52 protein-coding genes and 1 riboswitch (2 of these 53 running past the window's edge) are annotated in these 56,993 nt (G+C 70.7%); of the genes, 26 read left to right on the forward strand and 26 right to left on the reverse strand.

The genetic code is table 11. The features are described 5' to 3' along the window. The 4 genes from BT364_RS01780 to BT364_RS01795 all read right to left on the reverse strand — a co-directional run. A protein-coding gene (locus BT364_RS01780; protein WP_072483261.1) for a C40 family peptidase crosses the window boundary here: on the reverse strand, positions 1–1,011 show its 5' portion. 21 nt of this gene lie to the left of the window's left edge; the window shows 1,011 of its 1,032 coding nt (coding positions 1–1,011); it begins with the start codon at positions 1,009–1,011; its stop codon lies off the left edge, out of view. A gap of 237 nt (positions 1,012–1,248) precedes the next feature. After that, positions 1,249–2,277: a C40 family peptidase gene (locus BT364_RS01785; RefSeq protein WP_072483262.1), complete on the reverse strand. Its 1,029-nt coding sequence runs from the start codon at positions 2,275–2,277 to the stop codon at positions 1,249–1,251. Between the two features lie 283 nt (positions 2,278–2,560). Next, complete coding sequence (locus tag BT364_RS01790) at positions 2,561–3,922, reverse strand: NYN domain-containing protein (RefSeq protein WP_177328011.1); 1,362 nt, start codon at positions 3,920–3,922, stop codon at positions 2,561–2,563. Between the two features lie 36 nt (positions 3,923–3,958). Next, a complete protein-coding gene (locus BT364_RS01795) occupies positions 3,959–4,201 on the reverse strand; it encodes a hypothetical protein (protein ID WP_014156692.1) in 243 nt (80 codons plus the stop codon). Between the two features lie 164 nt (positions 4,202–4,365). On the opposite strand from BT364_RS01795, the gene BT364_RS01800 reads away from it, so the two are divergent. Together BT364_RS01800 and BT364_RS01805 are read left to right on the forward strand one after the other, a co-directional pair. Then, the gene (locus tag BT364_RS01800; RefSeq protein ID WP_072483676.1) at positions 4,366–5,118 is read left to right on the forward strand and encodes a rhomboid family intramembrane serine protease; all 753 of its coding nucleotides are present in this window, start codon (positions 4,366–4,368) and stop codon (positions 5,116–5,118) included. Beyond that, positions 5,115–5,396 (forward strand): Lrp/AsnC family transcriptional regulator, encoded by a 282-nt coding sequence (locus BT364_RS01805; RefSeq protein WP_072483264.1) that lies wholly within the window; start codon positions 5,115–5,117, stop codon positions 5,394–5,396. The genes BT364_RS01800 and BT364_RS01805 overlap by 4 nt, the downstream gene beginning before the upstream one ends. A 76-nt stretch (positions 5,397–5,472) precedes the next feature. On the opposite strand, the gene BT364_RS01810 is transcribed toward BT364_RS01805, so the two are convergent. The 6 genes from BT364_RS01810 to ctaE all read right to left on the reverse strand — a co-directional run bounded on the left by BT364_RS01810 (position 5,473) and on the right by ctaE (position 12,580). Continuing rightward, positions 5,473–6,849 (reverse strand): aminotransferase class V-fold PLP-dependent enzyme, encoded by a 1,377-nt coding sequence (locus tag BT364_RS01810; protein WP_072483265.1) that lies wholly within the window; start codon positions 6,847–6,849, stop codon positions 5,473–5,475. Between the two features lie 176 nt (positions 6,850–7,025). Beyond that, positions 7,026–7,143: riboswitch (SAM riboswitch) on the reverse strand. Positions 7,144–7,228: 85 nt separating this feature from the next. Beyond that, a complete protein-coding gene (gene trpD, locus BT364_RS01815; RefSeq protein WP_072483266.1) occupies positions 7,229–8,293 on the reverse strand; it encodes an anthranilate phosphoribosyltransferase in 1,065 nt (354 codons plus the stop codon). A gap of 123 nt (positions 8,294–8,416) precedes the next feature. Then, a complete protein-coding gene (gene qcrB, locus BT364_RS01820; RefSeq protein ID WP_072483267.1) occupies positions 8,417–10,042 on the reverse strand; it encodes a cytochrome bc1 complex cytochrome b subunit in 1,626 nt (541 codons plus the stop codon). Beyond that, complete coding sequence (qcrA, locus tag BT364_RS01825; RefSeq protein ID WP_072483268.1) at positions 10,039–11,091, reverse strand: cytochrome bc1 complex Rieske iron-sulfur subunit; 1,053 nt, start codon at positions 11,089–11,091, stop codon at positions 10,039–10,041. Before qcrA ends, qcrB begins: the two co-directional genes overlap by 4 nt. After that, the gene (qcrC, locus tag BT364_RS01830; protein ID WP_072483269.1) at positions 11,088–11,897 is read right to left on the reverse strand and encodes a cytochrome bc1 complex diheme cytochrome c subunit; all 810 of its coding nucleotides are present in this window, start codon (positions 11,895–11,897) and stop codon (positions 11,088–11,090) included. Before qcrC ends, qcrA begins: the two co-directional genes overlap by 4 nt. A 62-nt stretch (positions 11,898–11,959) precedes the next feature. Next, positions 11,960–12,580: an aa3-type cytochrome oxidase subunit III gene (gene ctaE, locus BT364_RS01835; RefSeq protein ID WP_072483270.1), complete on the reverse strand. Its 621-nt coding sequence runs from the start codon at positions 12,578–12,580 to the stop codon at positions 11,960–11,962. 187 nt (positions 12,581–12,767) lie between these two features. Here ctaE and BT364_RS01840 point away from each other — a divergent pair, with 187 nt between their 5' ends. Then, the gene (locus BT364_RS01840) at positions 12,768–13,169 is read left to right on the forward strand and encodes a response regulator transcription factor (RefSeq protein ID WP_072483271.1); all 402 of its coding nucleotides are present in this window, start codon (positions 12,768–12,770) and stop codon (positions 13,167–13,169) included. A gap of 57 nt (positions 13,170–13,226) precedes the next feature. Here BT364_RS01840 and BT364_RS01845 read toward each other — a convergent pair whose 3' ends face one another. From BT364_RS01845 to ctaC, 4 genes are all read right to left on the reverse strand, one after another. Next, complete coding sequence (locus BT364_RS01845) at positions 13,227–14,483, reverse strand: L,D-transpeptidase (RefSeq protein WP_072483272.1); 1,257 nt, start codon at positions 14,481–14,483, stop codon at positions 13,227–13,229. A gap of 117 nt (positions 14,484–14,600) precedes the next feature. After that, entirely contained in the window at positions 14,601–14,999 is a 399-nt protein-coding gene (locus BT364_RS01850) for a cytochrome c oxidase subunit 4 (RefSeq protein ID WP_072483273.1), read from the reverse strand. Continuing rightward, entirely contained in the window at positions 14,996–16,732 is a 1,737-nt protein-coding gene (gene ctaD / locus BT364_RS01855) for an aa3-type cytochrome oxidase subunit I (RefSeq protein ID WP_072483274.1), read from the reverse strand. Before ctaD ends, BT364_RS01850 begins: the two co-directional genes overlap by 4 nt. After that, a complete protein-coding gene (ctaC, locus tag BT364_RS01860; protein ID WP_072483275.1) occupies positions 16,729–17,691 on the reverse strand; it encodes an aa3-type cytochrome oxidase subunit II in 963 nt (320 codons plus the stop codon). Before ctaC ends, ctaD begins: the two co-directional genes overlap by 4 nt. Before the next feature lie 270 nt (positions 17,692–17,961). Here ctaC and BT364_RS01865 point away from each other — a divergent pair, with 270 nt between their 5' ends. After that, positions 17,962–19,344, forward strand: a complete 1,383-nt coding sequence (locus BT364_RS01865) for a cysteine desulfurase/sulfurtransferase TusA family protein (RefSeq protein WP_072483276.1) — start codon at positions 17,962–17,964, stop codon at positions 19,342–19,344. Here the strand turns inward: BT364_RS01865 and BT364_RS01870 are convergent, their stop codons facing one another. Further along, positions 19,345–20,319, reverse strand: a complete 975-nt coding sequence (locus BT364_RS01870) for a carbohydrate kinase family protein (protein ID WP_072483277.1) — start codon at positions 20,317–20,319, stop codon at positions 19,345–19,347. It lies immediately after the preceding gene. 160 nt (positions 20,320–20,479) lie between these two features. On the opposite strand from BT364_RS01870, the gene BT364_RS01875 reads away from it, so the two are divergent. After that, positions 20,480–20,677 carry a hypothetical protein gene (locus BT364_RS01875; protein ID WP_072483278.1) on the forward strand — a complete coding sequence of 66 codons (198 nt, stop codon included), beginning with the start codon at positions 20,480–20,482 and terminating at the stop codon, positions 20,675–20,677. 164 nt (positions 20,678–20,841) lie between these two features. Beyond that, entirely contained in the window at positions 20,842–22,326 is a 1,485-nt protein-coding gene (locus BT364_RS01880; RefSeq protein ID WP_072483279.1) for a hypothetical protein, read from the forward strand. A gap of 121 nt (positions 22,327–22,447) precedes the next feature. Here the strand turns inward: BT364_RS01880 and BT364_RS01885 are convergent, their stop codons facing one another. After that, positions 22,448–22,804, reverse strand: coding sequence for a HesB/IscA family protein (locus tag BT364_RS01885; protein ID WP_072483280.1), 357 nt, complete (start codon positions 22,802–22,804; stop codon positions 22,448–22,450). A gap of 234 nt (positions 22,805–23,038) precedes the next feature. On the opposite strand from BT364_RS01885, the gene nadA reads away from it, so the two are divergent. Beyond that, on the forward strand, positions 23,039–24,235 hold the full coding sequence (nadA, locus tag BT364_RS01895) for a quinolinate synthase NadA (protein ID WP_072483282.1): 1,197 nt from the start codon (positions 23,039–23,041) through the stop codon (positions 24,233–24,235). Positions 24,236–24,310: 75 nt separating this feature from the next. Here the strand turns inward: nadA and BT364_RS01900 are convergent, their stop codons facing one another. The 5 genes from BT364_RS01900 to BT364_RS01920 all read right to left on the reverse strand — a co-directional run bounded on the left by BT364_RS01900 (position 24,311) and on the right by BT364_RS01920 (position 30,835). Beyond that, positions 24,311–27,469: an efflux RND transporter permease subunit gene (locus BT364_RS01900; RefSeq protein ID WP_072483283.1), complete on the reverse strand. Its 3,159-nt coding sequence runs from the start codon at positions 27,467–27,469 to the stop codon at positions 24,311–24,313. 165 nt (positions 27,470–27,634) lie between these two features. After that, positions 27,635–28,330 (reverse strand): response regulator, encoded by a 696-nt coding sequence (locus BT364_RS01905; RefSeq protein ID WP_072483284.1) that lies wholly within the window; start codon positions 28,328–28,330, stop codon positions 27,635–27,637. A gap of 73 nt (positions 28,331–28,403) precedes the next feature. Then, positions 28,404–29,627, reverse strand: coding sequence for a sensor histidine kinase (locus tag BT364_RS01910; RefSeq protein ID WP_072483285.1), 1,224 nt, complete (start codon positions 29,625–29,627; stop codon positions 28,404–28,406). 137 nt (positions 29,628–29,764) lie between these two features. Beyond that, positions 29,765–30,043: a PspA-associated protein PspAA gene (gene pspAA / locus BT364_RS01915; RefSeq protein ID WP_072483286.1), complete on the reverse strand. Its 279-nt coding sequence runs from the start codon at positions 30,041–30,043 to the stop codon at positions 29,765–29,767. Positions 30,044–30,052: 9 nt separating this feature from the next. Next, positions 30,053–30,835 carry a PspA/IM30 family protein gene (locus BT364_RS01920; protein WP_072483677.1) on the reverse strand — a complete coding sequence of 261 codons (783 nt, stop codon included), beginning with the start codon at positions 30,833–30,835 and terminating at the stop codon, positions 30,053–30,055. Positions 30,836–31,132: 297 nt separating this feature from the next. Between BT364_RS01920 and BT364_RS01925 the strand changes: the two genes are divergently transcribed. The 3 genes from BT364_RS01925 (at position 31,133) to BT364_RS01935 (ending at position 33,754) form a co-directional block, all read left to right on the forward strand. Continuing rightward, positions 31,133–31,732, forward strand: coding sequence for a DUF3043 domain-containing protein (locus tag BT364_RS01925; protein ID WP_072483287.1), 600 nt, complete (start codon positions 31,133–31,135; stop codon positions 31,730–31,732). Positions 31,733–31,872: 140 nt separating this feature from the next. After that, a complete protein-coding gene (locus BT364_RS01930) occupies positions 31,873–32,580 on the forward strand; it encodes a class I SAM-dependent methyltransferase (RefSeq protein WP_072483678.1) in 708 nt (235 codons plus the stop codon). A gap of 97 nt (positions 32,581–32,677) precedes the next feature. Beyond that, positions 32,678–33,754 (forward strand): S1C family serine protease, encoded by a 1,077-nt coding sequence (locus BT364_RS01935; RefSeq protein WP_072483288.1) that lies wholly within the window; start codon positions 32,678–32,680, stop codon positions 33,752–33,754. 65 nt (positions 33,755–33,819) lie between these two features. Here the strand turns inward: BT364_RS01935 and BT364_RS01940 are convergent, their stop codons facing one another. After that, positions 33,820–34,029, reverse strand: coding sequence for a hypothetical protein (locus BT364_RS01940; protein WP_072483289.1), 210 nt, complete (start codon positions 34,027–34,029; stop codon positions 33,820–33,822). 117 nt (positions 34,030–34,146) lie between these two features. Between BT364_RS01940 and BT364_RS01945 the strand changes: the two genes are divergently transcribed. The 5 genes from BT364_RS01945 (at position 34,147) to BT364_RS41280 (ending at position 40,069) form a co-directional block, all read left to right on the forward strand. Beyond that, entirely contained in the window at positions 34,147–35,349 is a 1,203-nt protein-coding gene (locus tag BT364_RS01945) for a bifunctional adenosylcobinamide kinase/adenosylcobinamide-phosphate guanylyltransferase (protein ID WP_072483290.1), read from the forward strand. A 32-nt stretch (positions 35,350–35,381) separates the two neighbouring features. Next, positions 35,382–36,221 (forward strand): class I SAM-dependent methyltransferase, encoded by an 840-nt coding sequence (locus BT364_RS01950; protein WP_177327998.1) that lies wholly within the window; start codon positions 35,382–35,384, stop codon positions 36,219–36,221. Between the two features lie 95 nt (positions 36,222–36,316). Beyond that, positions 36,317–37,423 (forward strand): nicotinate-nucleotide--dimethylbenzimidazole phosphoribosyltransferase, encoded by a 1,107-nt coding sequence (gene cobT / locus BT364_RS01955; RefSeq protein WP_072483292.1) that lies wholly within the window; start codon positions 36,317–36,319, stop codon positions 37,421–37,423. 88 nt (positions 37,424–37,511) lie between these two features. Then, entirely contained in the window at positions 37,512–39,317 is a 1,806-nt protein-coding gene (locus tag BT364_RS01960; RefSeq protein WP_107408145.1) for a phosphatidylglycerol lysyltransferase domain-containing protein, read from the forward strand. After that, on the forward strand, positions 39,314–40,069 hold the full coding sequence (locus tag BT364_RS41280) for a hypothetical protein (protein ID WP_177327999.1): 756 nt from the start codon (positions 39,314–39,316) through the stop codon (positions 40,067–40,069). Before BT364_RS01960 ends, BT364_RS41280 begins: the two co-directional genes overlap by 4 nt. Here BT364_RS41280 and BT364_RS01970 read toward each other — a convergent pair. Further along, positions 39,976–40,737, reverse strand: coding sequence for a hypothetical protein (locus BT364_RS01970; RefSeq protein WP_072483294.1), 762 nt, complete (start codon positions 40,735–40,737; stop codon positions 39,976–39,978). The genes BT364_RS41280 and BT364_RS01970 overlap by 94 nt on opposite strands. An 88-nt stretch (positions 40,738–40,825) precedes the next feature. Here BT364_RS01970 and BT364_RS01975 point away from each other — a divergent pair, with 88 nt between their 5' ends. Continuing rightward, a complete protein-coding gene (locus tag BT364_RS01975; protein WP_072483295.1) occupies positions 40,826–41,605 on the forward strand; it encodes an adenosylcobinamide-GDP ribazoletransferase in 780 nt (259 codons plus the stop codon). A gap of 16 nt (positions 41,606–41,621) precedes the next feature. Here the strand turns inward: BT364_RS01975 and BT364_RS01980 are convergent, their stop codons facing one another. Beyond that, on the reverse strand, positions 41,622–42,452 hold the full coding sequence (locus BT364_RS01980) for an endo alpha-1,4 polygalactosaminidase (protein WP_072483296.1): 831 nt from the start codon (positions 42,450–42,452) through the stop codon (positions 41,622–41,624). Between the two features lie 259 nt (positions 42,453–42,711). Between BT364_RS01980 and BT364_RS01985 the strand changes: the two genes are divergently transcribed. The 7 genes from BT364_RS01985 to BT364_RS02015 all read left to right on the forward strand — a co-directional run bounded on the left by BT364_RS01985 (position 42,712) and on the right by BT364_RS02015 (position 53,172). Beyond that, a complete protein-coding gene (locus BT364_RS01985) occupies positions 42,712–44,259 on the forward strand; it encodes a leucyl aminopeptidase (protein ID WP_072483297.1) in 1,548 nt (515 codons plus the stop codon). A gap of 329 nt (positions 44,260–44,588) precedes the next feature. Continuing rightward, positions 44,589–45,977, forward strand: a complete 1,389-nt coding sequence (gene lpdA, locus BT364_RS01990) for a dihydrolipoyl dehydrogenase (protein ID WP_072483298.1) — start codon at positions 44,589–44,591, stop codon at positions 45,975–45,977. A gap of 62 nt (positions 45,978–46,039) precedes the next feature. Continuing rightward, positions 46,040–47,860 (forward strand): 2-oxoglutarate dehydrogenase, E2 component, dihydrolipoamide succinyltransferase, encoded by a 1,821-nt coding sequence (gene sucB, locus BT364_RS01995; RefSeq protein WP_072483299.1) that lies wholly within the window; start codon positions 46,040–46,042, stop codon positions 47,858–47,860. A gap of 146 nt (positions 47,861–48,006) precedes the next feature. Continuing rightward, complete coding sequence (locus tag BT364_RS02000) at positions 48,007–48,630, forward strand: GntR family transcriptional regulator (protein WP_072483300.1); 624 nt, start codon at positions 48,007–48,009, stop codon at positions 48,628–48,630. A 256-nt stretch (positions 48,631–48,886) separates the two neighbouring features. Further along, entirely contained in the window at positions 48,887–51,556 is a 2,670-nt protein-coding gene (aceE, locus tag BT364_RS02005) for a pyruvate dehydrogenase (acetyl-transferring), homodimeric type (protein WP_072483301.1), read from the forward strand. A gap of 61 nt (positions 51,557–51,617) precedes the next feature. Then, positions 51,618–52,589, forward strand: coding sequence for a helix-turn-helix transcriptional regulator (locus tag BT364_RS02010; protein ID WP_072483302.1), 972 nt, complete (start codon positions 51,618–51,620; stop codon positions 52,587–52,589). 61 nt (positions 52,590–52,650) lie between these two features. Next, positions 52,651–53,172: a DUF4240 domain-containing protein gene (locus tag BT364_RS02015; RefSeq protein ID WP_072483303.1), complete on the forward strand. Its 522-nt coding sequence runs from the start codon at positions 52,651–52,653 to the stop codon at positions 53,170–53,172. A gap of 22 nt (positions 53,173–53,194) precedes the next feature. On the opposite strand, the gene BT364_RS02020 is transcribed toward BT364_RS02015, so the two are convergent. After that, positions 53,195–53,965, reverse strand: coding sequence for an SDR family NAD(P)-dependent oxidoreductase (locus BT364_RS02020; RefSeq protein ID WP_072483304.1), 771 nt, complete (start codon positions 53,963–53,965; stop codon positions 53,195–53,197). Between the two features lie 157 nt (positions 53,966–54,122). On the opposite strand from BT364_RS02020, the gene BT364_RS02025 reads away from it, so the two are divergent. After that, positions 54,123–54,758 carry a TetR/AcrR family transcriptional regulator gene (locus BT364_RS02025; protein ID WP_072483305.1) on the forward strand — a complete coding sequence of 212 codons (636 nt, stop codon included), beginning with the start codon at positions 54,123–54,125 and terminating at the stop codon, positions 54,756–54,758. A gap of 8 nt (positions 54,759–54,766) precedes the next feature. On the opposite strand, the gene BT364_RS02030 is transcribed toward BT364_RS02025, so the two are convergent. After that, complete coding sequence (locus BT364_RS02030; RefSeq protein ID WP_072483679.1) at positions 54,767–55,294, reverse strand: GNAT family N-acetyltransferase; 528 nt, start codon at positions 55,292–55,294, stop codon at positions 54,767–54,769. Positions 55,295–55,410: 116 nt separating this feature from the next. On the opposite strand from BT364_RS02030, the gene BT364_RS02035 reads away from it, so the two are divergent. Both BT364_RS02035 and BT364_RS02040 read left to right on the forward strand, forming a co-directional pair. After that, on the forward strand, positions 55,411–56,310 hold the full coding sequence (locus BT364_RS02035) for a TIGR01777 family oxidoreductase (RefSeq protein ID WP_072483306.1): 900 nt from the start codon (positions 55,411–55,413) through the stop codon (positions 56,308–56,310). Between the two features lie 203 nt (positions 56,311–56,513). Next, positions 56,514–56,993, forward strand: partial view of an NAD(P)/FAD-dependent oxidoreductase gene (locus BT364_RS02040; RefSeq protein WP_072483307.1) — the 5' end (the start) only. It continues 828 nt past the right edge of the window; the window shows 480 of its 1,308 coding nt (coding positions 1–480); its start codon is at positions 56,514–56,516; the stop codon falls past the right edge of the window.

Raw genomic sequence — 56,993 nt, forward strand, 5'->3', positions numbered from 1 at the left:
GACGGGCATCATGCCGACGGGGTCGTAGCGCACCGGGGCCCCTGGGTACGGGGCATGGATCACCTGGCCGTTGCCGACGTACATCGCGATGTGGCCGGCGTCCGCGCGGTAGACGACCAGGTCTCCGGGGCGGGCCTCGGAGAGCCGCACCATGTGTCCCGCGTACCGCTGGGCCTGCGAGGTCCGCGGCAGGCTGACCCCAGCCTGGGCGTACGCCCACTGCATCAGCCCGGAACAGTCGAATCCGGCCGGCCCGTTGGCCCCCCAGATGTACGGGCGGCCCAGCGCCTGCCGGACCGCCGCGACGGCCACCGCCGCGCGTGCGGAGCCGGCCGGCAGATCGGCCGTCGCCGGGAACGCGCCGTCGCGGCCGGAGCGCGAGGCCCGCTCGAACTGCGCCCGGTCGGCGCCGGGCAGCGTGGCCAGCAGCTTCCTGGCCTCGGTGATCTTGCGCTCGACGGTCCGTTTGTGCCGGGTGGCGGCCGCCCGGTTGCGCTCCAGCTCGGCCAGCGCACGGTCCGCCTCCGCGCGGGTCTGCGCGAGCCCGCGCTGGACCTGCTGGAGCTGCCGCAGCTCGGTGGCCTGGAGGCCGGTCAGCCGCTCCAGCACGGCCGCCCGGTCGAGATAGCTGTCCGGGTCGGAGGAGAGCAGCAGGGCGAGCGAGGGGTCGATACCGCCGGAACGGTACTGCGCGCTCGCCGCCGAACCCAGCGCCGTACGCATCCGGTTGACCTGTTCCTGGCCGCGGGCCGCCCGGTCCTGGGCCCGGTCGAACTCGCCACGCAGCCGGTCGGCGTTCTCGCCGGCCTTGTTGTACTGCTCGGTGGCCCGCTCGGCCTGGGTGTACAGCAGGTCGATCCGGGCCTTGGCGGTCCGGGGCGCGCCCTGCGGGTCGGCGTTCGCGGTGGCCGCCCCGAGGGTGGCGGCGACGGTCGCCGCCGCGGCCGAAAGAACGGTGGCCCGGACGCTCAGGTTGAGGCCGGACTGTGTGGAACGGCGATGGGACACCACAGGACGCCGCACTCCCTTCCGCTGTACGCAGACGCGCGCAGCCCCTGCCGCCCGGGGCGGGCGGACCGACGACCGGGAGCTGCACAGCAGGCAGACAGTAGTCGGACGATCACGGAGCGACGAACGGCCACACCGGAGGGAGGGGCGGCGAATACGGCGACGCCCCGCCGGTGACCTGTGGTCTCCGGCGGGGCGGACTGTCTGCGAGGGCGCGGGAATTCGCCCGTTCGGGCGTCGTCAGCCGACGCGCACGCCGAACTGGAAGCTGCCCATGGTGTCCATCGACTCGAAGCGGACGACCGTGCCCGTGTACGGGGCGTGCAGGACGGTGTTGTTGCCCGCGTAGAGGCCCACGTGAGAGGTGTTGTTGAAGAAGACCAGGTCGCCCGGCTTCAGCGCGCTGCGCCCGATGCGGGCACCATCGTTGACCTGGGTGTACGTGACCCGGGAGATCTGGACGTTGGCCTGGGCGTAGGCCCACTGGGTCAGCCCGGAGCAGTCGAAGGATCCGGGGCCGGTGCCACCGCGTTGGTACGGCTTGCCCACCTGGGTCTTGGCGGCGTTCAGTGCGGCGGCACCCCAGGCGGAGGCGGGGAGTTCGTTGCCCAGGTCGACGCGGTCGCCCGCGGAGCGGCTGGCGCGCTGCTGGTCCTCGCGCATCTTCGTGCGCTCGGCGGTGGTCATCGAGTTGAGCAGGCGCTGCGCCTCGGCCAGCTTGTTCTGGAGCTTCTTCTTCTTCTCGCCGAGCGTCTTGCGTACGTCCGCGAGGTCACCGAGCTTGTCCTGGGCCTCCTTGCGCTGCTGCGCGAGGACCCGCTGCTTCTCCTGGATCTTCCCCAGGGCCTCGGTCTGCTTGGCCGTCAACTGGTCGAGGGCCGAGGCCTCGTCGAGGAAGGTGTCCGGGTTGGACGAGAGGAAGAGCTGCACCGACGGGTCGATGCCGCCGGAGCGGTACTGCGCCGCGGCGAGCGAACCGAGGCCGTTGCGGAGCGTATTGATCTCCTGCTGGCCGCGGGCCACCTTGTCCTGCAGCGCGCCGACTTCCTTCTCCAGCTTCTGCTGCTTCTCCTTGGCGCCGTAGTACTGCTCGTTGGCCTCGCCGGCCTCGTGGCCGATCTTCTCGACCTTCGCCTTGACCTCGCTCTTGGAGGGCTTCGGGTCGGCGTGGGCCGCCTGGGAGGTCAGGGCCACGGCTGCGGCGGCGGTCGCGGTGAGCACGGTCACACGGGCGCGGCTCGGCTGCTTGGGACGACGGTGGGACGCCACGGAGGCGAGCTCCTTCTTCCTCGAGCCGCCTACCGGGCTGTGGGGGATCGGATCCCCGGCTCCGTGCATGTCACGGACTCGGCGGTGCCTTCACCGTCACCCCGGGTGGGTGATCAACCGTGCGAAGGTTCGAGGCCCGACCCTAGTGACCAACTTGTGATCAGTTCAAATCCTCACCCGAAAAATCTCATCACGGGCTGCACTTCTTTACCCACGACACACAGGGTGTAGCCGAGACTTGACGGTCCGTTCCCCGATTTCCGCCGAGACCCGGCAAGTGCCACTAGACGCGCGAAAGGCGCTTCAGGAGCAAGGCGGACGCAACGGGCCTGGCGCCCGCCTTCGCCACTCCGTCGGCGACTTCGCGGTCGGTGGAGACCACGACGACGGGCCTGCCCGGAGGTTCGGCGCGCGCCAGCTGGCGGATGAGCTCGTCGGCGGTCACCCCGGGCTTGCTGAACAGCACCCGGACCCCGCGCGGCGGCGCGAGCAGCACCGGGGCCGCCAGCTCGGCGCCGTCGAAGACACAGGTCATCTCGGCGCCGGTCTGTGCCGCGAGCACCGAGAGTCCGCCCAGCAGTCTCAACCGCTGCTTCTCCAGCGGGAGTTGCGGATAACCGGTCTTGGTGACGTTGTAGCCGTCGACGATCAGATGCGCCTGCGGCAGCGCGAGCAGCTGGTCGAGCAGGGCCGGGTCGGTCTCCGAAAGGGCCCTGGCTGCAATGTCCTTGGGCGACATGCGGCCCGGCTCGACCGCGTCGACGCCGTCGGCGGGGCGGATCGAGGAGGGCGGCAGGGCCAGTTCGCGGCGGAGCCCGCTCGCCGCGTCGAGCACCGTGTCCAGCAGCAGCCGCAGCCGCATGTCCTCGACCGAGCGGCCCTCCCTGGCGGCCCGGCGGCCCGCCTCCACGGACGCCTCGGCCTCCCCCAGCCGCGCCTTGAGCCGACGGCTCTCGCTCTCGGCCGCGGAGACCTGGGCGGCCGCCTCGGACCGTACGGCGTCGGTCTCGGCCCGGCTGCGGCGCAGCGCGGCCTCACCACGCCTGACCTCGTTGACGGCGCTGCGCAGCTTGCGCTGAAGGGATTCGGCCTCCTTGCGGGCCGCCTCCAGCTCGCCGCGCAGCCGCTCCGTCTCGCTCTTCGTCTGCGAGCGGGCCCGGACGAGCTCCTCGCGCAGCCGGTCCAGCTCGCGGCGGCTCTCCTCGTCGGCGCGCTCGGCGTCGGCACGCTGGGCCTCCTCGCCCGCGGCGGCGACCAGCTTCACCCAGCCCGCCGGGCGCAGCACATAGGCCACCGCGGCCACATCGACGGGATCGGCGGCGGCGGGCGGAGCACCGGCCTCCAGGGCGGCGGCCAGCTCCGACTGCCCCTCCTTGAGCCGGTCGCCGATGCGCTGCCGGAACAGCGCGTCGCCCTCCAGGGCGGCCGCCATCGCGTTCCCGGCGAACTTGGCCCGCCGGGTCGGGGTGAAGCGGGCGTACTGCCGCAGCTGGGCGGGGAGTTCGGTGACCGTCAGGCCGCCGAACGCGTCCGAGACCAGAGCGACGACCCGCCGCCGTACACCTTCGGGCAGCGGGCGGTCGAGCGCCTCGACGGCGTCGCCGGCCGCCTCGGCCGACTCGGCGCCGCTCTCGGGCTGCTCCACCATCCGTCACCCCAAATGTCTATGGGCGCGGCTCCGTCAGGAGTCGGCACCCGGCCTGTCCACCAGTTCGATCTGGTCCACCGCATTGCACCAACGGCAACGCACCGACTCGATGGTCTCACTGACCACCTCGCGTTCCTCGACGCTGGACTCACCGGCCAGGTCGAGATGGACGTATTCGACGACCTTCGAGGAGCGCGTCACGTCGAAGCGCGTGAGATTTCCGCAGAGCGTGCAGCGCCAGCGAGTCCCGTCGGTCGGCTGGGGAACCGTCGTCATCGTTGCGTCCTCTTTCGTCGAGCCTCGTGCTGCCTTGCCTTCAAGGATCTCGCGGTGCGCCGTCGAACTGCGGATGTCCTGCCGTAACCCTACGGCCTTGCCATGTCCCCCCGACACGGCGAGGCGGTCTGTCCCGTTCCCTCCGCTTGCGTCATGCTCTGTTCATGATCGATCGGCGAGCTGTGACCGGCAGGCTGACCGGCGGGCTGCTACGGACGGTCGCCTCGGGCGGACCGCTGGTGACCCATGCCCTGATCACGGTCTGCGTCCTGGTCTTCGTGATCAGCCCGCTCTCCGGCCTCGCCCCGGTGCCCGGGACCGCCGATGCCCTGCTCGCCGCCCAGGCCGGGTACTTCGAACGCTGGGGCGTGATCCCCGGTGAGCTGTGGGACGGCTCCGCACACGCCCTGCTCACCCCGCTCACCGCCCTCTTCGTCCACGGCAGCTGGCTGCACCTGCTCGGCAACGTGCTCTTCCTGTACGTCTTCGGGGCGATGACCGAGGAGCGCATGGGCCGGCTCGGGTTCACCTTCTTCTACGTCATCTGCGGCTATCTCGCCCTGGTCGCCTACGCGGCCGCCCACGCCACCTCCGACCAGACGCTGGTGGGCGCGTCGGGGGCGATCTCGGCGGTGCTCGGGGCGTTCCTGTACCTGTTCCCCAGGGCCCGGGTCACCAGCCTGTTCCCGTTCCTCTTCTTCCTGCCGCTGCGCTTCCCCGCCTGGATCGTGCTGGTCTTCTGGTTCGTCCTGCAGTGGCTGGCGGTCCAGGGCGCGGGCGACGGGGGGCCGGGGGTGGCCTATCTGGCCCATGTGGTGGGCTTCGCCCTGGGCTTCGTCTACGCCTGGGGGCGTTTCCGGCGTACGGATAGAGTGAAGACACCAGCCACGGCCACCGAGGGAGAAAGCCAGCCGTGATCACCGCGATCGTGCTCATCAAAACCAGCGTGGACCGTATTCCCGAGATCGCCGAGGCCATCGCGGCGCTGGACAGCGTCAGCGAGGTCTTCTCGGTCACCGGTACGTACGACCTGATCGCCATGGTCCGGGTGGCCAGGCACGACGATCTGGCCGACGTCATCCCCGGCCGGATCAGCAAGATCCCCGGCGTCGAGGCCACCGACACGCATGTGGCGTTCCGTACCTACTCGCAGCACGACCTGGAGGCCGCCTTCGCCATCGGCCTCGACGCGTAGGCACGTCTTCACGGCGTGACACTTCGGCGGGGGACGGGCTGGGCTGCCCGTCCCCCGCCGAAGTGCTGTGTGCCTGTCAGAGCTGCGCCGCGCCCCGGTCCGGGACGCAGCGGCCGTCCTCGGTGCGGTACTTCCACTGGGCGCCCTTGCTCACCAGCTCCTTGACCGCGCGGACGAAACGCTCGATGTGCTCGTCCGGCGTACCGGCGCCGAAGCTCACCCGGATCGCGTTGAGTGAGAGCTCTCCCGGTTCGGCCTCCGGCGCGCCGCACTCGCCGACCTCCTGCGGGTCGCTGCCCAGCAGGGTGCGGACCAGCGGGTGGGCGCAGAACAGACCGTCGCGGACCCCGATGCCGTACTCGGCGGAGAGCGCGGCGGCGAAGTGCGAGCTGTTCCAGCCCTCCACCACGAAGGAGATGACGCCGACCCGCGGGGCGTCGTCGCCGAACAGCGAGAGCACCTTGACCTCGGGGATGCCGGCGAGGCCGGCCCGGACCGTGCTCACGAGATGCTGCTCCCGGGCGACCAGGCCGTCGAAGCCCGCCTCGGTGAGCGCCTTGCAGGCGGAGGCGATGGAGTAGACGCCGATGACATTGGGGGAACCGGCCTCGTGGCGGGCGGCGGTGGAGTGCCACTCGACGTCCACGCCGCCGTCGGTGCGGCGGGCCACCTTGCGCGAGGCGCCGCCGCCCGCGAGGTAGGGGTCGGCCTCCTGGAGCCAGTCGGCCCGGCCGGCCAGGACACCCGAGCCGAAGGGCGCGTACAGCTTGTGTCCGGAGAAGGCGACCCAGTCGACGTCCAGCTCGGCGATGTCGACGGGGTGGTGCGGGGCGAGCTGCGCGGCGTCCAGCACGATCCGGGCACCGTGCGCGTGCGCCGCGGCGGCCAGCTCCTTCACCGGCCACAGCTCGCCGGTGACATTGGAGGCGCCGGTGACGCAGACCAGCGCGGAGCCGTAGGGCTCTCGGTCGGCGAGCGCGCGCTCCAGCGTCTCGACGGCCTGGGCGGGGGTGCGCGGGGCGTTCAGGTAGGTCACCCGGGCGTCGCGCCACGGCAGCAGCGAGGCGTGGTGCTCGGTCTCGTACACGAAGACCTGGCAGTCGGCCGGGACGACCGCGGCCAGCAGGTTCAGCGAGTCGGTGGTCGAGCGGGTGAAGATCACCTGGTCGTCGGCGCGGCAGCCGAGGAACTCCGCGACGGTCGCGCGGCTGTTCTCGAAGAGGTCCGTGGAAAGCTGCGAGAGGTAGCCGGCCCCGCGGTGGACGCTGCCGTAGTACGGCGCGTACGCGGCGACATCGTCCCAGACGCGCTGGAGGGCGGGGGCGCTGGCGGCGTAGTCGAGAGCGGCGTAGGTGACCTCACCACCGGTGACCAGCGGAACCGTCACATCCTTGCCCAGAACCGACAGAGGGGCACAAAGCGACTGGTCGGCGGCAGCGGTGAAGACAGACATGGCGAACTCCCGTAAGAGGCAGGCGAATTGCATGCGCCGGCGAATACGCGGCAGCGCAGCAGAAGAGAAAAGAGGGGGGGTGCGGAGGAGGGCCGACGGCCCTATCGCATTCGCGTGCTCACAAGAGACTCCCTAGGGACCAGGACCCCGGGGGTTGGCATTCACAGATGCCGAGGGGCCCGCGCTTGCCGCAGACCTCGCTGCCCACGGCCTGGTCTTCACCCGGGGCACCCCGCCACGGACGGAGGGTTGCCGGACAGCGGGCCGGGGCCGTAGTCGCTGTCACTCATGACCTGCCCAGCATCTTGCCATACGTACGAAAACGCGCAAGGCACAGTCCAGGATCCGGACTGCGCCCTGCGCCACATCTGCGCCTGTCTCAGGCGTTGCTGGCCGCCACCCAGCGCTCCAGCGCGCGCGTCGCCGCCCCGGAGTCGATGGACTCGGCGGCCTTCGCCATCCCGGCCGCGAGCTGCTCGTTCAGCGTGCCGTCCGCCGCGTCCAGCGCCACCAGCGCCGCCGCCGAGTTGAGCAGCACGGCGTCACGCACCGGCCCCCGCTCGCCGGCCAGCACCCGGCGGGCCACATCGGCGTTGTACGAGGCGTCCGCACCACGCAGGGCCTGCACGGGCACCAGCTCAAGACCGACGTCGCGCGGGTCGAACGCCTCCTCGCGCACCGCTCCGTCCCGGACCACCCAGACCCGCGAGGTCGCGGTCGTCGTCAGCTCGTCCAGACCGTCGTCGCCGCGGAAGACCAGCGCCGAATTGCCGCGCCCGGCGAGGACACCGGCGACGATGGGCGCCATCTTCAGGTCGGCCACACCGACGGCCTGGGAGCGCACCCCGGCCGGGTTGGTGAGCGGCCCGAGGATGTTGAACGTGGTCGGCGCGCCGAGCTCCTTGCGGGCCCTGGCGACGTACCGCAGGGCGGGGTGGAATTTCACCGCGAAGCAGAAGGTGATGCCCGCCTCCTCGGCGACCTCGACGACCCGCTGCGCGGAGAGGTCCAGGTTGACGCCGAGTTTTTCCAGCACATCGGAGGAGCCGCTCGCCGACGAGGAGGCGCGGTTGCCGTGCTTGACGACCTTGGCGCCGGTGCCGGCGATGACGATCGCCGACATGGTGGAGATGTTGACGGTCTTGGCGAGGTCGCCGCCGGTGCCGACGATGTCTACCGTGCGGCCGGGTACGTGGATGGTGTTGGCGTGCTCGTACATCGCCCGTACCAGGCCGGACACCTCGTCGATCGTCTCGCCCTTGGCCCGCAGGGCCACCGCGAATCCGGCGATCTGCACATCGGTCGCCTCGCCGCTCATGATGCGGTCCATCGCCCACGCGGTGTCGTCGGCGGTGAGGTTCTCGCCGCGCAGCAGGGGATTCAGCACGCCGGGCCAGGTACGGTCCGCCACGCTGTCGCCGCCGATCGGGGTCACAACGTTCATGGTCCGCTCCTGGGTCCACAGCCGGTAAAAGGGATCGCCTCCACCCTATCGAGCACCGTGGACAGCGAAGAGCCCCGTCCATCGAATGGACGGGGCTCCTGCTGTGGCGATCAGTTCAGGCGATCAGTGGTGACCGTGGCCGCTGGTGATCTCCTTGTACTCCTCGGCGGTGGGCTTGGCGATCTGGTTGTTCTCGCCGAAGTAGCCCTTGCTGAGCCGGGCCCGCAGCTTCTGCAGGGCCGACACCTTGCGCTCGACACCGTTCTCGTCGACCGTCGGGCCGATCTCGACCGGCTTGTACTGCTCGTGCGCGGTGAGCGTGTGCAGCTGCTCGGGGCCGAGCGGCTCGTGGATCTCGACGAACTCACCGTGCGGCAGGCGCTTGATGATGCCGGACTCGCGCCCGTGCAGCACCTTCTCCTTGTCGCGGCGCTGGAGGCCGAGGCAGATCCGCCGGGTGACGACGAACGCGATGACCGGGCCGACGAAGATGAAGATCCGGACGAACCAGGAGATGGCGTTCAGCGACAGGTGGAAGTGCGTGGCCCACAGGTCGTTGGCACCGCCGATGAAGACGACGACGTACTCGGTGATCCAGGCGACGCCGAAGGCCGTCCGGGTCGGGGCGTTGCGCGGGCGGTCCAGGATGTGGTGCTCGCGCTTGTCCCCAGTGATCCAGGACTCGACGAACGGGTAGACGGCGATGATCCCGAGCACCAGTCCGAAGGCCATCAGCGGGATGAACACACCCAGGACGAGCGTGTGGCCCCAGAGGTTGATCTCCCAGCCGGGCATCACTCGGATCAGACCCTCGGCAAAGCCCATGTACCAGTCGGGCTGGGCGCCGGTGGACACCTGGTCCGGACGGTACGGGCCGATGTTCCAGATCGGGTTGATCGTGGCGATGGCCGCGATGATGGCGATGATGCCGAAGACCAGGAAGAAGAAGCCACCGGCCTTCGCCATGTACACCGGCATCAGCGGCATGCCGACGACGTTCTTGTTGGTGCGGCCGGGTCCCGCGAACTGCGTGTGCTTGTGGTAGAAGACCAGGATCAGGTGCGCCACCAGCAGACCGAGCATGATGCCCGGCAGCAGCAGGATGTGGATCGAGTAGAACCGGCCGACGAAGTCGTGACCGGGGAACTCTCCGCCGAACAGGAACATCGAGATGTACGTGCCGACGATCGGCATCGACAGGATCGCGCCCTGGGTGAAGCGGACACCCGTACCGGACAGCAGGTCGTCCGGGAGCGAGTAGCCGGTGAAGCCGGTGAACATACCCAGCACGAACAGCAGGAAGCCGAACAGCCAGTTGATCTCACGCGGCTTGCGGAACGCCCCCGTGAAGAAGACGCGCATCATGTGCACGAACATGCCGGCCAGGAAGATCAGCGCGGCCCAGTGGTGGATCTGGCGAACCAGCAGACCACCGCGGACGTCGAAGCTGATGTCCAGCGTCGAGGCGTAGGCCGCGGACATCCGGATGCCCTGCATCGGCTCGTACGAGCCGTGGTACACGACCTCGCTCATGCTCGGCTCGAAGAACAGCGTCAGATACACACCCGTGAGGATGATGATGATGAAGCTGTAGAGCGCGATCTCCCCGAGCATGAAGGACCAGTGGTCCGGGAAGATCTTGCGCATGTTGGCCTTGGCCAGGGAGTAGATCCCGAGCCGGCCGTCCGCCCAGTCGGCCACCCGCTCACCGGCGGGCGCCTTGCGCTGTGTGTCGGTCGCAGTACTCATCCGCGCTCCCAGAAGGCAGGACCGACGGGCTCTTCGAAGTCACCGAGCGCTTCGAGGTTACCCTCGGCGTTCACACCGATCCGCAGCTGCGGAAGGGCGTGACCGGCCGGACCGAAGATGACACGGGCGCCGTCGGAGAGGTCGAAGGTGGACTGGTGGCACGGGCAGAGCACATGGTGCGTCTGCTGCTCGTACAGGCTGATCGGGCAGCCGACGTGGGTGCAGATCTTGGAGAAGGCCACGATTCCCTCGTGGGCCCACTCGCGCTCGCGCTTGTCCTTGATGTTGTCCGGCTCGATGCGGATGATCATCAGCGCGGCCTTGGCGATCTGGTTCTGGAAGTCGTGCGCGTCCTCCTCCAGGCCCTCGGGCATGGCGAAGGTGAGCGAACCGACGGCGACGTCCTCGGGACGCAGCGGCTCCATCGTGTTCATGTTGATGAGCTGCTTGCCCTTGGCCCACAGGGTGTTGCGGAGCTTCTTCTCCGGCAGCGGACCGAGGTCGCGCAGCAGCATCACACCGGAGAGCGGCACCAGGGCCAGCGCGCCGAACATGGTGTTGCGGATCAGCTTGCGCCGTCCGAACGCGGACTCCTCGGCACCCGCCGCGAAGTCCGCCAGGACCTTCGCCTTGACCTCGGGCTCGGCCTCGATGGCGTGCCGGTCGTCGGCGACCTCCACGTCGGACATCAGCGTGCGCGCCCAGTGGACGGCGCCGGCGCCGATCGTGAAGAGGGCCACGCCCAGGGTCAGACCCAGGGAGAAGTTGAGCGCGCTCACGTGGCCGAAGGGCCAGATGTACACGATCTTGTCGACCGGGAAGATGACGTACGAGGCGATGAAGCCGACCGTCGCCAGCATGGACAGCGTGAACATGAGCGCGACGGTGCGCTCGGAGCGCTTCGCAGCCCGTTCGTCGATGTCCTGGATGCGCGGCTTGTGGGCCGGCAGCCCCGGGTCGGCGAACGGGTCGTCCGCGACCTCTACCGCGCCGTGCGCGGGTGCCTGCTCAGCAGGCAGTTTCTCGTCTGGAATCTCTTGGCTACTCATGACTTCTTGGCCTTAGCGGTGTGGGCCGCGACCCAAATGGCAACTGCGATCAGTGCGCCGAGCCCGAAGACCCAGGCGAACAGCCCCTCGCTGACCGGCCCCAGGCCACCCAGCTTCAGACCACCCGGGTTCTCCGACTGACCGCTGTTCACGGTCTGGATGTACGCGATGATGTCCCGCTTCTGCTGCTCGGGCATCGTCGTGTCCGGGAAGGACGGCATGCTCTGCGGGCCGGTCTGCATGGCCTCGTAGATGTGCTTCGGGTCCACGCCTTCAAGGCTGGGCGCGTACTTGCCGTTCGACAGCGCACCGCCCTCGCCGGTGAAGTTGTGGCACTGCGCGCAGTTGCTACGGAACAGGTCGCCACCCTTGGCGATGTCCGCACCATCAGGGCTGACCTGGCTCTTGTTCGGAGTGATCGGGCCGGCGCCGAGCGACGCGACGTACGCCGCGAGCTGGTCGATCTGCGCCTGGCTGTAGATGACCTTCTTCTTCGGCACCTGGGCGCCCGGCTGCTGCGCCGGCATACGGCCCGTACCGACCTGGAAGTCAACGGCGGCGGAGCCCACGCCGACCAGGCTCGGCCCGTCGGTGGTGCCCTGACCGCCGGTTCCGTGGCAGCTGGCGCAACCGACGGAGTACAGCTTCTTGCCCTCATCGATGGCGAGGGACTGGGCGGTTTCGTCGGCCTGCGCCTTACTCGCGGGCGCAAACGCGGCGTACAGCCCCCCAGTGGCCGCCAGCGCGAGGAGTAGTACGACGACCGCCGCCAACGGATGGCGTCGTCGTGCGGAGAGCTTTTTCACGGATTACCCCGGTGTCAGGATCTTCTGCGTCGATGCTGGATGTGGTTCGGGTTCGAACCCGGTTACTTGATCATGTAGATCGTGGCGAAGAGGCCGATCCACACGACATCGACGAAGTGCCAGTAATAGGACACGACGATGGCGGCGGTCGCCTGTTCGTGGGTGAACCTCTTGGCTGCGTACGTCCTGCCCAGAACGAGCAGGAAGGCGATGAGACCGCCTGTCACGTGCAGACCGTGGAAGCCGGTGGTCAGGTAGAACACCGAGCCGTACGGGTCGGAGGACAGCGAGAGACCCGCTTCCTTGACCAGTTCGGTGTACTCGAGGACCTGGCCTCCGATGAAGATCGAGCCCATCACGAAAGTGATAATGAACCAGGTGCGGAGCTTCTTCACATCACCTCGCTCCGCGGCGAAGACGCCGAGCTGGCAGGTGAGTGAGGAGAGCACCAGGATCGTGGTGTTCGTCGCCGAGAACGGGAAGTTCAGGTGCTCGGCCATCTCCTTCCAATGATCCGGTCCCGTCACCGATCGCAGGGTGAAGTACATCGCGAAGAGGGCCGCGAAGAACATCAGCTCGGAACTCAACCAGATGATGGTTCCGACGCTGGTGAGGTTCGGTCGATTGACCGACGGGTGCGCGTGCCCGGTTTCTACTGTCGTTGCTGTCGCCACGACCGACATTATGTCGGTCGCTTATCCCGCCCTCACCCCGGGGGGTGCCGTTCGGTGTGTCAGCCGGGTGTGTCCTCCCCGAACGGCCCATGGAACCGCTGTCCCGAGCAGTGCTGACTGACCGTCGGGCGGAGTACGATCCGCGCATCGGTTCATGCCCGGAAAGCCCCGAAGACACAGATGTCACGGAGGAACAATGCAGCCGACCGCCACGGTCCTGGTCTACAGCGACGACGCCAACACCCGTGAGCAGGTGAGGCTGGCAGCCGGGCACAGGCCTGCGGCCGATGTGCCACCGGTGCAGTTCCTGGAATGCGCCACCCTGCCCGCCGTCCTGGAGGCGCTGGACCGCGGCGGCGTCGACGTCTGCGTGCTGGACGGCGAGACGGCGCCCGCGGGCGGCATGGGCGTCTGCCGGCAGATCAAGGACGAGATCTTCCGCTGCCCGCCGGTGCTGCTGCTGATCGGGCGCCCGCAGGACGCCTGGCTGGCCACCTGGAGCCGCGCGGACGCCGCGGTGACCCTGCCGGTCGAACCGGTCGAGTTCGCGGACGCCCTGGCCGCCCTGCTGCGCACCAGGGACTGCGTGAACGCCTGAGTCCCGCCGCGGCCTCGTCCGCGGTCCCGCTGAGGGGCAGCGCACTCCCCGGTCCGGTCAGACCTCGGGGCGCAGTCGCGCCGCCTGGATCGTGTCCGTACGGTCCGGCGTGGTGTTCTTCTGCAGGGCGCTGCCCTTCAGCCATTTGGCCCAGGACAGGTTCCAGTCCCCGTAGCCGTTGTCGAACGGCGTCATCGTCTCGCCCTCGCTGCCCACGACCGTGACGATGTCGCCCGGCCGCACGATGTTGTAGAACCACTCGGCCAGGCTGGTGCTCATGCCCGTACAGCCGTGACTGACGTTCGCGTACCCCTGCGAGCCGGTGGACCAGGGGGCGGCGTGCACGTACTCGCCGCTCCAGGTGACGCGCGTCGCGTAGTAGACCGGCAGGTCGTACGAGTCGGAGGAGCCCTCCGCGATGCCGATCGTCTCCCCGCGCATACGTACGTAGTACTCCTTGCCCAGCACGACCTTGACGCCGTTTCGGGTGGAGAAGCCGGGCTTGCCGGTGGTGACCGGAATGGTATTGATCACTTTTCCGTTCCGCTTGACCGTCATCGAGTGCGCTGCGGCGTCCGTGATGGCCTCGATGCGGTCCCCCGTGGTGAGCCTCAGCGGCTTCGTGGGGGCGCCGTAGAGGGCGTCGGTGACCTTCACCCCGGCCAGGCCGCTGGTGACGTCGATGGTGGCCCTGGCGGGCCAGTAGTCCTTGGGGCGGTAGTGCAGGGTCTTGTCGTCGACCCAGTACCAGGAGCCGGACACGGCGGGGGTCGAGCGGACCCGCAGGGCGCGCTCGACGTTGGCCCTGGACGCCTTGTCCTTGACCGGAGCGCTGAGTTCCGCCGTGATGGGCTGTCCGACGCCGTAGGTGCCCGCCTGAGGGCCGAAGGCGACCTTGAGGAACTTCTTGGCGGAGGTGGTCCCGAAGGAGAGCGTACGGCTGCCCGGGGCGCCGTCGTCGTCCTCCACGCTGACCCGGACGGTGTACCGGGTGCCGGCGGCGAGCGGGACGGTGGAGTGCCACCGCTTTCCGTCGACGTCGAGTTCACCCGCCAGGTGGCGGCCCGTCGTGTCGACGGCCGACACGTCCGTGATCCGGCCGTCGTCGTCGACGACGGTGACCTCCAGCGGCTTGCCGGGGTCGACCTTCTCGTCGCCGTCGGACGCGTTGGTGGAGATCGCGTCCACAGCGTCGTACGGCTTCTCCGCCAGCGGATGGCCGTCGGACCCGCCGCAGGCGGTCACACCTGCGACCAGGCTCACGACCAGCAGAGTGCAGCTCACTACGGGGCGGATGCGCGGCGTGTGGTTCATGCACCCACGCTATGAAGATTCATCCGTTTCAGCGCGCGGGATGACTGCGAACGGGGGACCCGCGCTCCTCTCGGTGGAGAAGTGCGGGCCCCCCGTCAGGTGGAGCGGAACGCTATGTCACTGGGTGCGGTTCTCACCGCGGTAGTACTCGAAGACCCAGCCGAACAGACCGATCAGGATGATCGGGGCCGAGAAGTAGAGCAGCCACCAGCCGAAGATGACCCCCATGAAGGCGAGGGCACCGCCGACCGCCAGCGAGAGCGGCTGCCAGCTGTGCGGGGAGAAGAACCCCACCTCGCCGGCCTCGTCCGCGACATCGGCTTCCTTGTTGTCCTGCGCCATGGCGTCGACCCGCTGGGCCGTGAAGGCCAGGTAGAAGCCGATCATGACGCTCAGCCCGAAGGCCAGGAAGAGTGCGGTGGTACCGACCGGCTCCTTCGACCACACGCCGTACGTGATGGCCATGGCCAGCATGAAGACGCTCAGCCAGAGGAACATCTTGCCCTGGATCTTCACTTGCCGGCCTCCTTGCCACCAGCGAGGGCCTTGTCATCCTCGGAGTGGTGCTCCAGCTGCTCGAGCGCCGAGATCTCCGGGTGATGCAGGTCGAACGCCGGGGATTCGGAACGGATCCGCGGCAGGGTGAGGAAGTTGTGCCGCGGAGGCGGGCAGGAGGTCGCCCACTCCAGCGAGCGGCCGTAGCCCCAGGGGTCGTCGACCTCGATCTTCTTGCCGTACTTGGCGGTCTTCCACACGTTGTAGAAGAACGGCAGCATCGACAGGCCGAGCAGGAACGAGGAGATCGTCGAGACCGTGTTCAGCGCGGTGAAGCCGTCTGCGGCGAGGTAGTCCGCGTAACGGCGGGGCATGCCTTCGGCACCGAGCCAGTGCTGCACCAGGAACGTGCCGTGGAAGCCCACGAACAGTGTCCAGAAGGTGATCTTGCCGAGCCGCTCGTCCAGCATCTTGCCGGTGAACTTCGGCCACCAGAAGTGGAATCCGGCGAACATCGCGAAGACCACGGTGCCGAAGATGACGTAGTGGAAGTGCGCGACGACGAAGTACGAGTCCGTGACGTGGAAGTCCAGCGGGGGCGACGCCAGGATCACGCCGGTCAGACCACCGAAGGTGAAGGTGACCAGGAAGCCGACGGCCCAGAGCATCGGTGTCTCGAAGGACAACGATCCCTTCCACATCGTGCCGATCCAGTTGAAGAACTTCACACCGGTCGGTACCGCGATGAGGAAGGTCATGAACGAGAAGAACGGCAACAGCACACCGCCGGTGGCGTACATGTGGTGCGCCCACACCGTCACGGAGAGGCCTGCGATGGCGATCGTCGCGCTGATCAGACCGATGTAGCCGAACATCGGCTTGCGGCTGAAGACCGGGATGATCTCACTGACGATCCCGAAGAACGGCAGCGCGATGATGTACACCTCTGGATGGCCGAAGAACCAGAAGAGGTGTTGCCAGAGCAATGCCCCGCCATTGGCCGCGTCGAAGATATGCGCACCGAATTTACGGTCCGCCTCCAGCGCGAAGAGCGCGGCGGCGAGAACCGGGAAGGCCAGCAGGACCAGCACACCGGTCAGCAGGACGTTCCAGACGAAGATCGGCATGCGGAACATCGTCATGCCGGGAGCGCGCATGCAGATGATCGTGGTGATGAAGTTGACCGAACCGAGGATCGTACCGAAGCCGGAGAAGGCCAGACCCATGATCCACATGTCGGCGCCGATACCCGGCGACCGGACCGCGTCCGAGAGCGGGGAGTAGGCGAACCAGCCGAAGTCCGCCGCACCCTGGGGGGTGAGGAAGCCGGCCACCGCGATGAGGGAACCGAAGAGGTACAGCCAGTACGCGAACATGTTCAGCCGCGGGAACGCCACGTCGGGCGCGCCGATCTGCAGCGGCATCATCCAGTTCGCGAATCCGGCGAACAGCGGCGTCGCGAACATCAGCAGCATGATCGTGCCGTGCATCGTGAACGCCTGGTTGAACTGCTCGTTCGACATGATCTGCGTGCCGGGACGGGCCAGTTCGGCGCGCATGAAGAGCGCCATCAGACCGCCGATGCAGAAGAACGCGAACGATGTGACCAGGTACATCGTGCCGATCGTCTTGTGGTCAGTGGTGGTCAGCCACTTGACGACGACGTTTCCCGGCTGCTTCCGCCGGACCGGCAGCTCGTCCTCGTACGAGTCGTCTGCTGCCGCGGCACCCTGAGGTTCGTTGAGGATGCTCACAGTTTGTTCGTCTCCGCATTCCTGGCCGGGTCAGTCTGCTCGATACCGGCCGGCACGTAGCCCGTCTGGCCCTTCTCCGCCAGCTCCTTGAGGTGCGCCTGGTAGCGCTCCGGGGAGACGACCTTGACGTTGAAGAGCATCCGGGAGTGGTCGACGCCGCAGAGCTCGGCGCACTTGCCCATGAAGGTGCCCTCCTGGTTCGGAGTGACCTCGAAGGCGTTGGTGTGGCCCGGAAAGACGTCCTGCTTCATGAGGAACGGCACCACCCAGAAGGAGTGGATGACGTCACGCGAAGTCAGAACGAAACGGACCTTCTCGCCCTTCGGCAGCCACAGGGTCGGACCCGGGTTGCCGTTCTGCGGGTTCCGCGTTCCCGGGACGCCGAAGTCGTAGACGCCTTCCGCACCCTTGGGGAAGTCCTTCTGGAACCGGTTGGGGATGGCGTCGAGCTCCTTGGGGATCTCATTGCCCGTGGCGGCCGAGCCGTCCACGTTCTCGATGTAGTTGAAGCCCCAGCTCCACTGATAGCCGACCACGTTGATGGTGTGGGCAGGCTTCGGAGAGAGCGAAAGGAGCTTCGATTCATCGCGCGCGGTGAAGTAGAACAACACCGAGACGATGATCAGAGGGACCACTGTGTACAGCGCCTCGATGGGCATGTTGTACCTGGTCTGCGGAGGAACCTCGACCTTGGTGCGACTGCGCCGGTGGAAGATGACGCTCCACAGGATCAGGCCCCAGACCAGCACGCCCGTGGCGAGCGCTGCCGCCCACGAGCCCTGCCAGAGGGAAAGGATCCGTGGTGCCTCTTCTGTTACCGGCGTGGGCATACCAAGGCGGGGGAAATCCTTGTATGTGCAACCGGTTGCGGTCGCCAGGATCAGGCCCGCAGTCAGCACCTGCGGCAGCTTCCGCCGCATCGGGCGCCGCGACGAGCGGTCGGAGCCGTTGGGACTCACGTAGCGCCTTCCCGAGAGTCTCGCCCGCGCGGTCGGCGCGGCCGTCTTTCTGGTCGGTCGCCGCCCTGACGCGGGCAGGGGTTTGGATGTTTATGCGGACCAAACCCTACTGGACGCTATTTGGGGTCGCGCGGGGAGGGTGCCCAACGCGCCGTCCGACTCCCCGAAGGGGTGGAATACGGGCCTCCGGCCGCCATCTGACGCTCCTTCTCCTGGCCCCGCGGGCAGCCCGTCCCCGGGCCGCGGTCCGGCTCGGGCTAGCGTGGCCGCGTGCCCTACTTCGACACCGCATCCGCTGCCCCCCTGCACCCCGTCGCGCGCCAGGCGCTGCTTGCCGCGCTGGACGAGGGCTGGGCCGACCCGGCCAGGCTCTACCGCGAGGGGCGACGGGCCCGGCTGCTGCTGGACGCCGCCCGGGAGGCCGCCGCCGAGGCCGTCGGGTGCCGGCCGGACGAGCTCACATTCACTCCTTCGGGGACCCGGGCGGTGCACTCGGGAATTTCCGGGGCGCTCGCGGGACGGCGGCGTGCCGGCCGCCATCTGGTCGTCTCCGCGGTCGAGCACTCGTCGGTGCTCCATTCGGCGGCCGCCCATGAGGCACAGGGCGGATCGGTCTCCGAGGTCCCGGTGGACCGGTCGGGGGCGGTGGGCGCGGCGGCGTACGCGGACGCGCTGCGCGAGGACACCGCGCTGGCCTGTCTGCAGTCCGCCAATCACGAGGTCGGCACCGTGCAGCCGGTGGCCGCCGTCGCGGATCTCTGCCGGGCGGCGGGGGTGCCGCTGCTGGTGGACGCCGCGCAGTCGCTGGGCCGGGAGCCGGTGCCGGACGGCTGGTCGCTGCTGACGGGCAGCGCCCACAAGTGGGGCGGGCCCTCGGGCGTCGGGCTGCTGGCGGTGCGCAAGGGGGTGCGGTTCGCCGTTCAGGGACCGGCCGACGAGCGGGAGTCGGGGCGGGCGGCGGGGTTCGAGAACATTCCGGCCATCGTCGCGGCGGCGGCGTCGCTGCGGGCGGTACGGGCCGAGGCCGCGGCGGAGTCCGTACGACTGCGGGCCCTGGTGGACCGCATCAGGGCCACGGTGGCGGAGCTGGTGCCCGATGTGGAGGTGGTCGGCGATCCGGTGCGGCGGCTGCCGCATCTGGTGACCTTCTCCTGTCTCTATGTCGACGGGGAGACACTGCTGCACGAGCTTGACCGGGCCGGGTTCTCCGTGTCGTCCGGCTCCTCCTGCACCAGTAGCACGCTGGCACCGAGCCATGTGCTCAGGGCCATGGGGGTGCTGTCGGAGGGGAACGTACGGGTGTCGCTGCCGAACGGCACAGCCGAGAAGGACGTCGACCGTTTCCTGGAGGTGCTGCCCCGGGTGGTGGCTCAGGTGCGGCAGCGGCTGGGCGCGCCCGAATCCGCGCCCCGGGAGGCCGCCCCGGCCGCGTCCCTGGTGGTGGACGCGCTGGGGAAGCGCTGCCCGATCCCGGTGATCGAGCTCGCGAAGGTGATCGGGGAGGTGCCGGTGGGCGGGACGGTGACCGTGCTCTCCGACGACGAGGCGGCGCGTCTGGACATCCCGGCCTGGTGCGCGATGCGCGAGCAGGAGTACGTGGGCGAGGAGCCGGCGGACCGTGGCTCGGCCTATGTGGTCCGCCGGCTGTCCTGACTACGCGAGGTGGGCGCGGACCTCGGCGGCGGCGTCGTGGCCGTACGCCTTGGTGAAGCGGTCCATGAAGTGGGCGCGGCGCAGGGTGTACTCCTGGGTGCCGACCGTCTCGATGACCAGGGTGGCCAGCATGCAGCCGACCTGGGCGGCGCGCTCCAGGCCGACGCCCCAGGCGAGGCCGGAGAGGAAACCGGCCCGGAAGGCGTCGCCGACGCCGGTCGGGTCGGCCTTGATCTCCTCCTCCGGGCAGCCGACCTCGATCGGCTCCTGGCCGGCGTGCTCGATGCGCACGCCGCGGGCGCCGAGGGTGGTGATCCGGTGGCCGACCTTGGCCAGGATCTCCTCGTCGGTCCAGCCGGTCTTGGACTCGATGAGCCCCTTCTCGTACTCGTTGGAGAAGAGGTACGTGGCGCCGTCCAGGAGGATCCGGATCTCGTCGCCGTCCATCCGGGCGATCTGCTGCGAGAAGTCCGCGGCGAACGGGATGCCCCGGGAGCGGCACTCCTCGGTGTGGCGAAGCATCCCCTCGGGGTCGTCGGCGCCGATCGAGACCAGGTCGAGGCCGCCGACCCGGTCGGCGACGGCCTTCAGCTCGATGAGCCGGGCCTCGCTCATCGCGCCGGTGTAGAAGGAGCCGATCTGGTTGTGGTCGGCGTCCGTCGTACAGACGAAGCGGGCGGTGTGCAGGACCTCGGAGATCCGGACCGACCCGGTGTCGACGCCATGGCGGTCGAGCCAGGCGCGGTACTCGTCGAAGTCGGAACCGGCGGCGCCGACCAGGATCGGCTCCGTGCCCAGCAGGCCCATGCCGAAGCAGATGTTGGCGGCAACACCGCCCCGGCGCACGTCGAGGTTGTCGACCAGGAAGGAGAGCGAGACCGTGTGCAGCTGATCCGCGACCAGCTGGTCGGCGAAACGGCCGGGGAAGGTCATGAGGTGATCGGTGGCGATGGAGCCGGTGACTGCGATTCGCACGGGGAGACTGCTCCTGCGGAGATCGGGGGGAACGGGTGACTGTGTTCCCGGGGCGGCGTGACAGTTCACGCTACCGGTTCCCCGGACCCGCCCTGAAGGGGGGAAAACTACCCGATAGTAGGGCTTTCTTCCTGAGGCGTGTGGTGCCTACGGTGCGGTTATGTCGAACCACATCGCCACGCGCGAGTCCGAGATGAGCCTGGCCGAGCTGCGCGGTGACTGCGCGCGGATGGCTCCGCACTGGGCGGCCCAACCGAAGTCTGCCCCCGTTCCGGTCGCGCCGTCCCGGATTCACGGGGTCACGGTGCCCGCCGCCTCCGCCCGGCTGATCGACGCCATGTCCGACTACGGCGACTGAGAGGCGGCGAAGACCGGTACCCATCGCGCCTGACGCCCCGCGCGGAAACCGTGCGGGAACCGTGCGCGCCGCTGCCCCGTCCCACCGTTGTCCCCGTTCCCGGGGATGGACGGACAGGCCGGGCGACGGCATGTGACGGCTGATGCAGGCGAAGGAGCGATCCGGTGAGCACCGAGCGACCCGACAACGACGTGACCGGCCCCCGGCGGCGTTCGCCGCTCGCCGTGGCCTCGGTGGCGACAGCCGTACTGCTGGCCGGTGGCGGCGGCGCGTACTGGGCGGCGACCGCGGCGGACGGCGACGGCAGGTCCGGCGGCAGCGCGGACAGCGGCGGGCAGCGCACCCCGCCCCCGCTGGCCCTGGACGGGCAGGCGGGCACTCCGACGGCGCCCGAGGCGCCCTCCCGGGGCATCGCGCCGGGCGAGCCCGACCCGAACGGCGGCCGGGTGGTCTACCGCGTCTCCGGCAAGCTGCCCGAGGGGCCGCGCACAGCCGCCGTGCAGCGCGCGGAGGGGACCGTCTCCGCGGCCGAGGTGGCCCGGCTGGCGAAGGCGCTGAACCTGGCGGGCACGCCGCAGGCCGAGGGCACATACTGGAAGGTGGGGTCCGACGGGGACGGCTCGGGTCCGGTCCTGCGGGTGAACAAGCAGGCTCCGGGCACCTGGAGCTTCGCCCGGTACGGCTCCGGTGGTACGGACAACTGCCAGAAGAAGGCGTCCTGTTCGGGAGAGAACCCGGCTCCGGGCGGCAGCGGCTCCCCGGTGAGCGAGAGCGCGGCCAGGGCCGCCGCGACACCGGTACTGAAGGCGGCGGGGCAGGACGGCGCCGCACTCGACAGCCGCCAACTCATGGGTTCGGTACGGGTGGTGAACGCCGACCCGAAGGTGGACGGCCTTCCCACGTACGGCTGGTCGACCGGGATCCAGGTGGGGCCGGACGGTGAAGTGGTCGGCGGCAGCGGGCAGTTGAAGGGCCTGGAGAAGGGTGACAGCTATCCGGTGATCAGCGCGGCCGAGGCGCTGAAGCAGCTGAACGCTTCGGCGCCCGGTACGCACGCGCGCGCGGACATCGGCGGATGCGCCACCCCCGTACCGCTGGACGAAGGCCAAAAGACGCCGAAGGTCCACTGCGGGACGCCGACCGGGGCGGAGCGGCCGACGACGACGGTGACGGTCGAGAAGGCGGTGTTCGGCCTGGCGGCGCAGTACGTGGCGGGCAAGCAGACGCTCGTACCGTCCTGGCTCTTCTCCGTGCGGCCGGCCGCCGGCGGCCGGGGCACCACGGTGTCCCAGGTCGCCGTGGCCCCCTCGTACCTGGCGAAGGACGCGCCCTCGACGGCCGTCCCCACACCGGCCCCCACGACTCCCCCGGGCAGCGCGGAGAAGTCCGGACCGCAGCCGCTGTCGTACCGCGCCGACGGGCGGACCCTGTCGGTGACGTTCTGGGGCGGGGTGTGCAGTACGTACACCGCGAGCGCGACCGAGAGCCCGGACCGGGTGACCGTGAAGGTGACGGAGGCGAAGCAGCCCGGGAAGAAGGTCTGCATCACGATCGCCAAGGAGCTGACCCGGACGGTGACGCTCGACGCGCCGCTCGGCGACCGGACGGTGGTCGACGCGGCGTCGGGCGGTGACGTCCCGCGCGGCTGAGCGCCGGCCTCTCGGACACGACGGCGGCGGCGGACCCGGATTCGGGGTCCGCCGCCGTTGTGCCGTTCCGCGTCGCGCTCAGGCGTACGCGCCGCCTTCAGGGGCCGGCTGCCTTCAGGGCTCAGTTGAAGGAGTCGCCGCAGGCGCAGGAGCCCGTGGCATTGGGGTTGTCGATCGTGAAGCCCTGCTTCTCGATCGTGTCGACGAAGTCGATGGAGGCGCCGCCCAGGTACGGAGCGCTCATCCGGTCGGTGACGACCTTGACGCCGTCGAAGTCCTTCACGACGTCACCGTCGAGCGAACGCTCGTCGAAGAAGAGCTGGTAGCGCAGGCCCGAGCAGCCGCCGGGCTGGACGGCGACGCGCAGCGCCAGGTCGTCACGGCCTTCCTGCTCCAGCAGGCCCTTGACCTTGGCTGCGGCGGCGTCGGACAGGAGGATGCCGTCGCTCACGGTGGTGGTCTCGTCCGATACGGACATCTGCTTCTCTCCCGGGTTGTACGGAGACTGCTTGCCGACGTTGCAACCGTCGGGACCGCGGATTCATTCCGGGCCGAGCGCTTGCCTGTTCCAGTCATGCTCGCACACCGGTCCGCCGAGGGGATGCGTCACATCGACACTATGGCCATCGTCAAAGTGACGTGAACCGGATATCATAGATAGCGTCAATTAGACGAAAAGGCTTTCGCGGAAGCTTTCAGCAGAGAAGAAAGGGTGCGTGACGTGACCACGGCCCACCCCGTCCAGGATCTCGACGTCCAGCCGACGCCCCTCGCCCTGCTCCTGCTCGGCCGTGAGGCCGACCCGCGGAGCGAGCGCGGCGTGGAGTGCCCCGGCGACCTGCCATCCCCGTCCGACCCGGACCTGGTGGAGCGTGCCCGCGCGGCCAAGGAGAAGCTCGGGGACAAGGTGTTCGTCCTCGGCCACCACTACCAGCGCGACGAGGTCATCCAGTTCGCCGACGTCACCGGCGACTCGTTCAAGCTCGCCCGGGACGCGGCCGCGCGGCCGGAGGCCGAGTACATCGTCTTCTGCGGCGTGCACTTCATGGCCGAGTCCGCGGACATCCTGACCACCGACGACCAGAAGGTCGTGCTGCCGGACCTGGCGGCGGGCTGCTCCATGGCCGACATGGCCACCGCCGAGCAGGTCGCCGAGTGCTGGGACGTGCTGACCGAGGCCGGGGTCGCCGAGCAGGTCGTGCCGGTCTCGTACATGAACTCCTCCGCCGACATCAAGGCCTTCACCGGCCGGCACGGCGGCACGATCTGCACCTCGTCCAACGCGAAGCGGGCGCTGGAGTGGGCCTTCGAGCAGGGCGAGAAGGTCCTCTTCCTGCCCGACCAGCACCTGGGCCGGAACACCGCGGTCCGGGACATGGGGATGTCGCTGGAGGACTGCGTCCTCTACAACCCGCACAAGCCGAACGGCGGCCTGACCGCCGAGGAGCTGCGGAACGCGAAGATGATCCTGTGGCGCGGGCACTGCTCGGTGCACGGCCGCTTCTCGGTCGAGTCCGTCAACGACGTCCGCGAGCGGATACCGGGCGTCAACGTCCTGGTCCACCCCGAGTGCAAGCACGAGGTCGTGGCGGCGGCGGACTACGTCGGCTCGACGGAGTACATCATCAAGGCCCTGGAGGCGGCCCCGGCCGGCTCGAAGTGGGCGATCGGCACCGAGCTGAACCTGGTGCGCCGGCTGGCGAACCGCTTCGCGGCCGAGGACAAGGAGATCGTCTTCCTCGACAAGACGGTCTGCTTCTGCTCGACGATGAACCGCATCGACCTGCCGCACCTGGTGTGGGCGCTGGAGTCGCTGGCCGAGGGCAACCTGGTCAACCGGATCGAGGTCGACCCGGAGACGGAGAAGTACGCCAAGCTCGCGCTGGAGCGGATGCTGGCGCTGCCGTAGGGGCGGCGCGCACGGCAGGAGGCCCCGGCACCGTGGGAGAACGGTGCCGGGGCCTCCTGCGCTGTGCCCTGTGCGTTACGCCTTCGCGGGCTCCGGCTCCTCGTCGGAGGCGGTCCGCGCCGACTGGGCCGGGGCGGACTGGCCCGCCTTCTCCGACCGCTTGAGCGCCTTCTTCTTCGCGCGGCGCTCCTTTCGGAGCTCCACCATCGCGTAGAGCGTGGGCACCAGGAGCAGCGTGAGCAGCGTCGAGGTGACCAGGCCGCCGATCACGACCACTGCGAGCGGCTGCGAGATGAAGCCGCCCTCGCCGGTGACGCCGAGTGCCATCGGGAGCAGGGCGAAGATCGTCGCGAGTGCGGTCATCAGGATCGGGCGGAGCCGGTGGCGGCCGCCCTCCATGACCGCTTCGACGACGCCCATGCCCTGGGTGCGGTACTGGTTGATCAGGTCGATCAGCACGATCGCGTTGGTCACCACGATGCCGATCAGCATCAGCATGCCGATCATCGCCGGTACGCCCATCGGGGTGCCGGTGATCACGAGCAGGCCGATCGCGCCGGTGGCCGCGAACGGGATGGAGACCAGCAGGATCAGCGGCTGGATCAGGGACTTGAAGGTCGCCACCAGCAGCATGAAGACGATCGCGATCGCGGCCAGCATGGCCAGGCCGAGCTTCAGGAACGCGTCGTTCTGGTCCTCGGAGACACCGCCGATGGTGGCGGTGGCGCCGTCCGGGAGCTTCAGCGCGTTGATCTTCGTCTGGAGCGAGGCGCTGACCGCACCGGTGTTGTCACCGATGGGCTTGGCGGTGATCGTCGCTGCGCGCTGGCCGTCGATCCGGGTCATCGAGACCGGTCCGGGGACCAGTTCGACATCGGCGATCTGTCCGAGCTCGACCGGGCCGAGGGGCAGGTTCTTCAGCTCGGCCATGGTGGTGGCCGGGTGGGCGGACCTGATGACGACGTCCCGCTCGGTGTCGTCCATGATCGCCTTGCCGGACGGGGTGCCGCGCACCGCTCCGGCGACGGCCGCGCCGAGCGTGGTCTGGTTGAAGCCGGCTTCCGCGGCCTTGGGCGTGGCCTTGACCGAGATCCGCGGGACGCTCTGCGCGAGGTCGCTCTGGACGTCGGTGACGTCCTTGAGTCCGGCGACCTCGGCCCGTACCTTCTCGGACGCCTTCTTCAGCACGTCCGCGTCGGCGGCCTTGACCACGACGCTGAGGTCCTGGCTGCCGAAGCCGTCGCCCGCGGCGATGGTGGTGTCACCGATGCCGTCGAGCTTGCCGAGCGCGGTGTCGATGCGCTTCTGCGTGGCGTCGAAGTCGCCCGAGTCCTTCAGGGTGACCTGGTACGAGGCCTGGTTGGAGCCGGTGCCGCCGCCGAAGGCCGCCATGAAGCCGGACGAGCCGACGGTGACCTGGTAGTCCTTGACGCCCTTGTCGGCGGCGAGGACCTTCTCGACCTTCTTGGCCGCCTTGTCGGCGGCCGCCAGGCTGGTGCCGGGAGTCAGCTCCTGCTTGATGGAGAGGACTTCCTGCTCGCCCTGGTCGAAGAAGTTGGTCTTCAGCAGCGGGGCCATGCCGAAGGTGCCGAAGAGCACGGCGACGGCGATGACGATGCTGGTGATACGGCGCCGGGTCGCGAAGTGCAGCACCGGGACGTACAGCCGCTGGAGCCGGCTGCGGGCCTCCTTCTCCTCGGCCTTGCGACGGGCCTCGTCCGGGTTCTCCGTGGCGCCCTTCGGGGCGCGCAGGAACCAGTACGACAGGACGGGGACGACGGTCAGCGAGACCAGCAGGGATGCCAGCAGGGCCGCGGTGACGGTCAGCGAGAAGGAGCCGAAGAGCTCGCCGACCATGCCGCCGACGAGGCCGATCGGCAGGAAGACGGCAACCGTGGTGAGGGTCGAGGAGGTGACCGCGCCGGCCACTTCCTTCACCGCGGTGATGATCGCCGACTGGCGCTCCTCGCCGTAGCCGAGGTGACGCTTGATGTTCTCCAGGACCACGATCGAGTCGTCGACGACGCGCCCGATCGCGATGGTCAGCGCGCCCAGCGTCAGCATGTTGAGCGAGAGGTCACGGGTCCAGAGCACGATCAGCGCGAGGACCACGGAGAGTGGGATGGAGACCGCGGTGACCAGGGTCGAGCGCAGCGACGCGAGGAAGACCAGGATCACGATGACGGCGAAGAGCAGACCGAGCGCGCCCTCGGTGGTCAGCCCGGAGATCGCCTTGGAGACGGCGGGGCCCTGGTCGGAGACGACGGTCAGCTCGGCGCCGGCGCCGAGGTCCTTGCGGAGGTCGGGGAGCTTGTCCTTGACCGCGTCCGAGATGGCGACGGCGCTGCCGTCCTTGTCCATCGTGGCCATCACGGCGAGGCTCGGCTTGCCGTTGGTACGGGTGATGGAGACCGCGGTGGACGGCTCCTGCTTCACCGTGGCGACGTCACCGACGCGGACCGGCCGGCCGGGCTTGCCCGTGGCCGGGTCCTGACCGGTGACCCGCAGGTTCTCGATCTGCTTGAGGGAGGTGAAGGCGCCGCCGACCTGGACGGTGCGGCTCTTGCCCGACTCGGAGAAGGAACCGGCGGGGACGGTCGCGCCGCCCGCCTGGAGCGCCTGGGAGAGCGTCATGGCGTTCAGCCCCGCGGCGGCGAGCTTCTTGTCGTCGGGGGTGATGGAGACCTGGAGGTCCTGCACACCGTCGATCGAGACCTGGCCGACGCCGCTGATGTCCTCCAGGGCGGGGACGACCGTGCGGTCCAGCTGGTCGGCGAGGGCCTGCTGGTCCTTGTCGGAGGTGACGGCCAGGACGACGGCCGGGATGTCGTCCGTCGAACCGGCGATGACCTGGGGGTCGACGTCGTCGGGAAGCTGGGCGCGGGCGCGGTTCACCGCCTGCTGGATGTCGGCGACGAGCTGCTTGGTGCCCTCGCTGCCGAAGTCGAAGGACGCCATGATGACGGCGCTGCCCTCGCTGGCGGTCGAGGTGATGCCGGTGACGCCGTCGACGGCCTTGACGGAGTTCTCGAGCGGTTCGACGACCTGCTTCTCGACCACGTCGGGGGACGCACCCTGATAGGGGGCGATGACCGACACCATCGGGAGTTCGATGGTGGGCAGCAGCTGCTGTTTGAGCTGCGGGATCGCGATCGCTCCGAACACGAGCGCGACGATCGAGATCAATCCGATCAGGGCCCGTTGCGCGAGGCTGAATCTGGACAGCCAGGACATGGGTGGGTACCTCTTCTGTGGCTTACGCGGCAGGTGGGCGGGTGACTCGGGAACAGACCCGGCCCAGCTACACGATCGCCTACCGGCAGGGAGGAAAGCGTCGGCCCTCGGGTTGCTTTCTTATGCCGCGCATACCGCAGGTGGAGTACGCCGTTTCTCCACCTGTCACTCCACCCTGGGGCGCACCAGGCCGGATTCGTAGGCAATTACCACCAATTGAGCCCGGTCCCTGGCGCCCAGCTTCGCCATCGCCCTGTTCACATGGGTCTTGACGGTGAGCGGGCTGACGACGAGCCGCTCGGCGATCTCGTCGTTGGAGTGGCCGCCGGCCACCAGTACGAGCACCTCGCGCTCGCGGCCGGTGAGCGCGTCGAGCCGCTCGGAGTACTCCGCGGCGCTCGGTCCGTCGCCCTCCGAACTGCCGCCCTGCGCAAGGAAGGTGGCGATCAGGCCCTTGGTCGCGGCCGGTGAGAGCAGCGCCTCGCCGGCCGCGGCGATGCGGATGGCGTTGAGCAGTTCCTCCGGTTCCGCGCCTTTGCCGAGGAAGCCGGACGCCCCGGCCCGTAGCGACTGCACCACGTACTCGTCCACCTCGAAGGTGGTGAGCATGACGACCCGTACGTCGGCCAGCTCCGGATCGGCGCTGATCAGGCGGGTCGCGGTGAGTCCGTCCGTGCCCGGCATCCGGATGTCCATCAGCACCACGTCGGCGCGGGTCGAACGGGCGAGTTCCACGGCCTGCGCGCCGTCCGCCGCCTCGCCGACCACCTCCATGTCGGCCTCCGAGTCGACCAGGACCCGGAAGGCGCTGCGCAGCAGCGCCTGGTCGTCGACGAGCAGCACCTTGATGGGCGGTGTCATGCGTTCTCCCCCCGCCGTCATGCGTTCTTTCCCGTCGTCATGTGTTCTCCCCCGTCCGGCCCGCCGCGCCCGGTCACCCGGACTCCGCCGCGCGGGCCTCGACGGGCAGGATCGCATGGACCCGGAATCCGCCGCCGTAGCGGGGCCCGGCGGTCAGGGTGCCGCCCAGCGCGGTGACGCGTTCACGCATGCCGAGCAGGCCGTGGCCGCCGCCGGCGCCATCGCCGCCGCCCCCGCCGGAGCCGTTGTCGATCACGGTGATCTCGGCCGTCTTCCCGACCCGTACGACGCTCACCTCGGCCTTCGCCCCGGGGCCCGCGTGCTTGCGGATGTTGGTCAGCGCCTCCTGGATGACCCGGTACGCGGCCAGGTCCACGGCCGCGGGCAGCGGGGGCCGCCGGTCGGTGCAGGCCAGCTCGACGGGGAGCCCGGCCCGGCGGACGGTGTCGACCAGTTCGTCCAGGACGGCGAGCCCCGGGGCGGGTTCGGTCGGCGCCGCCGGGTCGCCGGACTGGCGCAGCAGCCCGACGGTGGCCCGCAGTTCGTCGAGCGCGGAGCGGCTGGCCTCCCGGACGTGGGCCAGCGCCTCCTTGGCCTGGTCGGGGCGCCTGTCCATGACGTGGGCGGCCACCCCGGCCTGCACGTTGACCAGGGCGATGTGGTGGGCGACGACGTCGTGGAGTTCGCGCGCGATCCGCAGCCGCTCCTCGGCGACCCGTCGCCGGGCCTCCTCGTCGCGGGTGCGTTCGGCCCGTTCGGCGCGTTCCCTGATCGCGTCGACGAAGGCGCGCCTGGATCGGACGGCGTCCCCCGCGGCACAGGCCATGCCGGTCCAGGCGAAGACGCCGAAGTTCTCCTGGCTGTACCAGGGCGCCGCGCCGAAGAGCATCGCCGCCGCCGTCAGCACGGCCACCGTCAGCAGACCGACCCGCCAGGTGGTGGGCCGGTCGGTGCGGGCGGCGACGGTGTACAGCGCGCTGACGGTGCTCATGACCACGGGCGTGGGCGGGTCGGATGTCACCAGCTCGACGACCGTCAGCCCGGCGGTGACCGCGAGCACGGCCATGGGATTGCGCCGGCGCCAGATGAGCGCCACGGCACCGGCCACCATCAGCAGCACGCCGCTCGCCGCGGGCGGGCGGGTTCCGAAGGAGGGCCCCTCCCCCGGGCGCGGGTGGACGAACGACCCGACGATCATCGCCACCAGCACGGCCAGGGCCAGCGCGGCGTCCAGCGCGAGGGGGTGGTCGCGCAGCCAGTGCCGGACGCGCAGAACCCCGGTTCCGAGGGTGGTCACGTCAAGCTACGTTACGGCGTGTCGCGCGGGAACCGGACCGGTCCCGTGCGAAAGGCCCGGACACGGCCGTGCCCCGGGGCCGGCGGACCGGACCCGGGGCACGGGTTCATGCGTGTGCTGGAGAGGGGCGGACGGCGTCAGCCGGGAATCAGACCGTCGTCGCGGAGCATGGCGCGCACCTCTTCGAGGGTCGCGTCGGACGACGGCAGGATCAGCTCGGACGGCTCCAGGGAGTCGTCCGGCAGTGCGGTGCCGAGCTCGCGCACCCTGGCCAGGAGCTCGTGGAGAGTGGCGCGGAAGCCGGGTCCGTCACCGCTCTCCATCTCGGCGAGCAGTTCGTCGTCGAGCCCGTCGAGCTCGGCGAGATGACTGTCGGCCAGTGCGACCTGGCCCTCCCCCATGATCCGTACGATCATGACGCCGCCTCAACTCTTGTCGAACCTGTGCGGGGACTGCGACGACTGCTGCTGGGCGGCGTCCTGCGGGCCGCCCTCGATCGCCTGCTGCGGGGTGGAGCCGCCGGCCAGCTCGGCCTTCATGCGCTGGAGCTCCAGCTCCACGTCCGTGCCGCCGGAGATCCGGTCCAGCTCGGCGGCGATGTCGTCCTTCGCCGTGCCGGTCGGGTCGTCCAGGGCACCGGAGGCGAGCAGCTCGTCGATCGCACCGGCCCGCGCCTGCAGCTGCTGGGTCTTGTCCTCGGCCCGCTGGATCGCCAGGCCGACGTCGCCCATCTCCTCGGAGATCCCGGAGAAGGCCTCGCCGATCCGGGTCTGTGCCTGGGCGGCGGTGTAGGTGGCCTTGATGGTCTCCTTCTTCGTACGGAAGGCATCGACCTTGGCCTGCAGCCGCTGCGCCGCGAGGGTGAGCTTCTCCTCCTCGCCCTGCAGCGTGGTGTGCTGCGTCTCCAGGTCGGTCACCTGCTGCTGGAGTGCGGCGCGCCGGGACAGCGCCTCGCGGGCCAGGTCCTCGCGGCCGAGCGCGAGGGCCTTGCGGCCCTGGTCCTCCAGCTTGGACGACTGTCCCTGCAGCTGGTTCAGCTGCAGCTCCAGCCGCTTGCGCGAGGTCGCCACATCGGCGACGCCGCGGCGTACCTTCTGAAGCAGTTCGAGCTGCTTCTGGTACGAGTAATCGAGGGTCTCGCGCGGATCCTCGGCCCGGTCAAGGGCCTTGTTTGCCTTCGCGCGGAAGATCATCCCCATACGCTTCATGACACCGCTCATGGGCTTCGCGCGCCCCCTTCTGACGGACTGAGCTCCAGCACTCCAACAGAACCCACAGTACGGGCCCTGCCTCTATTACCGCACTGTTCGAGCACGGATGTGCTCCTACCCAAGGACGACTGCACCAGGTCACCACTCCGGCCCAGGGAGTAGGCGGAGGTCGGGGAAACCCGGCGCCGCCGGGCGTACCGGACACGTCGGTACACCGGCGAGAACGCAGGCCGTTGCCGGATCGTTCCCGACCGGTCTGGGGTCGCGGCGATCGAACCCGTACCCTTGGGCCTTGTGTTCCGTAGCCGTTCGAAGGAAGAGAAGGCGCCCACCGGCAAGGTGACGGCGGACCTCTCCAAGCAGCCCCGCGACCCACAGGCCCCCAAAGGTCGCCCCACCCCCAAGCGCAGCGATGCCCAGTCGCAGCGCCGTCGTGCCTCCAGTGGCGCGCCGCTCGACCGCAAGGAGGCCATGAAGCGGCAGCGCGAAGCGCGCCGCGTGGACCTGGCCAAGCAGCGCGAGGCGCTCGCCAGTGGCGACGAGCGCTATCTGCCGGCGCGCGACAAGGGCCCGGTGCGGCGCTTCGTCCGCGACTACGTGGACTCGCGTTTCTGCATCGCGGAGTTCTTCCTGCCGCTCGCCGTGATCATTCTGATCCTCAGCGTGATCCAGGTGCAGAACATCCAGAACATCTCGCTGCTGCTCTGGCTCATCGTGATCGTGCTGATCGTCGTCGACTCGATCGGTCTCTCGTTCCGCCTCAAGAAGCAGCTCAACCAGCGCTTCCCCGATACGCCCAAGCGTGGCGCGGTCGCTTACGGCCTGATGCGCACGCTTCAGATGCGTCGCCTCCGGCTCCCGAAGCCGCAGGTCAAGCGGGGAGAGCGGCCCTGAGTACGCACATCTCCGGCCCGGTCGGCGGTCCGTCCGCCGGCCGGCCGGACGATGCCGTGCCCGTCACCGGGTTCTCCGGCGCCTCCCCGGTGTGGCTGAAGGGCCTCGGCGGGCTGCGCAACACCGTCCGCCAGGAGCTCGTGGCCCGGCAGCTCGACGAGCAGATAGCGGCCCGCTTCCCGGTCGGCCAGCGGCTGCGCGTGCTCGACGTGGGCATGGGCCAGGGCACCCAGGCGCTGCGCCTGGCACGGGCCGGTCACACGGTGACGGGTCTGGAGTCCGATGCCGAGATGCTGCGGGTTGCCAAGGAGGCGCTCGGCAGCGAACCCGCGGGGATCCGCGAGCGGGTCCGGCTGATCGAGGGCAACGGCCTGGACACCGGGGTGCACTTCCTGCCCGGCAGTTTCGACGTTGTGCTCTGCCACGGTGTGCTGATGTACGTCCGGGAGCCGGACGCGATGCTGGCGGGCCTGGCCCGGATGCTGGCCCCGGGCGGACTGCTGTCGCTGCTCGTACGGAACGCGGACGCGCTGGCGATGCGCCCCGGGACCGCCGGGGAATGGAGCGCGGCGCTGGCCGCCTTCGACACGGACACGTACACCAACCGGCTGGGCCTGACGGTACGGGCCGACCGGCTGGAGGCCCTGACGTCCACGCTCGCCGGGATCGCGGCACCGCTGCACGCCTGGTACGGGGTGCGCGTCTTCACGGACAACGTGAGCAACGACGTGGAGCTGCCGGCCGCCGCCGAGCTGGAGCAGGTGCTGGCCGCGGAGGACCGGGCCGGGCGGACGGATCCGTACCGCCGGGTGGCCGCGCTGCTGCACCTGTGCGGGGTACGGGGCTGAGCGGACACGGGAGCGGGCCGCCGGGGCCGTCCGGCGGCGCGCCTCGCCCGGCCGAACCCGACAGGCCACAAATGGGGCTAAAAGTAATAATCCGAACATGGACGCATCCCACTTCCGCGGCCGCGCGCGCCGGCTGCTGCTGCCTCTGACCGCAGGTGTCTGTGCGATCGCCCTGGTGAGCGGCTGCTCGGACGCCACTTCCGATTCGCCGGAGACCGAACCCAGCAATTCGGCCTCCGCCACCCGGACCGCAAGCGATCTGCAGAGCGACTACCAGGCCGTGATCAAGAACGTGCTGCCGTCGGTGGTGCAGATCGAGACCTCCGAGGGCCTGGGCTCCGGCATCGTCTACGACACCAAGGGCCATGTCGTCACCAATGCCCATGTGGTCGGCAACGACACGACGTTCAAGGTCACCGTCGCCACCGGCGAGAACGTGCAGAAGGCCTCGCTGGTGGCCACCTATCCGGAGCAGGATCTGGCCGTCATCAAGCTCGACAGCGTGCCCGCCGGGCTGAAGCCCGCGAAGTTCGGCGACTCGGCGAAGGTCGAGGTGGGGCAGATCGTGCTGGCGATGGGCTCGCCGCTCGGCCTGTCCTCCAGCGTCACCCAGGGCATCGTCTCGGCACTCGGCCGGACCGTCAGCGAGAGCCGTGCGGGCGGCGGCACCGGCGCGACGATCGCGAACATGGTGCAGACCTCGGCCGCGATCAACCCGGGCAACAGCGGGGGCGCGCTGGTCAACCTGAACAGCGAGGTGATCGGCATCCCGACGCTGGCGGCGACCGACCCGGAGCTGGGCGGCAGCGCGGCGCCGGGGATCGGGTTCGCGATCCCCGTGTCGATGGTGAAGACGGTCGCCGATCAGATCATCGAGAGCGGCAAGGTCACCGACTCGGGCCGGGCGGCGCTGAACATCACCGGCCGCACGGTCGTCGACGACAACTACCGGCCGGCCGGGGTGGCGCTGGTCAGCGTCACGAAGGACGGCGCCGCGGAGAAGGCGGGGCTGCGGCCCGGCGACGTCATCACCGGGATCGACGGCCGGCCGGTCACGACGATCACCTCCCTGTCGGAGGCGCTGGCCTCGGACAAGCCGGGGCAGAAGGTCACGGTGACCTATCTGCGCGACGGGGCGGGGAAGACGGCGAAGGTCACCCTGGGCGAGATCTAGAAACCGCGCCGCCGTACGGGCCCGTGCTCACGCCCGTACGGCGGTGCCCGGCCGCCCGGGGCGGATCAGCCCTGGTCGGCCTGGAGGCTCATGGGGCCGTAGATCTTCGTCGAGTCGTCGAAGAGCGTCACCTGGTCCGCCCCGCCGTCGAGGAGTTCCTTCCAGTACTCACCGATCCAGGACTCCGCGTCGCCCTGGGTGGTGAATTCCTCCGGCTGCAGGGCCGGCTCCGTCTCCGTGCCGTCGGACTTCTCGAACCGCCACGTCCACGCCATGTCCGCCTCCTGGGTCGCTGTGCTGCCCGCAGCCTAGTGCCTGAGTCCGGTGCGGGGACCCGGTCCGGACGCCCCCACGTCGCGCACCGGTTGCACGGACGCGGGAGGATCGGAAGCGTGGAACTGACTCTGCTCGGCACCGGAGCCCCCGACGGGCTGCCGCGCCCCGAATGTCCCTGCGCCGCCTGCGCCGTCGCCCGCGGGGCGCGCTCGCGGGCGTCGACCGCGCTGCTGGTCGACGGCGCGCTGCTGCTCGACCTCACTCCGGGGGCCGTGTTCGCCGCGGCCCGTGCGGGGCACTCGCTCATCGGGGTGCGGCAGGTGCTGCTCACCCATCCGCACGACGGGCCCGCCGTGGAGCTGCCCGCGGGGCTGCCCCCGGCGGGGCGGGTGCCGGACGGGCGGGAGCTGACGCTGATCAGCGGGCACCGGGTGCGGGCGGTGCCGATGGATGCGCCGGGTACGGGGTACGAGGTCACGGGTCCGGCGGGCCCCCGGCTGCTGTACCTGCCGCCGGGGGCCGCGCCCGCCGGGCTCACGGACCGGGTCGCGGAGCCGTACGACATGGTGGTCGGCGATGTGGTGGGGCGGCCGGACGCGGTGGCGCGGCTGCGGGCCGTGGCGGCGATCGGCCCGGACACCGAGGTCGTGGCCGTCCACCTGGACCATGACGCGCCGCCCGGCGCCGAGCTGGACCGGCGGCTCGCGGCGGCCGGCGCGCGGGCCGTGCCGGACGGGACGACGCTGGTGGTGGGCGAGTACCACGCGCCCCTGGAGGTGCCGCGGCGCACGCTGGTGACGGGCGGGGCCAGGTCGGGCAAGTCGGTGGAGGCCGAGCGGCGCCTGGAGACGTTCCCCGAGGTGGTGTACGTGGCGACCGGCGGTGGCAGGGAGGGGGATGCCGAGTGGGCGGCCCGGATCGGCCTGCACCGGGAGCGCAGACCGGCCGCCTGGCGCACCGAGGAGAGCTGTGAGCTGGTGGAGCTGCTGGAGTCGGACGGGCCCCCGCTGCTGATCGACTGCCTGTCGCTGTGGCTGACCGACGCGATGGACCGGGTGGGCGCCTGGGACGACGCGGCGTGGGCGGGCGGCGGCGAGGACGCCCTGCGGGAGCGGACCGCCGAGCTGGTCGCGGCGGTGCGCGGAACGCGCCGTACGGTCGTCGCCGTCACCAACGAGGCCGGTTCCGGCGTGGTGCCCGCGACGGCTGCCGGGCGGCGGTTCCGGGACGAGCTGGGCCGGCTGAACGCCGCGTTCGCCGACGAGTGCGAACAGGTGCTGCTGGTGGTGGCCGGGCAGGCGCTGACCCTGCGCGGCTGACCGGAGGCACGCGGAGAACAGGAGGCGTGGACATGGCAGGCGTGCGACCGATGCTGAGCGGGGTCCCGGAGACCCTGCTGTGGACGTTCTACAACCGGGCGTACGAGGCGGGCCGGCCCTATCCGGTGCTGGACGATCCGGTGGCGCTGCGGCTGCTGGAGGATCTGGACTACCCCTTCGAGGAGCGGTTCGGGCGGCCGAACCCGTTCCACTCGCAGGCCCAGGGGCTGCGCTCGCGCTGCTTCGACCTGGCCGTGCAGGAGTATCTCGCCGACCGGCCGCAGGCCACCGTGGTCGCGCTCGGCGACGGCCTGGAGACCGGCTTCTGGCGGGTCGACAACAGCCGGCTGAACTGGCTGAGCGTGGATCTGCCGGAGGTGGCCGAGCTTCGCCGGAGGCTGCTGCCCGCCTCGGACCGGCTGCGCACGCTGTCGCGGTCGGCGACCGATCTCTCCTGGCTGGACGAGATCGAGGACCCGCAGGGCCGCGGCGTCGTCGTCACGACACAGGGGCTGCTGATGTATCTGCGCCCCGCGGAGGTCCGGGAGATCCTGGCGGCCTGCGCCGAACGGCTGCCCGGCGGCGTCCTGGTCCTGGACACGATGGCGCGCCGGCTCGCCAGGGGCACCGTGGCCGGCCGCTCGAAGGTCGGCACGATGACCATTCCGCCGATGCGCTGGGCCATGAACCCCGGCGAGCGGCCCAAGCTGCGCGGTGCGCATCCGGCGATCACCGAGGTGCGCGCGCTGCGGCTGCCGCGGGGGCGCGGCGCGATGGGCGAGCTGATCCGGATCCAGTCGCTGCTCCCGGGGCTGCGGACCCTGACGCCGGCGATGACGCAGCTGCGGTTCGGGGGAAGAACCTCGTACTGACCGGGCGTCAGAAAGGTGGCGGGTACTGTTCCGCAGTGAGCCCGCCGCCGGGCTCACCGGCCCACTCGACGCATCGACCCGCGAGGCAGACCCCCGTGAATCTGGACGACTTCTCCGATCTGATCGAACGCCCCGACGGCGGCGTACGGCGCGACGCCGAGGAACGCCGGGAGCGCATGATCATTCCCGTGGGCTCCCTCGGCCGCCTGGACGAGCTGGGCGAATGGCTCTCGGCCGCGCAACAGTCCGTACCGGTCAGGACGATCGAGCAGCCGCGCGTGGTGCTCTTCGCCGGTGATCACGGGGTGGCCGGGCTGGGCGTCTCCGGGCGTGCGGCCGGCACCGCGCACGAGCTGGTGCGGGCCACGCTGGACGGCGCGACGCCGCTCGCGGTGCTGGCCCGGCAGTTCTCCGTACCGGTCCGGATCGTCGACGCCGGCCTCGACTGCGACCCGGAGCTGCTGCCCGAGTCGGTGGTACGTCACCGGGTGCGGCGCGGCAGCGGGCGGATCGACATAGAGGACGCGCTGACGGCCGAGGAGGCCGAGCAGGCGGTGCGGCTCGGCATGGCGATCGCCGACGAGGAGGCCGACTCGGGCACCGATCTGGTGGTGCTCGGCGATCTGAGCGTGGGCGGGACGACGGCCGCGGCCACGCTGATCGCGGCGCTGTGCGGCACGGACGCCTCGGTGGTCACCGGGCGCGGCGGTGCGGGGATCGACGATCTGGCGTGGATGCGCAAGTGTGCGGCGATCCGGGACGCGCTGCGGCGGGCCCGGCCGGTCCTGGGCAATCAGCTGGAGCTGCTGGCCACGGTGGGCGGTGCTGATCTGGCGGCGATGACCGGGTTCCTGCTCCAGTGCGCGGTGCGCAGGCTGCCGGTGATCCTGGACGGTGTGGTCTCCGCGGCCTGTGCGCTGGTGGGCCAGCGGGCGGCCTTCCGGGCGCCGGACTGGTGGCTGGCGGGTCAGGCCAGCGGTGAGCCGGCGCAGGCCAAGGCGCTGGACCGGATGGCACTCAACCCGTTGCTGGACCACGGCGTCATCGTGGGGGAAGGAAGCGGGGCATTGCTCGCGCTCCCGCTTGTCCGGGCCGCTGCCGCACTCGCGGCCGAGCTGCCCGAACGCGACCCCGTCGCCGAGGAGAAGGACGGCGCCGACGAGGGAGCCGAGGCGGGCGCCGCGTACGACGACGCCACCTGAGGCTCCCGGGCCGGCGGCGCTGCGGTCGTCGAACACCGGCCGCAGCGCAGTCCCTCATGCAGTGCGATGCACCATATGATCGCTTTTCATGGGAGAGGTCCGATTGTCCACCGAGGATTCCGGGCGGGGTACCGCCAGGGCACCGAGCACCGTCCGGTCACGGCGCGGCGCGGCATTCGCCATCTGGTACCTGCGCGTCGTGTCGTTCATCAATTTCCTCAGTGCCGTCTGGGTCACTCTCGGCAATGACCTGCGCCGCCACAACACCGCGAACTACTTCACTCCCTACCTGCTCACCGCGGGCTTCTCCTCCGGCGTCGTCGCGCTCTTCCTGGCCATCACCATGCGCCGCCGCAAGCGGGCGGCCTGGATCGTGAACATGGTGGTGAGCGGCCTGCTGCTGCTCCTCTTCGCCCTGGTGATCGCCTTCCCGGAGGTCCGGCGGTATCCGCAGAACTGGATCTCGCTGGCGCTGACCGCCGCCTTCGTCGTCGCGCTGCTCCTCGGACGGCGCGAGTTCTACGCGAAGGGCGACCGGTCCAACCCGAAGCTGGCGGCCGTCGTCGCGGTCGGCGGGCTGCTGGTCACCTCGCTGATCGCCGCGGGCCTGGTCACCCTCACCAACACCGCGACCGACGACTACCGCGCCTCCTTCCTGGACCGCTGGCGCTACGGGGCGCTGAGACTGGTCTCGGTCGCCGACGACGACGCCGCCTTCCCCGGGATCACCACCCCCGGCTGGGTCGACGTCACCATCAACGTGCTCTCCACGCTGCTGCTGATCGCCGTCGTGTACGCGGCGTTCCGGGCCCGCCGGGCCGTCGACCCGATCACCCCCGAGGACGAGTCCCGGCTCCGGGCGCTGCTCGACAGGCACGGCGACCGCGATTCGCTCGGCTACTTCTCGCTGCGCCGGGAGAAGAGCGTCATCTGGTCCCCGACCGGGAAGGCCGCCGTCGCCTACCGGGTGGTGGGCGGGGTCTCGCTCGCCTCCGGTGACCCCATCGGCGACCCGGAGGCCTGGCCCGGGGCGATCGAGCCGTGGCTGGCCGAGGCCCGCGAGCACGGCTGGATCCCGGCCGTGATGGGGGTGAGCGAGGAGGGCGGCACCGTCTACGCACGGCACGGCCTGGACGCCCTGGAGCTGGGCGACGAAGCGATCGTGGAGACCGCGGAGTTCACCCTGGAGGGGCGGGCGATGCGGACCGTCCGCCAGGCGCACAACCGGGTCAAACGCGCCGGGTACGAGGTGACCGTCCGCCGCCACGCGGACATCCCCGAGAAGGAGATGGCCGAACTGGTGCGGCGCGCCGACGACTGGCGCGACGGGGCGACCGAACGCGGCTTCTCCATGGCGCTCGGCCGGCTCGGCGATCCGGCCGACGGGCAGTGCGTGATGCTCGAATGCCGGGACGCCCCGGCCGAGGAGGGCGGCGCGCCGGGCGAGTTGCGCGCCGTGCTGAGCTTCGTCCCCTGGGGGCCGAACGGCCTCTCGCTGGACCTGATGCGCCGCGACCGGGACGCCGAGAACGGGCTGATGGAGTTCATGGTCATCGAGCTCCTCCAGCGCGCCGAAGAGATCGGGATCACCCAGGTCTCGCTGAACTTCGCGATGTTCAGGTCCGTCTTCGAGCGCGGTTCGCGGCTCGGTGCCGGACCGGTGCTGAGGCTGTGGCGTTCGATGCTCAGTTTCTTCTCGCGCTGGTGGCAGATCGAATCGCTGTACCGCGCCAACGCGAAGTACCGACCGATCTGGGAGCCGCGTTTCATGCTGTTCGAGAAGAGCTCGGACCTGCTGCGCATCGGCCTCGCCGCGGGTCGCGCCGAAGGGTTCCTGGAGGCGCCCGGTCTGCCCAAGTGGCTGCACCGCTCGCACCTCGGGACCGATGGATGAGGTCCGCACGCGTGCTGCGCGGGGCGGCTCGCCGGGAGTGGGGCCCGCTGCTGACGGCCGTACGCGGCACACTCGCCGCCCAGCGGCTGCGGGCCATCCCGATGACGATCGCCGCGGTCTGCCTGACGGCGCTGCTCCAGGTGGTGCAGAACCGGCCGTGGGGCTTCGGGACGGTGCACGCCCTCGGGGCGGTGCGGGCCGAGGATCCGTTGTGGGCGGCGCTGCTGCGTACTCCGCTGTCGCTGTTCGTGCCGGCGCTGGATCTGCCGGTCTGGGGGGCGCTGGTGCAGATCCTGGTGGTGTTCGGGGCCGCCGAGATCTGTCTGGGCCGGCGGCGCACGCTGCTGATCGCGTACGTGGCGACGCTGGCCGGGACGCTGTACGCGCGGATCGGTGTCGCGCTCGGACCGGACGGGCTGTTCGGGCTGCCGGCCTCCGACGCCCAGGTCGTCGACACCGGCCCGTCCGCGGCGGTGGTCGGCCTCGCCGTCTATCTCTGTTCCGCCTATCGGGCCCGCTTCACCGGGGCACTGGTGATCGTCGCGATGGTGGTCGAGGTGGTGCTGAAGAACAATCTGGCGGGCAAGGAGCACCTGGTGGCGATCGCCGCGGTCCTTCTGATGTGCGTCCGTGCGCCCCGCCGGTACCGGCCCCGGGATCAGGACTTGCGTCCGGGGAGCGCCGCCCGGTCCGGTGCGCCGCCGATCAGATCCTCGAATCTGCGCCGCGGGCCCACCCAGCGCACGTCGTGATGGTAGGCGCGCAGCACCGACCGGGCTCGCGCCCGGTGACGGTTGCGGTAGAAGCGCCTCGCCCACATCGAGGTCGGCCGGGCCAGCCGGATCGCCCCGATCAGCGCGACGAACGGGACGAGCGTGCCGACGACCGCGAGCCGCGCCTTGCCCTTGAAGAGGGAGATCAGCACGAAGCAGAAGTTGACGACCAGGGTCAGGACGACGCCGAACCTGCCCTGCTGCTGGTCGCTGCTCAGCTCGTTCACGCCGAGCGGTGAGAACCCGCCCAGCACCAGCAGCACCAGCGCCGCGGTGAGGACCACCACCTCCACGCTCCGGCGGCCCTCCTCGGTCCAGTACACGTCGTCGAGGTGGAGGATCAGGGCGAATTCGTCCAGCACCAGCCCCGCCCCCGTACCGAAGACCACGGCGCAGATCCCCGCGGTGACGCCCTCCCGTCCGCTGGCGACCGCGCCGAAGCCGCCGACGACGCTCAGCACCACACCGGGGACCACGTGGTGGATGTGCATCCCGCCGGGAGTGAAGTTGCGGAACGGGCCCTTCCCCGCCCGGATCATCCGGGTGATGAACCGGGTGATCGCGAAGGTGAGCACAAAGGCGGCCAGGGCGAGGAGCAGCGGCAGCTTTCCCGGCTCGACGATGTTCTGATCGAACCAGTGACCCATGCCACCCACTCCCGATAAGCCGCTTCCGTCATGGTCTGTCGCGTTACGGGCAATCTATCGGCCGGGCCCACCGATTAGCCTGCGCGCCGTGACCTCCCTGAACAGCCACGGCATCCGTTTCGCCTTCGGCACCCTGACCGTGCTCCCCGTCCGCGTCACCCGCTGGGACCGTACGGCCGCCCGCGCCGGGATGCTGTGCGCCCCGCTCGCCGGCCTCGTCGTGGGGCTGCTCGCCGCGGTGCCCGGCGTCCTGTTGCTGCTGCTCGGCTCGGGACCGCTGCTCGCCGCGGTCGCCTCGGCGGCCGTTCCCGCGGTGCTGACCCGGGGCCTGCATCTGGACGGTCTCGCGGACACCGCCGACGGCCTGGGCAGCGGCAAGCCCGCCGACGACGCGCTGCGGATCATGAAGCAGTCGGACATCGGGCCGTTCGGTGTGATCACTCTGCTGTTCGTGCTGCTGGCCCAGGTCGCGGCGCTCCATCAGCTGTACGGGCGGGGCTGGGCGTACGGCGCGGTCGCGGCGGCCGTCGCCGCGGTCACCGCCCGGCTCGCGCTCACCCTCGCTTCCCGCCGGGGCGTGCCGCCGGCCCGTCCTCAGGGGCTGGGTGCGGCGGTGGCGGGCACGGTCACGGTCCGGGGCGCGGTGGCGGTCGGGGTGGTGGTGGTCGCGGGGTGCGCGGGTGCCGGGGCGCTCCTCGGCGGGTACGGGGCGCTGCGCCACGCGCTGGCCGCACTGGCCGCGCTCGGTGCCGCCCAGCTCCTGCTGCGGCACTGCGTGCGGCGCTTCGACGGGGTGACCGGCGATGTCTTCGGCGCGCTGGCGGAGACGGCGGCCACGACGGCCCTGGTGGCCCTGACGATCGGTTAGTGCCTTTCGGTACGGCTCAGGTGCGGGCCTTCGGGCACTCCTCGCGCTCCACGCCGAGCTCGTACTTCTTCAGCAGCGAGCTGAGCCCCAGCCGCCGCGACTCCGCGCAGAACCGGCTGACCGGCAGCTCGTACTCGACGTGGAAGACGGCCTTGCCCGCCTTCACGAACGGGGTGAGCTCCCCGCACTCCTCGTACTGCGCGCACTGCTCGTTGACCGCGAAGTCGAAGTCCGGCTCCAGCTCCGGGATCTGCCCGAGGTCGTTCTTCAGACCGACGGCGAGCCCGTGGCGGTGGGCGATCCGGGCGATGAGCCGGTTGTAGCGCAGCTGGTCGGCGGCGGTCAGCGGGAAGCCGGTGCGGTTGCGGTAACCGTCCATGTTGTCGGGCTCGACCGCGTCGAAGCCCTTGTCGGCGCACATCTCGATCCGCCGCTCCATCAGCGGCTCCAGGACGTCCGTGCGGCGGATGTCGAGCCAGTACTCCCCCTCCCAGCCGTTGCTCCTTCCCCGTACCGAGGCGGGGAACTTCCCGGCGTCCGGACGGAAGTCCTCCCAGGCGCCGGTGGAGAGGTAGCAGATCACCTTGCGGCCCCGGCGGTGCAGATCGTCGACCACCGAGGCCTTGTGGTCGAAGCCGTCGATGTCGTACACCGGGACGTCCACCGTCGGGTCCAGCCGGCCGGAGAGCTGCCACTGCCAGCCGATGCCCGGCCCGGGCCGCCAACGCTCCTTCCCGGAGGGTTCCGGCGCCGATGTGCAGCCGGTCAGCAGGACCAGCAGGGTCAGTACGGCGGCGGTCAGCGGCCGGCCTGCTCGCTTCACGCCTGCGGCCCCACGGACGTGCATGGTTCTCCCCTTGTCGGTCCGGCACCGCCAACGACCCTATGTCCACGCCCGGTTCCGGCCTCACGACCCTCGGCCCGGACGCCCCGGACCGGTCCCGTGGATCCACAACAGGCCACCGACGGCCCGCCGCCGTGATCCCGCAGCAATGGCGCGCGTAGGCTCATTCCCGGCACATTGCGGCGGCGTCTACGATGCGCCGGGCACGGTCGGCCCACCCCTCGACCGACAACGAACTCAACGGAAGCGAGATTTCACCACCGTGACTGCTCTCACTCTCAGCACTGCCAGTGCGGCGACGCTGCGCGCCGACGCACTCGTCGTCGGTGTCGCCAAGGGCGCCAAGGGGCCGGTCCTCGCACCGGGCTCCGAGGCCGTGGACAAGGCGTTCGGCGGAAAGCTCGCCACCGTCCTGGAGGCCCTGGGCGCCGCGGGTGCCGAGGGCGAGGTGACCAAGCTCCCCGCGCCCGACGGCCTCAAGGTTCCGGTCGTCATCGCGGCCGGGCTCGGCTCCGTCCCGGAGAAGAAGGACGAGGCGTACGGCACCGAGGCGCTGCGCCGCGCCGCGGGCTCGGCCGCCCGCGCCCTGACCGGCTCGAAGAAGGCCGGCTTCGCGCTGCCCGTCACGTCCGCCGAGGACGCCGAGGCGATCGCCGAGGGCGCGCTCCTGGGCGCGTACGCCTTCACCGCTTACCAGGGCGGCGAGAACAAGCTCGCCCCCAAGGGCAAGAAGAACGGCAACGGCGCGAAGCTCCCGCTCGGCGAGGTCGCCCTGCTCGGCGCCAAGCCGCGCGACAAGGCGTTCAAGGCCGCCGCCGAGCGCGCCGTCGCGGTGGCCGAGGAGATCAACCGCGCCCGCGACCTGATCAACACCCCGCCGAACGACCTGTACCCCGAGTCCTTCGCCGCCGTGGCCACCGCCGCGGGCAAGGAGCACGGCATCAAGGTGCAGGTCCTGGACGAGAAGGCGCTCGTCAAGGGCGGCTACGGCGGTCTGCTCGGCGTCGGCCAGGGTTCGACCCACGGCCCGCGCCTGGTGAAGCTCGCCTACACGCACCCGAAGGCGGAGAAGACCCTGGCCCTGGTCGGCAAGGGCATCACCTACGACTCGGGCGGCATCTCGCTGAAGCCGGCCGGCCACAACGAGACGATGAAGTGCGACATGAGCGGCGCCGCCGCCGTGTTCGCGACCGTCGTCGCGGCCGCCCGTCTCGGCCTCCAGGTCAACGTCACCGGCTGGCTGGCGCTCGCCGAGAACATGCCGTCGGGCAACGCCACCCGCCCCGGTGACGTGCTGCGCATGTACAGCGGCAAGACCGTCGAGGTCCTCAACACGGACGCCGAGGGCCGGCTCGTCCTCGCCGACGCGCTGACCCGCGCCTCCGAGGAGACCCCGGACGCGATCATCGACGTGGCGACCCTGACCGGCGCGATGGTGCTGGCGCTGGGCAACCGCACCTTCGGCATCATGGCGAACGACGACGCCTTCCGTACCTCCATCCACGAGATCGCCGAGGAGGTCGGCGAGGCCTCCTGGCCGATGCCGCTCCCCGCCGACCTGCGCAAGGGCATGGACTCCCCGACCGCCGACATCGCCAACATGGGCGAGCGGATGGGCGGCGGCCTGGTGGCCGGTCTGTTCCTGCAGGAGTTCGTGGGCGAGGGCATCGCCTGGGCGCACCTGGACATCGCCGGCCCGGCCTTCCACGAGGGCGCGCCGTACGGCTACACGCCGAAGGGCGGCACGGGCTCCGCGGTCCGCACGCTGGTCAAGCTGGCCGAGCGCACCGCCGCCGGGGACCTCGGCTGAGGTCTGCCGACCGTGACTTACGGCCCCGGGCACAGGCCCGGGGCCGTACGTGTTACGCCGATGGCTTCGCCGCACGGATCCGGCCGGTTTCGCTCTCGACGAAATCAGTAGGGGTCTACGCGGCGGTAACCCCCTGAGACGGATGATCATCCGTCTCAGACCCGGGCCCCGCGTCCCGCTCACCGTCGACAAGTGCGAAGATGGGTTCTCGGCAGGACAGGGCCCCCACCACAGGGCCGAACAACAAAGCGGCCGAACACCAGCCGACCGGCCGGTCATCCCCCAGCGACGGGGCCCGGCGTACGGCGCACATGCATGGAGGACGTGACGTGGCGAACGACGCCAGCACCGTTTTCGACCTAGTGATCCTCGGCGGTGGTAGCGGCGGTTACGCCGCGGCCCTGCGCGGAGCGCAGCTGGGCCTGGACGTCGCTCTGATCGAGAAGGGCAAGGTCGGCGGCACCTGCCTGCACAACGGCTGCATCCCCACGAAGGCCCTGCTGCACGCCGGCGAGATCGCCGACCAGGCGCGCGAGTCGGCCCAGTTCGGTGTCAAGGCCACCTTCGAGGGCATCGACATCGACGCCGTCCACAAGTACAAGGACGACGTGATCTCGGGCCTGTACAAGGGTCTGCAGGGTCTCATCGCCTCGCGCAAGGTCACCTACATCGAGGGTGAGGGACGGCTCTCCTCCCCCACCTCGGTGGATGTGAACGGCCAGCGCGTCCAGGGCCGCCACGTGCTGCTCGCGACCGGCTCCGTGCCGAAGTCGCTGCCGGGCCTGGAGATCGACGGCAACCGCATCATCTCGTCGGACCACGCGCTGAAGCTGGACCGCGTCCCGAAGTCCGCGATCGTGCTGGGCGGCGGCGTCATCGGCGTCGAGTTCGCCTCGGCGTGGACGTCCTTCGGTACCGACGTGACGATCATCGAGGGCCTGAAGCACCTCGTCCCGGTCGAGGACGAGAACAGCTCGAAGCTTCTTGAGCGCGCCTTCCGCAAGCGCGGCATCAAGTTCAACCTCGGTACGTTCTTCCAGGGCGCCGAGTACACGCAGGACGGCGTCCGCGTGACCCTCGCCGACGGCAAGACCTTCGAGGCCGAGGTGCTGCTGGTCGCCATCGGCCGCGGTCCGGTCTCGCAGGGCCTGGGGTACGAGGAGGCCGGTGTCGCGATGGACCGCGGTTACGTCCTCGTCGACGAGTACATGCAGACCAACGTGGAGACCATCTCGGCCGTGGGTGACCTGGCCCCGACGCTCCAGCTCGCGCACGTCGGCTTCGCCGAGGGCATCCTGGTGGCGGAGCGGCTGGCCGGTCTGAAGACCGTTCCGATCGACTACGACGGTGTCCCGCGGGTGACGTACTGCCACCCCGAGGTCGCCTCCGTGGGCATCACCGAGGCCAAGGCCAAGGAGCTCTACGGCGCGGACAAGGTCGTCGCTCTGAAGTACAACCTCGCGGGCAACGGCAAGAGCAAGATCCTCAAGACCGCGGGCGAGATCAAGCTCGTCCAGGTCAAGGACGGTGCCGTGGTCGGCGTCCACATGGTCGGTGACCGTATGGGCGAGCAGGTCGGCGAAGCCCAGCTGATCTACAACTGGGAGGCGCTGCCCGCCGAGGTCGCGCAGCTCATCCACGCCCACCCGACGCAGAACGAGGCGATGGGTGAGGCCCACCTGGCCCTCGCCGGCAAGCCGCTGCACTCCCACGACTGATCCAGTCGACCGGGCGCGACGACCGACCTACTTCCGCACTTTCGTAAGGAGCAACTGAAACCATGTCGGTTTCCGTAACCCTTCCGGCGCTCGGCGAGAGCGTCACCGAGGGCACTGTCACCCGCTGGCTGAAGGCCGAGGGCGAGCGCGTCGAGGCCGACGAGCCGTTGCTCGAGGTTTCGACCGACAAGGTCGACACCGAGATCCCGGCCCCCGTGGCCGGCATCCTGACCGCCATCAAGGTCGCCGAGGACGAGACCGTCGAGGTCGGCGCCGAGCTGGCCGTCATCGACGACGGCACGGGTGTCCCCGCGGCCGCCGCGGCTCCGGCCGCCGAGCCTGCGGCCGCCCCGGCCCCGGTGCCGGCACCGGCACCGGCACCGGTCGCCGAGGCCCCCGCTGCCGCTCCGGCCCCCGCGGCCGAGGCTCCGGCCGCCGCACCGGCCGGTGGCGCCGCCGCTACCGACGTCACCCTTCCGGCGCTCGGCGAGAGCGTCACCGAGGGCACCGTCACCCGCTGGCTGAAGGAGGTCGGCGAGGAGGTCACGGAGGACGAGCCCCTCCTGGAGGTCTCCACGGACAAGGTCGACACCGAGATCCCGGCCCCGGTCTCCGGCGTGCTGCTGGAGATCGTCGTCGCCGAGGACGAGACCGCCGAGGTCGGCGCCAAGCTCGCCGTCATCGGTGCCGCCGGTGCCGCTCCCGCCGCTGCCCCGGCCCCGGCCGCTCCGGCGCCCGCCGCCGCCCCGGCCCCGGCCGCCCCGGCCCCGGCCGCCCCGGTCGCCGCCCCGGCCCCGGTCGCTCCGGCCGCCCCCGCGCCGGCTCCGGCCCTGGTGGCGCCCGCCGCCCCGGTCGCCGCTCCGGCTCCGGTGGCCCCTGCCGCTCCGGCTCCGGTCGCCGCCCCGGCTCCGGTCACCCCGGTCGGCCCGGCCGCGACCTCCGGTGACGACGGCGCGTACGTCACGCCGCTGGTCCGCAAGCTCGCCGCCGAGAACGGCGTCGACCTGGGCGCGGTCAAGGGCACCGGTGTCGGTGGCCGTATCCGCAAGCAGGACGTCGTCGCCGCCGCGGAGGCCGCCAGGGCCGCCGCCGCTGCCCCGGCTCCGGCCGCCGCCGCCGCTGCTCCGGCCGCCTCGAAGGCGCCGAAGCTGGAGGCGTCCCCGCTGCGCGGTCAGACGGTCAAGATGACCCGCATGCGCAAGGTCATCGGCGACAACATGATGAAGGCCCTGCACTCGCAGGCCCAGCTGACCTCGGTCGTCGAGGTCGACGTCACCAAGCTGATGAAGCTGCGCAACCAGGCGAAGGACGCGTTCGCCGCCCGCGAGGGCGTCAAGCTGTCCCCGATGCCGTTCTACGTCAAGGCGGCGGCCCAGGCGCTGAAGGCCCACCCGGTCGTCAACGCCCGGATCAACGAGGACGAGGGCACCATCACGTACTTCGACTCGGAGAACATCGGCATCGCCGTGGACGCCGAGAAGGGTCTGATGACCCCGGTCATCAAGGGTGCGGGCGACCTGAACATCGCCGGTATCTCGAAGAAGACCGCCGAGCTGGCCGGCAAGGCCCGCGGTGGCGGCCTGACGCCGGACGACATGTCCGGTGCCACCTTCACCATCAGCAACACCGGCTCGCGCGGCGCGCTGTTCGACACCGTCATCGTGCCGCCGAACCAGGCAGCCATCCTGGGCATCGGTGCCACGGTCAAGCGTCCGGCGGTCATCGAGACCGAGGAGGGCACCGTCATCGGCGTCCGCGACATGACGTACCTCTCGCTCTCCTACGACCACCGTCTGGTGGACGGCGCGGACGCCGCCCGCTACCTGACCTCGGTCAAGGCGATCCTGGAGGCCGGTGAGTTCGAGGTCGAGCTCGGCCTCTGAGCACCGCGGCTGTAACCAGCCTCACCAGCGGCGCCCCCGTCCGGAACACTTCCGGACGGGGGCGCCGCCGTATTGTCTAGACACCGCCGGTCACCCCGGCCGCCGTGATGACGCGGAAGCACCGGTTTGTCCCGAAGGAGCCCCTCATGACCCCGCCCGTCGTCCACTCGCTGCGCGAACAGATCCGCGAGCACATCGTGGACGGGATCGTCAGCGGGCGCTGGAAGCCCGGTGAGCGGATCGTGGAGCGCCGGATCGCCACCGAACTGGAGGTCAGTCAGACGCCCGTGCGCGAGGCGCTGCGGGAGCTGGAGACGCTCCGGCTGATCGAGTCGGCGCCCAACAAGGGCGTGCGGGTCCGCAATCTCACCGCCGCCGACCTGGAGGAGAGCTACCCGGTACGGGCCGGCCTGGAGCAGATCGCGGCGGAGCTGGCGGCCCCGGCCCTCGGCGAGGACTGCTCGCGCCTCACGCCGCATGTGACGGCGCTCTACGAGGCGGACCGGCTGGCCGACGGCGAGGCGCAGGTGCGGCACACCGTGGCCTTCCACCGCGAGATGGTGCGGGCCGCCGGGAACGCCGTGCTGCTGCACACCTGGGAGGGGCTGGGCATCGAGGTGTTCACCGCCCTGTCGATCCGGTGGCTGGGCACGGTGCAGAAGTCGTACGCGGAGGAGCACGAGGCCCTCGTCGAGGCGTTCCTGCGCAAGGACCCGGACATCGGCGTACTGGCCAAGGCGCACGTGCTCGGCTGCGCGCCGCGCGCCTGAGGGCTGTACGCATCTGTCGCAGGGGGCGCTCGCCCGTGCAGGCGGGCGCCCCTTTTGCGTACTAAATCCCGTCACTCCGTGCCCCGTTTCGCGGCACCGCATGCCAATTTCTTCATATCGAGAAGTTTTGCCCTTCACCCTTTGATCGATCATCGATCGGAGACTTACAGTTCACTCCGCGGGCCCACCGGCCCCATCGCCCTGTCCTGCCAGTCAGGGCCTTCTCCACCCCCCTCCACTCCGGAAGGCGGCGATCATGACCGACCCCGTAGGAAAGCTTCCGAGCGAGCTCGACCAGCTCCCGGACCGCGACCCCGAGGAGACCGCCGAATGGGCGGCCTCCCTGGATGCCGTCACCAAGGCCGCGGGCCCGCACCGCGCCGCGTACCTGATGCGCCGCTCGCTCGAGCACGCCGAGGGCGCCGGTCTCGCGCTGCCCAAGCTGCTGGAGACCGATTACGTCAACTCCATCCCGACCGCCGCCGAGCCCGCTTTCGACGGCGATCTGGAGATGGAGTCCAGGATCACCGCCTGGAACCGCTGGAACGCGGCCGCGATGGTCACCCGCGGCTCCCGCTTCGGCGTCGGCGGCCACATCGCCACCTTCGCCTCGGCAGCCTGGCTGTACGAGACCGGCTTCAACCACTTCTTCCGCGGCAAGGAGGGGGACGGCTCCGGCGACCAGCTCTACATCCAGGGCCACGCCTCCCCCGGCATCTACGCCCGCGCCTTCCTCGACGGCCGGCTGAGCGAGCAGCAGCTCGACAACTTCCGCCAGGAGGCGGGCGGCAACGGCCTGCCGTCCTACCCGCACCCGCGGCGGCTGCCCTGGCTGTGGGAGTTCCCCACCGTGTCGATGGGCCTCGGCCCGCTCTCGGCGATCTACCAGGCGCGCTTCAACCGCTACCTCGCCAACCGCAACATCAAGGACACGTCGAACTCGCACGTCTGGGCCTTCCTCGGCGACGGCGAGATGGACGAGCCCGAGTCGACCGCCGCCCTCGCCCTCGCGGCCCGTGAGCGGCTCGACAACCTGACCTTCGTCATCAACTGCAACCTGCAGCGCCTCGACGGCCCGGTCCGCGCCAACTTCCGCGTGGTCCAGGAGCTGGAGGGCGCCTTCCGCGGCGCCGGCTGGAACGTCGTCAAGACGCTCTGGGGCAACGCCTGGGACGAGCTGTTCCGGCTGGACACCACCGGTGCGCTGGTCCGCCGGCTCCGGGAGGTCCCGGACGCGCAGTTCCAGACGTACGCCACCCGCGACGTCGCGTACATCCGCGAGCACTTCTTCGGCGCCGAGCCCGCGCTCGCCGAGCTGGCGAAGCTGCTCACCGACGCGAAGATCGCCGAGTGCTTCTACACCTCGCGCGGCGGCCACGAGGCCCGCAAGGTGTACGCGGCGTACAAGGCCGCCGTCGAGCACAAGGGCGCGCCGACCGTGATCCTCGCCCAGACGGTGAAGGGCTTCACCCTCGGCAAGGGCTTCGAGTCCAAGAACGCCAACCACCAGATGAAGAAGCTGTCCGTCGACGAGTTCAAGGACATGCGCGAGCTGCTCGGACTCCCGATCCCGGACAGCGCCTTCACCGACGGCCTGGTGCCCTACGGCCACCCGGGCGCCGACTCCCCCGAGGTCCGCTACCTCCAGGAGCGCCGCGTCGCCCTCGGCGGTCCCGCCCCGGCCCGCCGGGTGCACGCGGTGGCGCTGCCCCAGCCCGAGGAGCGCGCGTTCGCCGCGCTGAAGAAGGGCTCCGGCAAGCAGGAGATGGCCACCACGATGGCCTTCGTGCGTCTGGTCAAGGACCTGATGCGGGACAAGGAGACCGGCAGGCGCTGGGTTCCGATCGTCCCGGACGAGGCCCGTACCTTCGGTATGGAGTCGCTGTTCCCGTCGGCCGGCATCTACTCCCCGCTGGGCCAGACGTACGAGCCGGTCGACCGCGACCAGCTGATGTACTACAAGGAGGCCAAGGACGGCCAGATCCTCAACGAGGGGATCACCGAGGCCGGGGCCATGGCCGACTTCATCGCCGCCTCGACGTCGTACGCGACGCACGGCGAGACGATGATCCCCTTCTACATCTTCTACTCGATGTTCGGCTGGCAGCGTACCGGCGACCAGATGTGGCAGCTCGCCGACCAGCTCGGCAAGGGCTTCATCGTCGGTGCCACCGCGGGCCGTACGACGCTGACCGGTGAGGGGCTCCAGCACGCGGACGGCCACTCGCAGCTGATCGCCGCCACGAACCCGGCGTCGCTCAACTACGACCCGGCGTTCGCGTACGAGATCGCGGTGATCGTCAAGGACGGTCTGCGCCGGATGTACGGCCCCGAGGCCGAGAACGTCTTCTACTACCTGACGGTCTACAACGAGCCGAAGCCGCAGCCCGCGATGCCGGAGGGCGTCGAGGAGGGCATCGTCAAGGGCCTGTACCGCTTCAAGGAGGGCACCGGGGCCTCGGCCGACGCCCCGCGGGTCCAGCTGCTGGCCTCCGGTACGGCGATCCACTGGGCCCTGGAGGCCCAGGAACTGCTCGCCGCGGACTGGGGGGTCACGGCCGACGTCTGGTCCGCCACCTCCTGGGGCGAGCTGCGCCGCGAGGCCCTGGAGTGCGACGAGGCGCTGCTCCGCGGTGAGCAGCGGGTGCCGTACGTGACCCAGGCGCTGGAAGGCGCACCGGGTCCGGTCGTCGCGGTCAGCGACTGGATGCGTCAGGTCCCGGACCAGATCAGCCAGTGGGTGGAGCAGGACTGGTCCTCGCTCGGCACGGACGGCTTCGGCCTCTCCGACACCCGCGACGCGGCCCGCCGCCACTTCGGCGTCGACGCCCGCTCGGTCGCGGTCGCGGCCCTGGCCCAGCTGGCCCGCCGCGGCGAGGTGACCGCGTCCGCGGTCAAGGAGGCCCGGGAGCGGTACGGGCTCTGACCGTGACGGCGGCCGGGCACACGCCCGGCCGCCTCGCGCGGCGTGCGGCCACAATGGCCGCATGCGCGCTGCCCGTCTCATCAGAATGGTGCTGCTCCTGCAGTCCCGTCCCGCCATGACCGCCGCCGAGCTCGCCCGGGAGCTGGAGGTGTCCGAGCGGACCGTGACCCGGGACGCGCAGGCGCTCTCGGAGGCGGGCGTTCCGGTGTACGCGGACCGGGGCCGGGCCGGGGGCTACCGGCTGGTCGGCGGCTACCGCACGCGCCTGACCGGCCTGGCCCGTGACGAGGCGGAGGCGCTCTTCCTCTCCGGACTGCCGTCCGCGCTGCGCGAGATGGGCCTGGAGGCCGCCGCGTCCGCCGCCCGGCTCAAGGTGTCGGCGGCCCTGCTGCCCTCGCTGCGGGACGCCTCGGAGAGCGCCGGCCGGCGCTTCCATCTGGATGCTCCCGGCTGGTACCAGGAGCCGGTCACCCCCGAACTGCTGCCGGCCGTCGCCGAGGCCGTCTGGGACGACCGGATCGTCCGTGCGCGCTACCGCCGGGGCGGCGGGGACGGCGACGTGGAGCGGGAGATGGCACCGCACGGGCTCGTCCTGAAGGCCGGGGTCTGGTACGTCTGCGCCCGCGTGGGGGGCGACTTCCGGGTGTACCGGATCGACCGGTTCTCGGCCGTGACGGTGACCGACGAGCGGTTCGGGCGCGACGAGCGGTTCGATCTGCCGGGCTTCTGGGAGGAGCGGGCCGCCCAGTTCGCCCGGTCGCTGCTGCGGAGCGAGGTGACGGTGCGGGTGTCACCCGAGGGCGTACGCCGACTGCCGCACACCATGGACCGTTCGGCGGTCCACGACGCACTGGAAGCGGCCGGCCCGCCCGATGCCGAGGGGTGGCTCACGGTCACCCTGCCGGTCGAGTCCGCCGAGGTCGCCTACAGCCAACTGCTGTCCCTGGGGCCGGAGTCGGAGGTCCTGGAGCCGGCCGCTCTGCGGGCCCGTTTCGCCGCTGCCGCCGAACGCCTGGGCGAGCTCTATCGCTGAGGGCTTCTTTTCCCCGCGTCCGCGTGCGTCGCCTCCGGCCAGGGCCGATGCTTGTCCCGTGATGGACGAGACGGAGTTCTGGGAGATCATCGACAGCACCCGCGTGGCCGCCGAGGGCGACCCCGAGGACCAGGCCGACCTGCTCGTCGAACGGCTGGTGCGGCTCGATCCCGACGCGGTGCTGGACTTCGCCCGGCACTTCGAGGCCCGTTTCAACCGCGCCTACCGCTGGGACCTGTGGGGCGCCGCCGCCGTGCTGCTCGGCGGCGCGAGCGACGACGCCTTCGACTTCTTCCGCTGCTGGCTGATCGGCCAGGGCCGGGAGATCTTCGAGGGCGCCCTGCACGACCCGGACGGCCTCGCCGCTCTCCTCGACGACTTCGACGAGGAGATCGACGGGGACGGCGAGGATCTCGGCTACGCCGCCGACGAGGCGTACGAACAGCTCACCGGCGTGGTCGCCCCGGACCTCGGCCTGCCACCCCAGGCCGCCGAGCCCGAGGGGACCCCCGTGAGCTTCGAGGACGACGCGGCCCTGGCGGAGCGCTTCCCCTCGCTCTGGGAGCGGTTCGGGCCGGGCTGAGGGGCGCTGTCGCGCCGTCGCCTCAGAAGTGGGTTCCGCCGTCGATCCGGATCTCCGTACCGGTGATGAACGCCCCGTCCCGGGAGCCGAGCATCGCGACGACGCCGGCGACGGTGTCCGGGCTGGCGAAGCCCGCCCCGAGCGCCGGGGACAGCTTCATGAAGAGCGACATGTCGGCGTCGGCGGGCAGCCCCGGGCCGTTGCCGCTGGTCATGTCGGAGGAGATGGAGCCGGGCGCGACGGCGACGACCCGCAGCCCCTGCTTGCTGTACTCGCTCGCCAGCGCGTGCGTCATCGACTGGATGCCGCCCTTGCTCGCCGCGTACGCCGACATGTACGGGTGCGCGAAGCTCGCCGAGGTGGAGGAGAAGTTCACGACGACCGGCTCGTTGCCCGCCAGCAGGGCCGGTATCGCCTCGCGGATCATCAGGAACGTACCCGTGAGGTTGACCGCGATGATCTTGTTGAAGAACTCCAGCGACGTCTTGTGGGTGTGCTCGGAGCGCAGGATCCCGGCCGCGTTGACCAGGACGTCGAGCCCGCCGAGGGTCTCCACTGCGGAGGCGACACCGGCCTGGACCGCGGCCTCGTCCGAGATGTCCAGGACGAGGGTGGTGAGGCGCTCGGCGGTGCCGTTCGCCACGGCCGTGTCGTGGGTGGCCTTCAGCCCGGCCTCGTTGACGTCGGCGGCGACGACGCGGCCGCCCTCGGCGAGGAAGCGGTGGGCGGTGGCCTGGCCGATGCCGGAGCCGGCCCCGGTGATGAGTGCGCGGCGGCCTTCGTAGCGGTTCATGTCCGTATCTCTCCCGATCCCGGTGACTGCTGTCCCGAAGCGTCTCGGCGGCGCCCCGATGACGTCCCGATCAATGTCCACCGTACGCCTAGATGGCACGTTTTGCCACGACGGCATTTCGCGCAGACCTCTCCCCTGTCCGGGTAATCTCCTGGGAATGAGCACCGAGCCGACTCAGCCGTCCCTCACCGAGCGCCGCAAGGCCGCGACCCAGCTGGAGATCGCACGCGCCGCGGCCGCGCTCTTCGCCGAGCGGGGACCCGACGGCACCACGGCTGAGGACATCGCCGGCCGGTCGGGGGTGGCGCTGCGCACCTTCTACCGCTACTTCCGCTCCAAGCAGGACGCGGTGGGCCCGCTGCTCTCCGGCGGGGCCGAGCGGTGGCGGGCGCTGCTGGAGGCGGCCGAGCCCGGGGACTCGCTCGCCGGGATCCTGGAGCATGCGGTCACCGAGGCGCTCCGGGCGCCGGGCGCGGAGGGTGCCGAGCAGCTCGGCTGGACGCGCGGACTGCTGCGGGCCGCGGCGGACGACCCGGCGCTGCGGGCCGTCTGGTACCGGGTCAATCAGGATTCGGAGGAGCGGCTGCTGCCGGTGCTGACCCGGCTGGCGGGCGACGGGGCGGACCCGCTGGAGGTCCGCCTCGCCGCGGCCGCCGCCACGGACGCGGTACGGGTCGCACTGGAGGCCTGGGCGGAGACGGACGCCCCGACGGCCGGGCCCGGCTCACCCGCCGATCTGGCAGTGCGCTGCCTGCACGAACTCATGGGCGGCATGCGCCTGTTCAAGCCGTAGAGGCCGTGTCACGGGGCGAGCGAGCGGCCCATCAGTACGTCGTCGACGTAACGCCCGTCCAGGAAGAACTCACCGGGCAGCACCCCCTCGACGACGAACCCCTCCGACTCGTACAGGGCGCGCGCGGGTGCGTTGTGGCCGAGCACCCGCAGGGTCATCCGGTTCACCCCCTCGTCGCGCGCCGCCGTGCAGGCGGCCCGCAGCAGGGCCCTGGCGACACCGCGGCCGCGCGCCCAGTCGGCCACGGCCAGGCCCTGTATCTGCCGGACATGGGTGTTGCAGGCCAGCGGGGTCGGCGGGACCAGCCTGAGGTATCCGGCCGGGCGCGGCTCGCCCGCCGCGTCCGGCGCCTCGGCCACCAGGAAGTCCCCGGGCCGGTGGCGGTCGTCGAAGAACGGCGCGTACGGCGGCTGCGGCCTGGGCGCCACGGCGTGCAACGTCGACCAGGTGGCGCGGTCGAGTTCGCCGAGCGAGGCTTCGTCGGAGAGGGCGGCGGGGCGGACGCGGCAGGCCGGTGGCGTGGATATCTCGGGCATGCGCGCCACTGTGCCACGGCACCCCCGGCCGGGTCAGCCCGGTTTCGCCGCCCGGCACGCGCCGATGACCCGAGGGCCTGCCGGGCCCTGCGGGGCCGCTGGGGCAGGATGGACCCATGCTGCACTCCCGTATCGCTGTCACCGGAGCATCCGGACTCATCGGAGCGGCGCTGGTGCGTTCGCTGCGCGCCGACGGGCACGAGGTGGTGCGCCTCGTACGGCACCCCGCGCGGGCCGGCGACGAGGTGGAGTGGGATCCGAAGCGGGGTTACGTCGACGTGGCGGGCCTGGTCGGCTGCGACGCCGTCGTCCACCTGGCCGGGGCCGGGGTCGGCGACCACCGCTGGACGGCCGCGTACAAGCGGGAGATCCGGGACAGCCGGGTACTCGGGACCTCGGCGATCGCCGAGGCCGTCGCCTCGCTGGACGTACCGCCGAAGGTACTGCTGTCCGGGTCGGCGATCGGCTACTACGGCGACACCGGGGACCGCGCCGTCGACGAGAGCGCCCCGGCCGGCGAGGGCTTCCTGCCGTCCGTCTGCGTGGAGTGGGAGGCCGCCACGGCCGCCGCCGAGGAGGCGGGCGTACGGACGGTGCACGCGCGCACCGGTCTGGTCGTCGGCCGCGAGGGCGGGGCCTGGGGCCGGCTCTTCCCGTTGTTCCGGGCGGGGCTCGGCGGCCGGCTGGGCAACGGGCGCCAGTACTGGAGCTTCATCGCGCTGCACGACGAAGTCGCGGCGCTGCGCCACATCCTGGACACGGAGTCGCTGTCGGGCCCGGTGAACCTGACCGGGCCCGACCCGGTCACCAACAGCGAGGTGACGGCCGCGATGGGGCGGGTGCTGCACCGCCCCACACTCTTCACGGCCCCGGCACCGGCCCTGCGGATCGCCCTGGGGGACTTCGCGGAGGATGTGCTGGCCAGCCAGCGGGTGCTGCCGGGTCAGTTGCTGGACTCGGGCTTCGTGTTCGCCTTCCCGGGGATCGACGCGGCGATCCGCGCGGCGCTGCGCTGAGCCCCGCACCGGCCGGCGCACCCGGCGGGAGAGGCACACCTCCGTGAAATCGGACGGACATGCGACCCCGTGCAACGGTGCCCCGGGTGCGCGCGACTGCGCCTGCACCGGCCGCCCTCCTAGCCTCCTTGCGAACTCGGGCATTCCGGGGGCCTGTTGGGGGCAATAGCCTCCCAGCAGTTGCGCCGACTCGGGGAGGGCACGTGCTCAGCACGGCACACCACGCGGACGTCGTCATCATCGGGGCCGGGATCGCCGGCCTGTCAGCCGCCCACCGATTGACCAGCGCAGGGGTAAGCGTCAGCGTCCTGGAGGCCGGCCCCCGGGCCGGCGGCCGGATGACCACCGCGGAGCTGGACGGCTTCCGGCTCGACCACCTCGGACCGCTTCTCAACACCTCCTGCCCGGAGCTGCGCATGACACCCGGTCTCGAAGGACTGGTGCTGCGCAGCTTCGCCCCGGGGGCCCTCGTCCACAGCGAGGGACGGCAGTACCGGACCGGCGATGTACGGGGCGCCCGGGGCGCATTCAAAGCGGCGCGCGCCCTCGCAAGCGCCCCCCGGCCGCCGATGGGCGGGCCGATCGACCAGGCCCGGCTGGGCGCCGCCCTGTCCCGGCTCGCCACCACCCCGTCCGCCCGCATCCTGGCCCGGCCCGAACAGACGGCGCTCGCCGCCCTGTCC

It is taken from the genome of Streptomyces atratus (assembly GCF_900119365.1).
In the GTDB taxonomy this organism is placed as follows: Bacteria; Actinomycetota; Actinomycetes; order Streptomycetales; family Streptomycetaceae; genus Streptomyces; species Streptomyces atratus_B.

Excerpts from the sequence above, each read along its gene's own strand:
- BT364_RS01795 (WP_014156692.1), bottom strand. The coding sequence starts at position 4,201 with ATGACGACGGTTCCCCAGCCGACCGACGGGACTCGCTGGCGCTGCACG.
- BT364_RS01800 (WP_072483676.1), top strand. The coding sequence starts at position 4,366 with ATGATCGATCGGCGAGCTGTGACCGGCAGGCTGACCGGCGGGCTGCTA.
- BT364_RS01810 (WP_072483265.1), bottom strand. The coding sequence starts at position 6,849 with ATGTCTGTCTTCACCGCTGCCGCCGACCAGTCGCTTTGTGCCCCTCTG.
- trpD (WP_072483266.1), bottom strand. The coding sequence starts at position 8,293 with ATGAACGTTGTGACCCCGATCGGCGGCGACAGCGTGGCGGACCGTACC.
- qcrB (WP_072483267.1), bottom strand. The coding sequence starts at position 10,042 with ATGAGTACTGCGACCGACACACAGCGCAAGGCGCCCGCCGGTGAGCGG.
- qcrA (WP_072483268.1), bottom strand. The coding sequence starts at position 11,091 with ATGAGTAGCCAAGAGATTCCAGACGAGAAACTGCCTGCTGAGCAGGCA.
- ctaE (WP_072483270.1), bottom strand. The coding sequence starts at position 12,580 with ATGTCGGTCGTGGCGACAGCAACGACAGTAGAAACCGGGCACGCGCAC.
- BT364_RS01840 (WP_072483271.1), top strand. The coding sequence starts at position 12,768 with ATGCAGCCGACCGCCACGGTCCTGGTCTACAGCGACGACGCCAACACC.
- BT364_RS01845 (WP_072483272.1), bottom strand. The coding sequence starts at position 14,483 with ATGAACCACACGCCGCGCATCCGCCCCGTAGTGAGCTGCACTCTGCTG.
- BT364_RS01875 (WP_072483278.1), top strand. The coding sequence starts at position 20,480 with ATGTCGAACCACATCGCCACGCGCGAGTCCGAGATGAGCCTGGCCGAG.
- BT364_RS01885 (WP_072483280.1), bottom strand. The coding sequence starts at position 22,804 with ATGTCCGTATCGGACGAGACCACCACCGTGAGCGACGGCATCCTCCTG.
- BT364_RS01900 (WP_072483283.1), bottom strand. The coding sequence starts at position 27,469 with ATGTCCTGGCTGTCCAGATTCAGCCTCGCGCAACGGGCCCTGATCGGA.
- BT364_RS01905 (WP_072483284.1), bottom strand. The coding sequence starts at position 28,330 with ATGACACCGCCCATCAAGGTGCTGCTCGTCGACGACCAGGCGCTGCTG.
- pspAA (WP_072483286.1), bottom strand. The coding sequence starts at position 30,043 with ATGATCGTACGGATCATGGGGGAGGGCCAGGTCGCACTGGCCGACAGT.
- BT364_RS01920 (WP_072483677.1), bottom strand. The coding sequence starts at position 30,835 with ATGAAGCGTATGGGGATGATCTTCCGCGCGAAGGCAAACAAGGCCCTT.
- BT364_RS01935 (WP_072483288.1), top strand. The coding sequence starts at position 32,678 with ATGGACGCATCCCACTTCCGCGGCCGCGCGCGCCGGCTGCTGCTGCCT.
- BT364_RS01940 (WP_072483289.1), bottom strand. The coding sequence starts at position 34,029 with ATGGCGTGGACGTGGCGGTTCGAGAAGTCCGACGGCACGGAGACGGAG.
- BT364_RS01950 (WP_177327998.1), top strand. The coding sequence starts at position 35,382 with ATGGCAGGCGTGCGACCGATGCTGAGCGGGGTCCCGGAGACCCTGCTG.
- BT364_RS01960 (WP_107408145.1), top strand. The coding sequence starts at position 37,512 with ATGGGAGAGGTCCGATTGTCCACCGAGGATTCCGGGCGGGGTACCGCC.
- BT364_RS41280 (WP_177327999.1), top strand. The coding sequence starts at position 39,314 with ATGAGGTCCGCACGCGTGCTGCGCGGGGCGGCTCGCCGGGAGTGGGGC.
- BT364_RS01970 (WP_072483294.1), bottom strand. The coding sequence starts at position 40,737 with ATGGGTCACTGGTTCGATCAGAACATCGTCGAGCCGGGAAAGCTGCCG.
- BT364_RS01980 (WP_072483296.1), bottom strand. The coding sequence starts at position 42,452 with ATGCACGTCCGTGGGGCCGCAGGCGTGAAGCGAGCAGGCCGGCCGCTG.
- sucB (WP_072483299.1), top strand. The coding sequence starts at position 46,040 with ATGTCGGTTTCCGTAACCCTTCCGGCGCTCGGCGAGAGCGTCACCGAG.
- BT364_RS02000 (WP_072483300.1), top strand. The coding sequence starts at position 48,007 with ATGACCCCGCCCGTCGTCCACTCGCTGCGCGAACAGATCCGCGAGCAC.
- aceE (WP_072483301.1), top strand. The coding sequence starts at position 48,887 with ATGACCGACCCCGTAGGAAAGCTTCCGAGCGAGCTCGACCAGCTCCCG.
- BT364_RS02010 (WP_072483302.1), top strand. The coding sequence starts at position 51,618 with ATGCGCGCTGCCCGTCTCATCAGAATGGTGCTGCTCCTGCAGTCCCGT.
- BT364_RS02015 (WP_072483303.1), top strand. The coding sequence starts at position 52,651 with ATGGACGAGACGGAGTTCTGGGAGATCATCGACAGCACCCGCGTGGCC.
- BT364_RS02020 (WP_072483304.1), bottom strand. The coding sequence starts at position 53,965 with ATGAACCGCTACGAAGGCCGCCGCGCACTCATCACCGGGGCCGGCTCC.
- BT364_RS02025 (WP_072483305.1), top strand. The coding sequence starts at position 54,123 with ATGAGCACCGAGCCGACTCAGCCGTCCCTCACCGAGCGCCGCAAGGCC.
- BT364_RS02030 (WP_072483679.1), bottom strand. The coding sequence starts at position 55,294 with ATGCCCGAGATATCCACGCCACCGGCCTGCCGCGTCCGCCCCGCCGCC.
- BT364_RS02035 (WP_072483306.1), top strand. The coding sequence starts at position 55,411 with ATGCTGCACTCCCGTATCGCTGTCACCGGAGCATCCGGACTCATCGGA.